Genomic DNA, 54,306 nt, shown 5'->3' with positions numbered 1-54,306 from the left:
GCCGCGTAGGCGGTGCCCAGGTCGCGGGCCAGCGGCGCCATCGACCAGCCGTCACCCGCGATGTGGTGCAGCACCAGCACCAGCACATGATCCGCGTCGTCCAGCGTGAACAGGTTTGCCCGCAGCGGAAGTTCAGCCGCCAGGTCGAACCCGGCCGTCACCGCCCCCCGCACCGCCGAGGCCAACTCGCCCTCGCCGTCGACCCGTCGACCGCTCCACGGCACCTCGACGTCCCCGGCACCCAGCACCACCTGACGCGCCCGACCGTCCACCGGCACGAACACCGTACGCAAAGACTCATGACGGCCCGCCACATCACCCAGCGCCGCCCGCAGCGCAGCCTCGTCGACCGCACCCGAAAGCCGCAGCACCACCGGCATGTTGTACAGCGCGCCGGCACTCTCCAACTGACTCACGAACCAAAGACGCTGCTGCGCGAACGACAACGGCACCAGCTCCGGGCGCTCCACCGCACGCAACGGCACCCGCACCGGCTCACCCGCCGCACCCACCAGACCCGCCACCGTCGGCGTCTCGAACAACGCCCGCAACGGCAACTCCACACCCAGCACCGCACGCACCCGGCTCACCAGACGCGTCGCCAACAGCGAATGCCCGCCCAGCTCGAAGAAGTCGTCATCGATACCGACCCGCTCCAGGCCCAGCACCTCCGCGAAGACCCCGCACAGCACCTCCTCCCGCGCGGTCCGAGGCCCACGACCCGACACCACCGCACCGAAATCCGGCACCGGCAGCGCCTTCCGGTCCACCTTCCCGTTCGGCGTCAACGGCAGCACGTCCAGCACCACCACAGCCGCCGGCACCATGTACTCCGGCAGTCGACGACGCAGGTCGGCCCGCAGGTCCGCGGCCAGGGTGTCGGCGGCCGGGGCGTCGGCGGCCACGGCGGGGTCGGACGGGACGACGTAGGCGACCAGCTGGCCGGCCCCCCGGTCCGTCCGGGCCACCACGGTGGCCGCGGCCACGCCGGGCCGCGCGGCCAGGGCGGACTCGATCTCGCCGAGCTCGACGCGGTGGCCGCGCACCTTCACCTGGTCGTCGGTGCGGCCCAGGTATTCGAGGGTGCCGTCGGCCCGGCGCCGGGCCAGGTCGCCGGTGCGGTACATCCGCTCGCCCGGCTCGCCGAACGGGCAGGCGACGAAGCGGGTGGCGGACAGGCTCGGCCGCCGCAGGTAGCCGCGGGCGAGGCCGTCGCCGGCCACGTACAGCTCGCCGGGCACCCCGACCGGGACCGGGCGCAGCCGCTCGTCCAGGACGTAGGCGCGCATGTTGCCGATCGGTCCGCCGATCGGCGGCCGCTCGTCGCCGTGCAGCGGCTGGCTCATGGTGGCGCACACGGTGGTCTCGGTGGGGCCGTAGGCGTTGACCAGCCGGCGTCCCGGCGACCAGCGCGCCACCAGGTTCCCGGAGGCGGCCTCGCCGGCCACCACCAGCGAGCGCACCGAGGGCAGGTCCTCGGGTGCGAGGACGTCCAGCGCGGTCGGCGGGAGCGTCAGGTGGCTGACCCGGTGGGCGGCCACCAGCTCGGCCAGCGGGGCGCCGGGCCGCAGCCGGTCCGGCTCGGCGACCACCAGGGTGGCGCCGGAGAGCAGCGCCATGACCAGCTCCCAGAACGCCGCGTCGAAGCTGAACGAGGCGAACTGGAGCACCCGGTCGCCGGGGCCGACGACCAGTCGGTCGCGCTGGGCGGCGAGCAGGCCGGCCACGCCGCGGTGGGTGGCGACGACGCCCTTGGGCCGGCCGGTGGAGCCGGAGGTGAAGATGACGTACGCGGGGTGGCCGAGCCGGAGCGGGGCCCGGCGGTCCTCGTCCCGGACGTCGTGGTCCGGGAGGCCGGCCGACTCGTCGGCGTCGAGCACGATGTGCGCCGTGCCGGCCGGCAGCGGGCCGGCGGCCAGCGCCGCGGTGGTGACGGTGAGCGCGGGGGCGCCGTCCTCGAACAGGTAGGCGATGCGCTCGGCGGGGTACTCGGGGTCGACCGGGAGGTAGCCGGCGCCGGCCTTGAGCACGGCCAGCATCGCGACCACGAGGTCGGCGGAGCGGGGCAGCATCAGCGCGACGACGGACTCCGGGCCGATGCCCCGGCCGATCAGCAGCCGGGCCAACCGGTTGGCGCGGCGGTCGAGTTCGGCGTACGACAGCGCGGTGTCGCCGAACAGGACGGCGGGCGCGTCCGGCGTCCGGCCGACCTGTGCCTCGAACAGGGCCGGCACCGTCAGGGCCGGGACCTCCCGGCGGGTGTCGTTCCAGCCGGTGGTGAGCAGGTCGTGCTCGCCCTCGGTCAGCAGGTCCACCGCGCCGATGGCGCGCGCGGGGTCGGCGACCACCGCGAGGAGCAGCCGCTCCAGGCGCCGCACCAGGGTGGCGACGGTCTCCCGGTCGAACAGGTCGGTGCTGTACTCGACGTAGCCTTCGAGGCCGCCCGGGGCGCCGTCGGCGTCGCGGGTCTCGGCCAGGCTGAGCGACAGGTCGAACTTCGCCCCGCCGGGGTGGATCTGCTCCTTGCGGACCTCCAGACCCGGCAGGCCGAGCTCGGAGGCGGCGGTGCTCTGCAGCACCAGCATCACCTGGAACAGCGGGTGCCGGTTGGCCGCCCGGCTCGGGTTGAGCACCTCGACCAGGCGGTCGAACGGGAGGTCCTGGTGCGCGAAGGCCGCGAGGTCGGCGGTCCGCACCCGGTCCACCAGCTCGGCGAAGCCCGGGTCGCCCGAGGTGTCGGTGCGCAGCACCAGGGTGTTCACGAAGAACCCGACCAGCTCGTCGAGGGCCTGGTCGGTGCGGCCCGCGAGCGCGGTGCCGAGCGGGATGTCGGTGCCCGCGCCGAGCCTGCTGAGCAGCGCGGACAGGCCCGCCTGCAGCACCATGAAGAGCGTCGCCCGGCGCTCCCGGCCGAGCTCGGCCAGGGCGCGGTGCAGTTCGGCGTCGAACCGTACCGGCAGCGCCTCGCCGCGCCGGCCGGGGACCGCCGGGCGCGGACCGGCGCCGGGCAGCGGGAGCTCCTCCGGCAGGTCGGCCAACGTCTCGCGCCAGAAGGCCAGTTGGCGGCCGGCCGGACTGTCGGGGCGCTCCTCGTCGCCGAGCAGCTCGCGCTGCCACAGCGTGTAGTCCGCGTACTGCACGGGCAGCGGCTGCCAGTCGGGGGCCGTGCCGGCCAGCCGGGCCGCGTAGGCGGTGCCCAGGTCGCGGGCCAGCGGTGCCATCGACCACTCGTCGCCGGCGATGTGGTGCATCACCAGCAGCAGCGCGTGCTCGGTCGGGGAGAGCGCGAACAGCGAGGCGCGCAGCGGGAGTTCGCGGTGCAGCTCGAAGGGGGTGGCGGCGGCCGCGGCCAGCAGGCCGGGCAGCTCCGCCGCGGTGGCGGCGGTCACCGGCAGGGGCAGCGCGCGGGGGTCGAGCACCTGCTGCCGGGCCGACCCGTCGGTCTCGGTGAACAGCGTGCGCAGCGACTCGTGGCGGCGGACCACGTCGTCCAGTGCGGCCCGCAGCGCCTCCCGGTCCAGCTCGCCGTCGAGCCGCAGGGCCAGCGGCATGTTGTAGGTCGGGTCCGCGCCCTCGATCTGCTGCAGGAACCACAGGCGCTGCTGCGCGAACGACAGCGGCACGGCGTCCGGTCGCGGCATCGGCCGCAGCGCCGGGCGGGCCGCCTCGGCCTCGGCGATCCGGTCGACCAGCTGGGCCACGGTCGGGGCCTCGAAGAGGGTGCCGAGCGGGAGTTCCAGGCCGAGTTCGGCGCGGATCAGGCCGGCCAGGCGGGTGGCCAGCAGGGAGTGCCCGCCGAGGTCGAAGAAGCTGTCGTCGATGCCGACCCGGTCGACGTCGAGGGCCCGGGCGAACAGCCCGCAGAGGGCCTCCTCCCGGGCGTCGCGCGGGCCGCGGCCGACGGCCTCGGCCTCGAACCGGGGCGCGGGCAGGGCCCGGCGGTCGAGCTTGCCGTTGGTGGTCAGCGGCAGGGCGTCCAGCAGGACCACGGCGGCGGGCACCATGTAGCCGGGCAGCGCCCGGGCGGCGTACGCGCGCAGTTCGGCGGCGTCCAAGGCGTTCAAGGCGTCCGAGGCTTCCGAAGCGTCCAGGGCGCCCCCGGCGCCCCGGGCGACCACGTAGGCGACCAGCCGCTTGTCGCCGGACCGGTCCTGGTGGGCGATGACGGTGGCCTGGGCGACCTGCGGGTGGCGGGACAGCACCGCCTCGATCTCGCCGAGTTCGATCCGGAAGCCGCGGATCTTCACCTGGTGGTCGGCGCGGCCCTCGTAGACCAGCGCGCCGTCCGGGGACCAGCGGGCCAGGTCGCCGGTGCGGTACATCCGCGCGCCGGCCGGGCCGAACGGGCAGGCGACGAACCGGTCCGCGGTGAGCGCGGGGCGGCCCAGGTAGCCGCGGGCCAGCCCGGCGCCGGCCACGTAGAGCTCGCCGGTGACGCCGGGCGGCACCGGCCGCAGGGAGGAGTCGAGGACGTAGGCCCGCAGGTCCGCGAGGGCGGGGCCGACGGTGCTGCCGGTGTCGGTCGCGGCGCCCGCCCGGTCCAGCGCGCGGTGGGTGACGTGCACGGTGGTCTCGGTGATCCCGTACATGTTGACCAGCGTCGGCCGGTCCTCCGGGTGCCGGGCGTACCAGGCGCCGAGCCGGCCGGGGGCCAGCGCCTCCCCGCCGAAGACGACGTAGCGCAGGCTGAGCGGGGTGTCGGGGTTCTGCTGGTCGGCCTCGATCAGCTGGTAGAAGGCGGACGGCGTCTGGTTGAGCACCGTGACGCGCTGCTCGGACAGCAGGGCCAGGAAGTCCTGCGGCGAGCGGGACACCGCGTGCGGCACCACGACGAGCCGGCCGCCGTACAGCAGGGCGCCCCACAGCTCCCAGACCGAGAAGTCGAAGGCGTAGGAGTGGAACAGCGTCCAGACGTCCTGGTCGCCGAAGTCGAAGTCGCGGTCGGCCGCCGAGAACAGCCGGGTGACGTTCCGGTGCGGGATCACCACGCCCTTGGGCTTGCCGGTGGAACCGGAGGTGAAGATCACGTAGGCCGGGTGGTCCTGCCGCAGCGGCGCGCGCCGGTCGGCGTCCACCGGGTCGGTGGCCGGGGCGCCGTCGGTGTCCCGCACCGCCTCCGGGCCGTCCAGGACGAGCACCGGACGGCCCTCGGCCAGCACGGCGTCGATCCGTGCCCGCGGGGCGTCCGGGTCGATCGGCAGGTAGCCGGCCCCCGCCTTCAGGACCGCCAGGATCGCCACCACCAGCTCCGGCGAGCGCGGCAGCACGAGGCCGACCAGGTCCTCGGGGCCGGCGCCGCGGGCGATCAGCCGGTGGGCGAGCCGGTTGGCCCACTCGTTCAGCTCCCGGTAGGTCAGCCCGGTGTCCTGCCAGGTGAGCGCGACGGCCTCGGGCGTGCGGGCGGCCTGGGCCTCGAACCGGGCCGTGAGGGTGCCGGCGGCCAGGCCCTCGGCGGTGGGGTTCCAGTCGGTCAGCACCCGGCGGCGTTCGTCCGCGCCCAGCACCTCCAACTGGCCGACCGGGCGGGCGGGTTCGGCGGCGAGCGCCCGCAGGAAGATCAGGAACCGGCGGCCGTGGTCGGTGATCTCGTCCGCGGCGAACGCGGACGCGTTGCCGGCGACCCGCAGCCGCAGCCCGGCGCCCTCGCCGCCGCCCTCGAAGGCGAAGGTCAGATCGTCGACCGGGCCGCTCGGCACGCTGTGGATCTCGGCCGGGCAGTCGCCGAAGCGCAGACCGGGCTGGAGCGGAAGGAAGTTGACGGCGGGTCCGAACATCCGCCGGGAGTGGGCGCCGAGCCCGAGGTCCTTGCGCAGGTCCTCGCCGCGGTAGCGCTGGTGGCGCAGCAGGGCCCGGAGTTCGCGCGCGACGGTGCGCTGGAGGTCGGCGAACGAGGCCCCGGCCCGGACGTCGAGGCGCAGCGGCAGCACGTTGGAGGCCATCCCAGGGGTGGCCTGCATGATGCCGCCGAGGCGGCCGGTGACCGGGAAGCCGAGCACCACGTCCTCGGTGCCGGTGAACCGGCGCAGGTACGCCGCGGCCGCGGCGGTGAGCGTGACCTGCCAGGTGGTCCGGGCCTCGGCGGCCAGCCGCTTGAGCTCGGCGACCAGCTCCGGTTCCACCTGCTCGGTGGAGCGCCGGGCCTCGGACCAGAGGCCGAGCTCGCGGTCGGGCAGGCTCAGCAGCTCGGGGTCGTCGGCGAAGCGGTCGAGCCAGTGGGCGCGGTCCTTGCGGCTCTGCTCGGAGGCGGCGTACCGCTCGCTCTCGCCGAGGAAGGCGTCCAGCGGGGCGAACTCCGCGGGCGGGACCTCGGCGCCCTCGGCCAGCGCGGTGTAGCAGGCGGCGACCCGCTGCACCACGAGGTTGAACCCGTAGGCGTCGGTCGCGATGTGGTGGACCCGGGTGTACCAGAGGTGGTGGTCCGGGGCGAGCGCGAACAGGACCTGGGTGAACAGCGGGCCGGCGGCAAGGTCGGTGGTCTCGGCGAGGTCCGCGGCCATCAGGTCGAGCGCGGCCCGGAGCGGATTCCGGTCCGCCGTCAGGTCGTGGACGATGAGCCGCCAGTCGCGCTCGGACCGGACGAACTGCCGGGGGGTGCCGTCCTCTTCGACGAAACGCACGTGCAGTGCCTCGGCCGCGTCGACGGAATGCCGAAGTGCGTGCTCGAACAGCTCGGGATCGAGTGCGCCGCGCAACTCGACGTATCCGCTGATGTTGTAGAGGGAACTCGCCGGGTTCAGCTTCTGGGCGTACCAGACGCGCTGTTGGGCCGCGGACAGCGGGAGGGCAGCAGAATGCGATTCGGCGAACACCGTGAGAATCCCCCATTAATCCTCCGGGGAGTTCCGTTGCCCCCGGTCGCGCAGGACTGCGCAGCACTCGTGAAAATGTCCCAGGTCACCCGCCCGCCCCGGATGCTAAGCACCAGTCAGCGACCGAGTCAATCGTGTTCGGGTTTGAGCCCGCTTCAACATCAGCAGGTCACACCGTCTTTACTGCCGACGGGAAGGCGTACGGCTCGGCCGGGCCGCACGACGGCCCGGCTGGTCATCCCCCCGACCCCGAGACTACTGCAGGGCACCGCCGCGGCGGGCGGGCGGGGGGCGGGCCCGTACAAGGACTTCACAAGTCGGGCGGCACCGTCCGGCCCCCGGCGGCGGTTTCCGGCAACGTGGTGTCGATCACAGGATAACGCCCGTACCCCTGGGGGGATTTGTCCGGAAGGTCTTCGAGGGGGCGTGATAGGGTCCCTCTGGTTCCAAGTCAAATACTGTTCTTACGGGGTGAATTGAATGACTGACGACCTGTCACTCGCCATTCGCGGCATTCTGGTGGACGACCTGGAGGTCGACGCCGACCAGATCACCCCCGACGCGCTGCTCGATTCCCTCGAATTGGATTCGCTCGCCGCGGTCGAGCTCATCACCCTGCTCCAGGAGCAGTTCGGGGTCGACATCTCCGCCGAGGAGAGCCGACTGGGCAAGATGACCTTCGCCGAGCTGGTCGAGCTCGTGCAGTCCGGCGTGGGCGTGGCATGATCCACCCCTTTCCGGCCGCGGTCACCGGGGCCGGGCTGATCACCCCGGCCGGGATCGGCGTGCCGGAGACCTGGCGGACCGTCCTGGAGCCGCGCGACCTCGCGGTCGAGGACGAGGCGGCGAAGAGCGCGGGCGCCCCCTTCTGCCTGCGGGTGCCGACCTTCGGGCCCGAGGTCCTCAAGGGCAAGGGCACCGCGCACGTCGACCCGTTCATCCGCTACGCCCTGGTCGCCGTCGAGGAGGCGATCCAGGAGTCCGGGCTCGACCCGGCCGCCTGGGACGGGAACCGGGTCGGCGTGGTGGTCGGCACCGGGATCGGCGGCGTGGGGACCCTCAGCGCCGCCCAGGACCGGTACGCCGCGCGCGGGCCCGAGGGGGTCACCCCCTACCTGCACCCGCGGTCACTGGCCAACATGGCCGTCGGCACCATCGCGTCCCGCTACGGCGTCAACGGCCCGTGCCACACCGTGGTGTCCGCCTGCGCCTCCGGCGCCGCCGCCATCGGCATCGCCCGTGACCTGCTGCGCACCGGCGCCTGCGACACCGTCATCGCGGTCGGCACCGAGGCCGCGGTGGTCCCGGTCGTGGTGGCCGGCTTCGCCCGGATGGGCGCGCTGTCCAAGCGGGCCGACGCCCGCGCCTCCCGGCCGTTCGCCGCCGACCGCGACGGCTTCGTCATCTCCGAGGGCGCCGCCGCCCTCGTGCTGGAGACGCCCGAGGCCGCGGCCCGCCGCCGGGCCACGGAGCTCGGCCGGGTCCTCGGGTACGGCTGCACCACCGACGCCCACCACCCGACCGACCCCCGCCCGGACGGCGCCCAGGCCGAGGCCGCCGTGCGGCAGGCGCTCACGGACGCCGGCCTGCGGCCGGAGGACGTCGACCACGTCAACGCCCACGGCACCTCGACGCCGAAGAACGACCGGATCGAGGGCGAGCTGCTGGCCCGGCTGTTCCCGCACCGCCCGCCGGTCACCTCCAACAAGGGCGTGCTCGGCCACACCCTGGGGGCCGCCGGCGCGATCGAGGCCGTGCTGTCCCTGTGCGCCCTCCGGGACGGCGTGGTGCCGCCGGTGGCGCACACCGAGACGGTGGACCCGCAGCTGCCCGGGCTGGACCTCGTGCTCGGCGCGCCCCGCCGCGTCGCGCCCTCCGTGGTGGTCAGCAACTCCTTCGGCTTCGGTGGCACCAACTCCGCCCTGGTCCTGGGGAACTGAGCGCCGAACCCTCCCGGCGGCCGGGTGCCAGCGCCCCGGCCGCCGTCGATCGATGGGACCCGACATGACCGACACGCGCGTGACCGCGCTGACCCGCCTCCTCGCCGAGCCCGACTTCGCCGAGGTCCGGCCCGCCGAGCAGGGGCTGCACGCCTACAGCCTGCAGACGCTGCACCGGGCCCGGATGCTCAACTCCGCCGGTGTCACGGCCAATTCGCTGTGGCTGGGCCGCGGGGACACCGGCGAGTTCGCCGACTTCCTGCGCACCATGGGCTGGATCGGCGCCTACGACGCCTCGCTGGCGAACGTCCTCGTCTCGCACCAGATCGCCGGCGACGCCCTGCTCAGCCACGCCGATCCCGACCAACTCGCGCAGTACGGGCCCGAGATCGACCGGATGGCGAAGGTCTACTGCTTCGCGGCCTCGGAGCTGCACGCCGGCTCCGACCTCAAGCGGATCGGCACCACCGCGACCTACCGGCACGCCGACCGCAGCCTGGTGCTGCACACCCCGGAGCCCGCCGACAGCAAGATCTGGATCGGGAACAGCCTGTACACCGGGGACGTCGCCATGGTGCTGTCCCGCGTCGTCGTCGACGGCCGGGACGAGGGGCACCACTGGCTGCGCGTGCCGCTGCGGGCGGACGGCCGGCTGATCGAGGGCGTCACCGTCCGCGGCGCCGAGCCCAAGGGCGGGGTCGAGGCCAACCAGACCGGCATCATCGGCTTCGACCGGTACGTCCTGCCGCTGTCGGGCCTGATGAGCCGCTGGGCGCGGATCGACGAGCAGGGGCGGTACCACTCCCCGCTCAAGCGCTACCGCCGGTTCGACGAGTGCCTGGCCACCTTCACCCACGAGCGACTCTTCCCGACCGCCGGGTCGGGCATGGCCCAGCGGCTCGCCTGCGCCGTGACCGTCCGCTTCGCCGACCGCAAGAAGGCGTTCGGCGGCCCGCTGCTCAGCCACCCCCACTACCGGATGCGGCTGCGCACCGCCGCGGGCCGGGCCACCGCGGCCAAGCACGCGCTGGAGGCGCTGACCGCCGTCGCGGTCGACCGCCACGACGACGGCCGGGCCCCGTCCGAGGACCGGCTGCTGCACGCCCTGGTGGCCTGCGGCAAGACCGGCAGCACCGGCGACGCCCGGCACACCCTCGCCGACGCCCGGGAGCTGTGCGGCGGCCTCGGCTACCACCGGCTGAACCAGATCTCGCCGTTGCAGCACGACTACGAGATCGCGGTGACCTTCGGCGGGGACAACACCGTGCTCGGCTACCAGGCCTCGCGCTTCGCCCTGCGCGAGCGCACGGCGCTGGCCGCCCTGCTCGACGCCGCGGTCCGCACCGACCGGGGCGCCCCGCGACTGCTGGAGATCATGCGCGCGGTCTGCGAGCAGCTGCTGGCGGACGTCGACCGCGAGGGCCCCGGCGCGGCCAGCACCGCCTGGTCCCGGGCCGTCTACCAGACCCTCGCCCTCGGCCACTGGGCCGAGCACGAGCCGACCGGCACCGGACAGGCGCTGCTGCGGCACTACGCGGCCGGCTGCGTCCTGGAGCACGGGGTGACCGCGCTGCGGGCCGGCGTGCTGACCCAGGAGGAGTTCCTGCGGATCGCCGACCTGCACGCGGAGGAGGGCGCGGCACCGCTGGAGGCCGCGGACCTGCTCAAGGTGCTCGACGTGCCCGAGGCCCTCGTCACCGCCCCGATCGCCCACGCCGACTTCGCCGAGCGCCACCTCGCGAAGGCCACGGTGCAGCCGGTCGACGGGCCGGAGCCCGCGGCCGTCCCGGTCGGCGACCCAGCGTGACCGCCCGTCCGGAGGGACCCCGAGAGATGCCCGCCGACCGTGCCGTCGTCACGGGCATCGGCAGCTGCCTGCCGCCCGACGTGGTGACCAACGACGACCTGTCCCGGGTCCTGGACACCTCGCACGACTGGGTCTTCAGTCGGACCGGGATCGCCCGACGACACGTGGTCGGGCCCGGGACGAGCACCGGCGACCTCGGCACGGCCGCCGGGGCCGCCGCCCTGGAGTCGGCCGGACGCCGGGGCTGCGACCTGGTGCTGCTGGTCACCACCACCCCCGACCAGCCGTGCCCGGCCACCGCCCCGCAGATCGCCGCGCGGCTGGGGATGACCGGCGTGCCGGCCTTCGACCTGTCGGCGGTGTGCTCCGGCTTCGTCTACGGGCTCGACGTCGCCTCGGCGATGATCGGCTCCGGCCGCTACGACAGCGTGCTGCTGATCGGCGCGGAGACCTACTCCACCATCATCGATCCGACCGACCGCAACACCGCCGTGCTGTTCGGCGACGGGGCGGCGGCCGTGGTGCTGGAACGCGGGACGGCCGGCGACCCCGGCGAGGTGCTCCACGCCGAACTGGGCAGCGACGGCGGCGGGTCCGAACTGATCACCGTCCCCGGCGGCGGGTCGCGGGCCCCGCACCCCGTCGTCGACGAGGCCTCGCGCTACTTCCAGATGGTCGGCAAGGAGGTCTACACCCGGGCGGTGGAGACCATGACGCGCTCCGCCCGCGGCGTCGCCGAGGCGGTGGGCTGGCCGCTGGAGCAGATCGACGCGTTCGTCGGCCACCAGGCCAACGCACGGATCCTGCGCGCGGTGGGCCGACGTCTGGGCGTCCCCACCGAGCGGATCGTCTGCCACCTGGCCGAGGTGGGCAACACCGCGGCGGCCTCCATCCCGCTGGCCCTCGCCTGGGCGGCCGGTCAGGACCGGCTGGCCGCCGGTGACCGCGTCCTGCTGACCGCCTTCGGCGGCGGCCTGACCTGGGGGTCGGTCGCCCTCCGCTGGCCCGAGGTCACCGCGGTCCGGGCCGAGGTCGGCCTCCCCGGCGCCCCGGTCGCCGTGGGCGAGGGCCGCCCCGCTCGGCCCGTCGCCGGCTGACCGCCGCGCGCGGCACACCGTCGGCCGACCTCCCCACCGCATCCGGCGGGGAGGTCAGAGCAGGTTGCGCTCGGTGACCCGCTGGCCGAGCTGGAACCGGCTCTGGGCGTCGAACTGCTCCATCAGGTCGGTGATCATCCGGCGCTCGGTGCGCAGCGAGACGCCGAGCCGGCGCGCGGCGGCCTCGTCGGTGAGGCCGGCGGACAGCAGCCGCAGCAGTTCGCGCTGCTGCGGGGTGATCTCGCCGGCCGGGGTGACGGGGGCGGCGCCGAGCACCTCGGACTGCTCCCAGACCTGGTCGAAGAGCGCGCACAGCCCGGCGACCGCGCCGCGTTCGCGGATCACGGCGACGCCCAGGGTCAGGCCCTCCGGATCGACCGGGACCATCGCGACCTCGCGGTCCACGATCTGCATCCGCATCGGCAGGACGCTGGTGGTGCGGGTCTCGCCGCCGTGCTCGGCGAGCCAGTTGGCGTGCTCGACGCTGCCCGGGTCGTTGCGGATGCTGCTCAGGTAGATGGTCTTGACCTTGACCCCGCGGTCCAGCAGGGTCCGGGTGATCGGACGGCTGGCCGCGCGGTTCTCCGGGGTCTGCTTGCCACCGGGGGCGAAGGACAGGGTCTCGCTGTGCGCCTGGGCGCCCAGTTCCTCCAGCCGGGCCCGGATCTCGTCCAGGCCGGTCAGGTGCTCGATGCCGCCGCTGCCCTCCTCCGGGCGCAGCATGGAGTACTCGGCGACCAGTCCGGCGATCGCGGCCCGGCTCGACTCCATCTCGTGCTGCTTGCGCGCGATCTCGGCCTGCCGGCGGGCGATCAGCGCCTCGAAGGCCACCTTCGGGCTGACCGTGCGCATCGCGCCGCCGCCCTCCCAGGAGGGACGGATCAGCTCCTGGTCGGCCAGCTCGTCCATCGCGGCCCGCACCTCGGCCTCGACCCAGCCGAGCGACTCGGTGATACGGGCGACGCCCCAGGTCGGCTGACTCAACATCAAGCGGTAGAGGGTTTCGGCCTGTTGTGAGAGTCCCAGCGTGGTCAGCATGCGATCGGCCCCCCGGCCATGAGACGGGCTGCGTCGCGAACCCTGCCCGTGGTTCGCGCACGCACTGTGTCGGACCCGTCGCCCCGAGCGAGCTTCTGGTCAGGTCCAGACCAGAAAATACCACCGCCCCGGAACACCCAGACACCCCCCGACCAGCGGTAACCCGCCACACTCCGGGAATCGGCCGGGGTCGGGAACGGCCCGCGAACGGGCCGCCGACAAGAGGCGAACGGCCCTCCCCGAACGGGACGCACGGTGGGATTCCGGACGTTCCGACTGGCACAGGCGCGCCATGGCAAGAACGTGCCGACGGATAGCCGCCCCATCGGCTCCCCGCTTCCCCCATCGTTGCAGCGTGCTCGTCATCCCCTTCACGTTGAACCGCCCACGCGCCGCGCCCGTTCCGGCCGACGGCACGGTCACCGCCGCCCTGCGCGCCGCCGCCCTGCTCCACGAGGGCCCGGAGCACCTCCGGGTGCACGAGTCGCGCGCCGGTGCGCGCGGCGTGCTGTTCGCGATCGCCCCGAGCATGGACGCGGCCCGCGCCCTGTGCCTGGCGGTCTGCGCCCGGGCGATCGCCGAAACCCCTGAAATGACAGGGTGGTTAGTGGACGTCCTGTAGTCGGCGCACCGCCGGCACCGTCCGGCCGGAGCCACTGGCACAGTCCGGCCGGAGCCCCCTGACACAGATATGCCAACGGCAGATCGTGTCACCCGAGAGCCGGGACAACCGGCTTGCGAGCCCGGCAGAATCGATCTCGTCGAAGCGCGGCGAGCAGCAGCACCAACCGCCGCCTCGCCACCACCCCTCCCTCAGCCACCGGGCATCCCCATGCCCGAAAGGAGTCACCATGGCCGCCAAGAAGCTCCGTCTCGTCTCCGCCCTCGCCGCCGCCGCCGTCGTCCTGGGCCTCGGCGCCGGGCTCGCCGAGGGCGCCGCCGGCGCGGCGTCCGACCGCGGCACGGTCACGGCCGCGGCCCAGGCCGCAGGCGCGGCCGCCCCGCAGGTCGGCAACCCCAAGGGCAACCCGCAGACCGACGACATGGGCTGGCAGTTCTGAACCGGCGCCGGCCCGCCCGGGCCCGCCACACCCCCGGTCCGCTCCGACCGGCCCAGGCCGCCTGATCCGTCCCGCTCCCCGTCCCACTCCCCGTCCCGGTTCCCACGACTGCGTCCGAGCCCACCACACCACGCCCGGCTCGGCGGAGGCTGCCATGACCACTCCCCTCCTTCCGACCACCACCACGGACGGCCTCAGCTTCGAACTGCTGGGTGAGGTCCGGGGCTGGCGGGACGGCACCGAGATCCCGCTCGGGGCCCCGCGCCAACGCGCCCTGCTCGCCGTCCTCCTGCTGCGCGCCGGCTCGCCCGTCGGCCGCGACCAGCTGATCGACGGGATCTGGGGCGACACCACCGTCGCGGACGGCGCCAACCTGGTGCAGGCGTACGTCTCCAAGCTGCGCCGGCTCTTCGAGCCCGCCCGGGCACCGCGCGCCGCCGGCGGCATCCTCACCCGGGTCGGTGCCTCCTACCGGCTCTCCATCGGTCCCACCCAGTACGACCTCGGCCGCTTCGAGCAGTCGGTGGCCGACGCCCGCACGCTGCGCTCGGCCGGACGGTCCGAGGCCGCCGAGCGGACCCTGGCCGCCGCCCTCGACTCCTGGGCCGGACCGGCGCTCACCGGGGTCAGCGGCCCGCTGCTCGACGTCGAGCGGGCCCGGCTCGCGGAGCTGCGGCTCGCGGCGGTCGAGGAGCACGCCGAGCTCGCGCTCCAACTCGGCGGCCACGCCCGGCTGGTGCCGCACCTGCTCGTCCTCACCACCGAGCACCCGTACCGCGAGCGGCTCTGGGCCCTGCTGATGATCGCGCTCTACCGGGGCAGCCGGCAGGCCGACGCGCTCGCCGCCTACCAGCGGGCCCGGCACACCCTGACCGAGAACCTCGGCCTGCTGCCGGGGCCGGAGCTGCGCGGGATCGAGGAGGCGATCCTCGCCGGTCGCCCCGACCCGCTCGCCCTCGCCCCGGTCCACCCGGTCCACCCGGCGCCGGACGCGGCGCCGGCCCACGACACCCCGCCGTACCGGACCGAGCTGGCGACCCGTCGCCCGCACCTGGCCCTGGTCGGCACCGGCTCGGCCGGGCCCGCACCGCGCGCGTTCGCCCACGGTCCCTGGACCGACGCGGGCGCCCGACTGGCCCGCTGAGCCACCCGGACCTCCCCGTCGCCCGTCCCCCCTCGTTCGCTCTCCGCTCCCCGCCGCCGTGCGCTCGTTGCCCGCCCACCTGCGCACGGCGGCGCTCGCCATGCCCGGATCCCCGTCGAGACAAGGAAGCACCGCCCCGTGACAGTCCAGACCGACACCGCCGCGCCGGACGATCCGCGCCCGGCCGCCGAACCCGTTCCGGAGGCCGGGCCCGAACCCTCCGGCACCCTGGCCCCGGCCGCCGACCCGGCAACCGACCCTGTTCCCGTTCCCGCACCCGCACCGCCGACCCGGCGCCGGCGCGTGCTGCGGATCCTCAAGCGCACCGCGATCGTCCTCACCGCCCTGGTCCTGCTGGCGGCCGGCAGCCTGGCCGGGTACGCGTACTGGACGGTCGGGCGCTCGCTGCCGCAGCTGTCCGGCGGCACCACCGTGCCGGGCCTGCACGGCGGGGCCCGGATCGTCCGGGACGCCTCCGGCATCCCGCAGATCTACGCCGACAACGCCCACGACCTCTTCCTCGCCGAGGGCTACGCCCAGGCGCAGGACCGGTTCTGGCAGATGGACGTCCAGCGGCACGTCACCGCCGGCCGGCTGGCCGAGATGTTCGGCCCCAGCGAGGTGCAGACCGACAAGGTGGCCCGCACCTTCGGCTGGCGCCGGGTGGCCGAGCAGGAGGTGACGATGCTGTCGCCGCAGACCCAGGAGTACCTGCGGGCCTTCTCCGACGGCGTCAACGCCTACCTCGCCAAGCACCAGGGCGCCGAGCTGTCGGTGGAGTACCCGGTGCTCGGCTTCGTCTCCGGGGACTACCGCCCGGAGCAGTGGACCCCGGCCGACTCGGTCTCCTGGCTGAAGACCATGGCCTGGAACCTCAACACCGGCATGATCGACCAGTTCCAGCACGCGATGCTGCCCGCCGACCTGCCGGACGGGGCGTCCGACGACCTGTTCCCCGGCTACGACTACCAGCGCTGGGCGCCCATCGTCGCCGACCCGGCCCCGGCTGCCCCCGCCGCCCCGGCCACCCCGGCCACCCCGGCTGCGCCCGCCGACCCCGCGCCCGCCGACCCCGCGCCCGGCGTCCCCGCCGCGGCCTCGGCCGCGCTGGCCGACAGCGCGCGCGTGCGCACCGTGCTGGCCGCCGTGCTCGGCCCCCAGGGCACCGGCATCGGGTCCAACTCCTGGGTGGTGAGCGGCAGCCGCACCACCACCGGCAAGCCGCTGCTGGAGAACGACCCGCACCTGACCCCGTCGCTGCCGGGCGTCTGGTACCAGGTCGGTCTGCACTGCACCACGATCGGCCCGGACTGCGCCTACGACGTCAGCGGCTTCACCTTCGCCGGCATGCCGGGCGTGGTGATCGGCCACAACGCCACCATCTCCTGGGGCTTCACCGACCTCGGCGCCGCCGACTCCGACCTGTTCGTGGAGCGGGTCAGCGGCTCCGAGTACGAGCACGAGGGCAAGCAACTGCCGCTGACCGTCCGGCAGGAGACGATCAAGGTGGCGGGCGGGCGGCCGGTCGACCTGACCGTCCGCTCCACCCTGCACGGCCCGCTGATCTCGGACGTGCTCAAGTCCGCGGGCGAGGTGGCCGACCACGGCCGGGTGCCGGACGTCCCGGCGCACGGCGACCAGGACGGCTACGCGGTGGCCATGCAGTGGACCGCGCTCGACCCCGCCCCCACCGTGGACGCCCTGTTCGCCCTGGACCGGGCCAAGGACTGGAACGAGTTCCGCGCCGCCGCCGCGGTCTTCGCCTCCCCGGTGCAGAACATGATCTACGCGGACACCGCCGGCAACATCGGCTACCAGACACCCGGCCGCATCCCCGTCCGCAAGGCCGGCGACAGCCGCCGCCCCGTCCCGGGCTGGACCGGGGCCTACGACTGGACCGGCTACCTGCCCTTCGACCAGCTGCCCACCAGCTTCAACCCGCCCGAGGGCTACATCGTCACCGCCAACAACGCGGTCGTCGGCCCGAACTACCCGCACCTGATCGGCAGCGACTGGGGCACCGGCTACCGCAGCAAGCGGATCGCCGACCTGATCGAGCAGGGCGGCAAGCTGGACGTCGCCGCGATGGAGCGGATCACCCAGGACACCTGGAACGGCAACGCCGCCACCCTGGTGCCCCACCTGCTCCAGGTCCAGGTCGCCGACGGCACCCGCCCGGCCCAGGAGCTGCTGCGCGGCTGGGACTTCACCCAGGGCGCCGACTCGGCACCGGCCGCCTACTTCAACGCGGTCTGGCGCGAACTGCTCAAGGAGGCGTTCACCGACCGGCTGAGCCGGGCCGGGGTCAAGAGCTACGCCTACCCGGACGGCGGCGGCCGCTGGTTCGACGTGGTGCGCGGCCTGCTCGACAAGCCGGACAGCCTCTGGTGGACCAGCACCGCCGACCCCTCCGTCCAGGGCCGCGACGCGATGCTGCGCCGGGCCATGGACCAGGCCGCCACCGACCTGCTCAAGCGGCTGGGCGACCAGCCCGCCAAGTGGCGCTGGGGCGCCCTGCACACCCTGACGCTGGAGAACCCGACCCTGGGCACCGCCGGCCCGGCCCCCCTGCAGTGGCTGCTGAACGCCGACCCGGTCGGCGTCGGCGGCGGCACCGACACCGTGCTGGCCAACGGCTGGGACCCGCAGAAGGGGTACGACGTGATCTGGGTCCCCTCGATGCGGATGGTGGTCGACCTGGCGGACTTCGACCGCTCCCGCTGGATCAACCTGACCGGGGCCTCCGGCCACGCGACCTCCGACAACTACACGGACCAGACCGGCCCGTGGGCCAGGGGCGAGAGCCTCGCCTGGCCGTACGGGACCGCGGCGGTGGACGCCGCCGCCCGCCACCGGCTGAACCTCACCCCCTGAGTCCCACCCACTGAGTCCCCGCCCCTCCCGGTGCCCGGTCCCGCCCACGCGGGGCCGGGCACCGGCGTGCCCACGCTCGTCAGCGGACGTTCAGTGGACCGTCAGTGGGCCGTCAGCGGGCCGTCAGTGGGCTGCCAGTGGCCGCCCGGTGGGCCGTCAGCGGCACCGCCCCGGGCGGTCAGCCGGCCGCCCGCGCGCCGTCAGCCGGACACCAGCCGACCGCCAACCGGGCGCCAGTGGAGGGCAACCGCGCGGCAGGCGACGGACGGAAGCATCGTCACCGACAGTCGCCCCGGCAGAGCGCTGCCATGGGGCCGGAGATCGGAGGGACATGCGCTGGGAGCAGGTGTACCTGGCCGGCACAGGTGTCTGGCTGGCCGACCGCGCGAACGCCGCGGACGCGGTCGCGGCCGGTGCGTACGACGCCGGGGAACACGCCGTCAACCGGATCGACTCGGTCAGTGCGGCCACCACCGGCGGGCCGGACGACCTCGCCGCGCCGGAGATGGCGGTCCGCGCCGCCCGCACCGCGCTGCGCCGGTCGGGCCGCTCGGCGGAGCACGTCGGCACCGTCTTCCACAGCTACCTGTGGTTCCAGGGCGCCGAGTTGTGGCCGGCCGCCGCCTACGTGGCGCAGCACACGGTCGGCCCGGCGGTGCCCGCCTTCGACCTGCTGCAGCAGTGCAACGCCGGCCTGTCGGGGATGGAGCTGGCGGCCCGGCAGCTCCGGTCCGCCGAACCCGGCCGGGACGAGGCGGTACTGCTGACCACCGCCGACCGCTTCGCCCCGCCCGCCTTCGACCGCTGGCGGGCCGAACGCGGCATGGTCTACGGAGACGGCGGCACCGCGCTGGTGCTGAGCACCTCGCCCGAGCACGCGGTCGGCCGGCTGCTCGCCACCGCCACCAGGGTGGACAACTCCCTGGAGGGCCTGGCCCGGGGCACCGGGTTCCGGCCCGGCCCGGACGCGGCCGACCGGCCGGTGGACCTGGGCGCGCGGACCGAGGAGCACTTCCGGGAGCACCGCAACCTGCGGGCCGCGACGCTGCGCACCGCCGAGGTGGCGGCGGAGTCGATCCGGGCCGCGCTGGCCGAGGCCGACACCCCGATCGAGCGGATCGCCCGGGTGGTGCTCAACGCCACCGGGCACCAGCGGATGCAGTGGCAGCTGGAACAGCAGCTGGGCGTCGACGAGCGGCGCTCCACCTGGGAGTTCTGCCGCGAGGTGGGCCACCTGGGCGCCGGGGACCACGTCGCCGGGCTGAACGAGCTGCTGGAGACCGGCGAACTGGACGGCGGGGACCGGGTGTTGCTGGTCGGCGGGGGCACCGGCTACAGCTGCACCAGCGCGGTCGTCGAGATCACCGACCCCGCGGGCTGGTGCTCGTGAACACCTCCGTGACCGCAGGGGCGTTCCCCGCCGACGCACCCGCCGATGCTGCGGCCGACGACGGCACCCTGGTCGTCGACCTGCTGGACGCGACCGCCGCCGTCCGCCCCGACGCCCCGGCCGTCCGGGACGACGGCGGCGCCTGGAGCTACGCCCAACTGGCCGACGCCAGCCGGACGGTGGCCGCCCGGCTGCGCGGCCGCGGCGTCCGGCCCGGGGACCGGGTGGTCCTGCGACTGGGCAACCGACGGGAGTTCGTCGCGCTGTACTACGGCGTGCTGCGGGCCGGCGCCGTCGCGGTGCCGCTCAACCCGGAGCTGAAGCCCTTCGTGCTGCGCGGTGTGCTGGCGGACGCCGCACCCACCGTGGTGGTGCTCGACCCCGCCGAGGCCGAACCGGTCCGCGCGGCGGTCGCCGCCTGCGGTGCCCGGGCGGCCACGCCCGCCGAACTGCTGGCGGACGACGGGGTGATGGAGCACGGAACCGATGCCGTACGCCCGTCCGCCGACGCCGTCGCCCAGCTGATCTACACCTCGGGCAGCACCTCCGCGCCCAAGGGCGTGGTCTGCACCCACCGCCAGGTGGTCTTCGCCGCCCGCGCGATCGCCCGTCGGCTCGGCTACCGGCCGGACGACGTGGTGCTCACCGCGCTGCCGCTCTCCTTCGACTACGGCCTCTACCAGCTGCTGCTGGCCGCGATCGGCGGCTCCGCGCTGGTGCTGACCGACGCGAGCGCGCCGGTGCGGACCCTGACCGCGCTGCGCGAACACCGGGCCACCGTGGTGCCGGTGGTGCCCTCGCTGGCCGAGCTGCTGTGCCGGCTCGCGGCCCGCGGCACCCCGCCGGAGCACGTCCGGCTGTTCACCAACACCGGTGCGGCGCTCGCCGGTTCGACCATCGAGGCGCTGCGCTCCGGCTTCCCGGGCTCGGCCGTGGTGGCGATGTACGGGATCACCGAGTGCAAGCGGGTGACCGTGGCGGAGCCGGACGTCGACCGCGAACGCCCCGGCTCGGTGGGCCGGGCCCTGGACGGGACCACGGTCGAGGTGCTCGACGACCGGGGCCACCCGCTGCCACCGGGCGAGGTCGGCGAGATCGTCGTCGGCGGCCCGCACGTGATGTCCGGCTACTGGAACGCGCCCGACCTCACCGCCCGCCGCTACCGCCCCGACCCGCGCACCGGGCGGATCAGGCTGCACACCGGCGACCACGGCCGGCTGGACGAGGACGGCCACCTCTACTTCGCCGGGCGCCTCGACGACCAGTTCAAGCGGCGCGGCGTGCGGATGGGGACGCCGGAGATCGAGGCCGCCGCCCTGGACGTACCGGGCGTCCGGGCCGCCGCCGCGCTGCCGCCCCGGGACGGGCTCGACCTGCGCCTGGTCGTCGCCGGCGAGGACGGCCTGACCGAGCGCGCGGTGATCGAGGGCCTGGAGCAGCGGCTGGAACCGGCGAAGGTGCCCGCCGGCTGCCGGATCCTCGCCCGGCTGCCGCTCACCCCCAACGGCAAGATCGACCGGAAGGCGCTGGAGCACGATGCGCACTGACCACTCCCCCGCGCCCGCGCGGACGGCCGACCAGGACGAGCTGGCGGCCGACCTGGTCCGCCGCTACGGCAGCCCGCTGTACGTCTACGACCTGGACCGGGTCGCCCGGGCCGCCGCCGACCTGCGGGCGGCCCTGCCCGAACACTCCCGCCTCTACTACTCGTTGAAGGCCAACCCGCACCCCGAGCTGGTCCGCGCCCTGCGGCTGGCCGGCTGCAGCCCGGAGATCTGCTCGACCGGCGAGCTCACCGCCGCGCTCGCGGCCGGCTTCGACGGGGCCGACTGCCTCTACGGCGGCCCGGGCAAGACCGCCGGGGAGCTGCGCACGGCCCTGGCCGCCGGGGTGCGCACCTTCTCCGTCGAGTCGCCGGCCGACCTGCGCCGGGTCGGCGCCGAGGCCCGGGCCCTGGGCGTGACCGCGCGCTGCCTGCTGCGGATCAACGGCGCCGGGGCGGGCGCGGGCGTCGGCCTGCGAATGACCGGCGGGGCCTCCCAGTTCGGCCACGACATCACCGACGGCCTGCCGGACCTCGCCGAACTGACGGTGGAGGGAACGGAGTTGTGCGGGCTGCACTTCTTCCCGCTGACCAACGCCGGCGACCCGCAGGGGCTGCTCGCCGAGGCGGTCGCCTCGATCCGCACCGCCGCCGCACTGGAGGCCCACTGGGGCGTGCCGCTGCGGCTGCTCGACCTCGGCGGCGGCTTCGCCTGCCCGTACGCGGCACCGGGCGAACGACCGCGCTACGACGAGCTGCGCGAGCCGCTGACGGCCGCGCTGGACGAGCACCTGCCGGGCTGGCGGGACCGGTTGGAGCCGGCCTTCGAGTCCGGCCGGTACCTGGTCGGCGACAGCGGGCGGCTGATCTGCACCGTCACCGAGGTGAAGGAGAGCCGGGGCACCACGTACGGCGTGCTGGACAGCGGGATCAATCACCTGGGCGGGCTCTCCGGGGTCGGCCGACTGCCGTCGCTGCGCGCCGAACCGCTGCGCCTGACCGGCACCGGGCCGGACACCGGAGCGGAGGCCGGACCGGACGCCGGGCCGGACGCCGGGACCGGTGGTGCCGAACCGGCCCGGCGGGTCGCCCTGGTGGGGCCGCTCTGCACCCCCGCCGATGTGATCAGCCGGGCCGCCGAGACCGTCCCGCCGCGGGCCGGTGAGCTGCTGGCCGTGCCCAACGTCGGCGCGTACGGCGCCACCGCGAGCCTGCTCGGCTTCCTCAGCCGTCCGGCCCCGGCCGAGATCACCGTCCGGGACGGGCGGGTGGTCAGCGCCGACCGCCTCGTCCTCGAACGCCAGCCGCTGGCCTGACCCCGGCCCCCTCTTTCCACCGGCCACTCGGGCCGGCCGGACCACGACCGCACCCATCGCACCGACCACCACCGCGACCACCACCGCGACCCCCTCCGGGTCGCCCCGCAAGGAGCTGAACACCATGACCACCACCGCCCCCTGGGACGAGCGGTACGAGGCCGTCCTGACCGACCTGCTGCCGCGCCTCGCCGAGGAGCGCCCGCTGCCCGCCGAGCGCGAGCTGCGGACCGCCGGACTGGACTCGATGGCCACCGTCGAGCTGCTGGTACGGCTCGAAGAGGCCTACCGGATCGCCATCCCCGACGAGGAGTTGGACCGGGAGGCGTTCGAGACCGTCGGCAGCCTGTGGGCCGTGGTGGCCGCACAGCTCGACGCCGCACAGCTCGACACCGCCCGCCCCTGACGCCCGTCCCGCGACGACCACGAGAAAGGCCGATACCCGTGCCGGTTGCACCGGACATCGACATCTCGGCACCGGACCTGGTGCTGACCGGAGCCGAGCGCACCGCGACCGAGCAGGTCGCCGCGCTGCTCTGCGCCCCACCGCAAGGCCTCGTCGACGACCCGGCCTGGGTGGCCGCGGTCCGCGACCGCTGGGAGGAGCTGCCCGCCCGGCTCCGCCGCACCCTGCGCGCCTTCCGCCGCGACCCCGGCGCGGGCGGCGCCCTGCTGGTGCGCGGCCTGCCGGTCGCCGCGTCCGCGCTCGGCCGCACCCCGCTGACCGGCGGCTCGGTGCAGCGCACCGCCACCGTCCCGGCCGCGGTGCTGATGCTCGCCGCGTGCGGGCTCGGCGACCCGGCCGCCTTCCGCCCCGAGAAGACCGGGGCGCTGGTGCAGGACGTCGTCCCGGTGCCCGGGCAGGAGGAGTTCCAGGGCAACGCCGGCTCGGTGCTGCTCACCTTCCACAACGAGAACGCCTTCCACCCGCACCGCCCGGACTTCGTCATGCTGCTCTGCCTGCGCGCCGACCCGGACGGGCTCGCCGGACTGCGCACCGCCTGCGTGCGCGAGGTGTTGCCGCTGCTGGACGAGCGGACCCGGGCGGACCTGCGGCGGCCGGAGTTCCGCACCGCCGCACCGCCCTCCTTCGGCTCCACCGACGGCACCCCCGCACCGCACCCGGTGCTCGGCGGCGCGCCCGAGGACCCGGACCTGCGGGTGGACATGGCCGCCACCGAGCCGCTGACCGAGCGGGCCGCGGCCGCCCTGGCCGAGCTCCAGGACGCCTTCGAGCGCACCGCCCGGACCGTCCGGCTGGAACCCGGCGACCTGGCCGTGGTCGACAACCGGATCACCGTGCACGGACGCACCGCGTTCAGCCCGCGCTTCGACGGCACCGACCGGTGGCTCCAGCGCACCTTCGTCCTCGCCGACCTGCGCCGCTCGCGCGCCCACCGCGCCGAGGACGGCTACGTCCTGGCCGATCCGGCCCGGCCGGGCGACCCGGTGGACCCGGACGAGCCGCACGGCTGAGTCCCGCTCCACCACACCCCGCCCACCCCGCCTGCCCCGCCGCACACCAGCCACGCCACCCCCACAGCCTGGCCGGCCGCGGACCACCCGGTCCCCGGTCGGCCGGGCTGTGCCGTCCTGCCCGCGCGCAGCCGCGCGCGGCGCCACACCCCGGGCCGTTCCCGGCCCGGCCGTCCACCGAACGGAGCCCCGATGACCACCGCCCTCTCCCCGGCCCCGCCCACCGGGCCGGTCCCCGACGCCACCCCCGCCCCCGGGGTCGACGGCCCCAGCCTGGCCGCCGCCCGGCCGGACCGGGCCGACCTCGACCCGGGCCACGCCCTGGGCGAGCTGGCCCGCTGGCGGCGCGAGGACGCGGCCGCCGACCGCTTCCCGTACCGGGCCGTGCTCGGCCACTACCGGGCGGTCGGCAAGAACGCGGTCGGCGAGGAGCTGCTGACCGCCCTGCGTGCCGTCGAACCCCACGGCCCCGCCGGGGCGGTGGACCCCGCGGCGCAGCTGCTCGCGGACTGGCTGCCCCAGGTGATGGACGGTCAGCAGGGGGACTACGACAGCTACCTGGGTACGCCGGTCTACACCTCGCTGACCGCCGCCGGGGCGGGCCCGGACCAGGTGATCACCGCCCTGCTCGCCGAGGTGGTGGCGACCGAGGCCGCCGTCCTCGCCGGGAACCCGGCCGGCCTGCCCCGCACCCGGGCCGCACTGCGCGCCCTCGCGGCGGCGGCCGGGATCCCGGCGCTGATCCCCGGCGAGTCGGAGGACCTCGTCGCGGCCTGCGCCGAGGCGGTCGCCGTCGCGCGGCAGGCCGTGCCGGCCGGGGTGCTGCGGGCGGTGGAGCTGACGCTGACGCCGACCACCCGCGCCCACGACGAGCAGATGTTCATCCGGGTGATCCAGATCTTCGAGGCGGTCTTCGCCGCCGTCGGCCGGGCCGTGGCCGGGGCGACCGAGGCGGTGGCCGCCGGCCGGGCCGACCTGGCCCGGGACCTGCTGGCCGAGGCGGTCCGGCAGCTGGCCGGGACGTCCGGGGTGTTCCGGGTGCTGACCACCATGCCCAAGGACGCCTTCGCGGTGATCCGGGCCAACACCGACGGGCGCAGCGCCGTCCAGTCCAGGTCCTACCGGGGCGTCGAGCGGTCCTGCCCCACGCTGCACCTCGCGCTGCTGGAGAGCGGCCTGCCGCAGGACGGACTCCAGCCGGTCATGGCCGAGTTGGACGAGGCCTGGGGCGCGATGAAGCGCACCCACTGGGGCATCACGATGAAGATCATCGGCTCGGTGCCCGGCACCGGCGGCACGGCCGGCGCCGCCTATCTGCGCGAGGCCGCCGAGGCCCGGCTGTTCCCCGCCCTCCGCCGGGCGCAGCCGGCCGGCTGAGGGCTTCGGTCGACGTTCAGTGGGCCTTCAGTCGGCCTTCAGTCGACCGTCAGTGCGCCGCCGGTCGGCCCCCGGCCGGCCGTCGGTACGGCGTCGGTGCGCGGCCGGTGCCCCACCGGTCGGACGCCGGAGCCGCGTCCGGATCCCCCCAGCTCGGGCCCAGACCCGGCCAGGTCCGCGGTCAGGCCGGGCCAAGGCCGCGGTCAGGGCGGAACGACAGCCTTGAGCACAGGTCGCCCGGCCCGCGCGGACCCCGCGCCGGGCGGCGACCGGACCCCGCCACCCGCACACCCCGGCACATCCCGGAACACCTCCACCGATCGGAGCGCAGTCATGAGCAACGAGGACACCACCGTCTACCAGGTCGTCGTCAACCACGAGGAGCAGTACTCGATCTGGCCCGCCGACCGGGAGCTGCCGGCCGGCTGGCGGGCCGAGGGCCCGCAGGGCGAGAAGGCCCAGTGCCTGGCCCACATCGACGAGGTGTGGACCGACATGCGGCCGCTGAGCCTGCGCCAGGCGATGGAGCAGCAGGCCGGGGCGGTCCCGGCCGCCGGCTGACCCCCGGGGCGGCCGCCACCGCCGACCCGGCACCACGGCGGCCGACCCCACACCGTCCGCCACCAGGACGGCAGGCACAGCACGACGGCCGCCACCACGACGGCGGACACAGGGCATCGGACACCGAACGGTGAGGGAAGAACGCGTGGACCCGCGACTTGAGCACCAGGACTGGATCTCGGCGATCGCCGCCACCGCGGCGGCGGATCCGGACCGCACGGCCTTCGAGTTCTCCGGGAAGGAGGACGCCCCGGCCGAGCGGCTGAGCTACGGACAGCTCGACCGCCGGGCCCGGGCCGTCGCCGCCCGGCTGCAGCGGCTCGGCCTGACCGACCGTCCGGTGCTGCTGCTCCAGCCGCCGGGCCTGGACTACGTGGTCTCCTTCGTCGGCTGCCTGTACGCGCGGGCCGTCGCCGTCCCGGTGTACCCGCCCAACCGCCGGCCGCGCTCGCTGGAGCGGCTGGTCGACATCGTCGCGGACTGCGGGGCGACGGTGGCGCTGACCACCGCCGCCGTCCGGGACCGGCTGCTGCCCGGCGACCCGGACGGCGCGGTGATGGACGTACTGCGGCTGGTGGCGACCGACCAGGTGCCCGAGGCCGAGGCGACGGACTGGGCGCACCCGCGGGTCGACGCCGACACCGTGGCGTTCCTCCAGTACACCTCCGGCTCCACCTCGGCCCCGCGCGGCGTGGTGCTGACCCACGGCAACCTGCTGCACAACTCGGCGCTGATCCAGCGGGCGTTCCGCACCACCGAAGCCACCCGCGGCATGTCCTGGCTGCCGCTCTTCCACGACATGGGCCTGATCGGCGGCATGCTCCAGCCGCTGTACTACGCCGGCTCCTGCTCCCTGATGGCGCCCACCGCCTTCGCCCAGGACCCGCTGCGCTGGCTGCGCGAGATCAGCCGCACCCGGGCGACGGTCAGCGGCGGCCCCAACTTCGCCTACGACCTGTGCGCGGACCTGGCCACCCCCGAGGTGCTGGCCGGACTCGACCTGAGCAGCTGGGAGGTGGCCTTCAACGGCGCCGAGCCGGTGCGCGCCGAGACCTTCCGGCGCTTCGCCGAGGCCTACGCCCCGGCCGGCTTCCGGGCCGAGGCCTTCACCCCGTGCTACGGGCTGGCCGAGGCCACGCTGATCGTCTCCTGCAAGCCGCACGGCACCGCCCCGGCCCGTTACGACGCCCCCCACTCGCTGCTCGAAGGCGTCGCCGGAGCCGACGGCACCGCCACCGGGAGCACCGAACTGGTCAGCAGCGGTCGGCCGGACGACTCCCAGCGGCTGGAGATCGTCGACCCGGTCACCCGGCGTCCGGTGCCCGTCGGCGCGATCGGCGAGATCTGGCTCTCCGGGCCGAGCGTCGCCCAGGGCTACTGGAACCGGCCCGAGCACAGCGCGGCCACCTTCGGCGCCCGGCTGGCCGACGAGGAGACCGCCGACGACGAGGGCCCGACCTTCCTGCGCACCGGCGACCTCGGCCTGCTGCGCGACGGCGAACTGTACGTCACCGGCCGGCTCAAGGACCTGGTCATCGTGCGCGGCCGCAACCACTACCCGCAGGACATCGAGCAGACCGTCGCCGCCGTCCACCCCGCGCTGCGCGCCAACTGCGGCGCCGCCGTCCAGGTCGAACTGGCCGGTGCGGCCGAGCTGGTGATCGTCCACGAGGTCTCCCGCGACCACCAGGACGGCGACCTGCCGGCGCTGGCCCGCGCGGTGCGCGAGGCGGTCGCCGAGGCGCACGGGGTGCGACCGGCCGCGGTGGTGCTGATCCGCGCCGCGACGCTGCCGCGCACCTCCAGCGGCAAGGTCCAGCGCCATGTGTGCGCCGCCTCCTACCGGGAGGGCGCCCTCACCGCGCTCGCCCACAGCGGCCGTCCGCAGGGCGCCGCGGCCGAGCGGTCGGTGGCGCTGGACGCCGCCGCGCTGCGGGCCGCCGACCCGGCCGACCGCCCGGCGCTGCTGCTCGCCGCGCTGGGCGAACTGCTCGCCGCCCGGCTCGGGTTGACCGCCGAGGAGCTCGCGCCGGAGCGCCGGCTCGCCGAACTCGGCCTGGACTCGCTGGGCGCGGTCCGGCTGCGGCACGAGCTGCGTGCCGCGCTGGGCGTCGACCTGGCGCTGACCGAGGCGCTCGCCCTGGACCTGGCCGGGCTGGCCGACCTGCTCGCCGAGCGGCTCGACGAGCCGGCCGACGCCACCGCGGGGACCACCGCCGTCGGGGACGCCGCCACCGAGCCCGGCGACCACCCGCTCTCCCCCAACCAGGCCGCCCTTCTGCTGCTGCACCGGGTCGCCCCGGACAGCCCGGCCCACCTGGTCTCCGCCGCCTTCCGGGTGCACGACGGACTCGACCCCGCCGCGCTGCGCGGCGCGCTGGACGGGCTGGTCCGCCGGCACGCCGTGCTGCGCAGCACCTTCCCCCGGACCGACTCCGGCCCGGTGCAGCGGGTGCACGCCGAACTCCCACCCGTCTTCGAGCAGTTCGACGCCGCCGGTTGGAGCGCACCGGAGCTGACCGCGCGCCTCACCGAGGCCGCCGAGCAGCCCTTCGACCCGGAGACCGGCCCGCTGCTGCGGGCCCGGCTGTTCACCGGTGCCGAGGGCGGCCACCAACTGGTCCTGACCGCCCACCACCTGGTCGCCGACCTGTGGTCGCTGTCCCTGCTGCTGGACGACCTGGCCACCGGCTACCCGGCGGTGCTCCGCGGCGGGGCGCCCACCGCGGTCGACGCCGCCGCCCCCTTCGCGGCCTTCGCCCGCCGCCAGGCCGACCTGCCCACCACCGCCGCCGGACGGCGCGCCCTGGACCGCTGGCGCACCGCCCTCGCCGGGGTCCGCAGCGGCACCTCGCTGCCCGCCGACCTGCCGCTGCCCGAACGCCCGCGGATGCGCGGCGCGGCCGTACCGCTGACCGTGGACGCCCGCACCGCCGAGGCGCTGACGGCGCTGGCCCGGCGCGAGGGCGGCACCCTGTACACCGTCCTGCTGGCCGCCTTCCAGCTGCTGCTGGCCCGCTGCACCGGGGAGTCCGACGTGGTGGTCGGTAGCCCGACCCACGGCCGCGCCGACGCCGGGTTCGCCGACACCGTCGGCTGCCTGGTCAACACCGTGCCGCTGCGCGCCCGGATCGACCCCGCCGAGCCGTTCACCGCGCTGCTGGCCCGGGTGCGGGAGGACGCGGGCCGGGCGCTGGACGACGCCGAGCTGCCCTTCCCCTCGCTGGTCGAGCTGGTCCGCCCGGACCGCGACCAGGGCGGACGGCCGCTGGTGCGCAGCCTGTTCAGCCTCCAGCAGGCGCCGGGCGGGCACGCCGAGGCGCTGGTGGCGATGGCCACCGGGCGCGACGGCGTCCCGTTCACCCTGGGCCCGCTGGCCTGCTCGACCCTGGCGCTGCCGGTCGGCGGCAGCCAGTTCGACCTCCAGCTGACCCTGGGCTCGGCCCCCGACGGCCTGGCCGGCTCGGTCCGCTACGACACCGACCGCTACCTGCCGGTGACGGCCGAGCGCTTCGCCGCCCGGTTCACCACCCTGCTGGCGGAGCTCGCGGCCGACGCCGACCGGCCGGTCGGCGCCCTGCCGCTGCTCACCCCCGCCGAGCGGGCGGCGCTGCTGGCCGGCGGCAACGACACCGCGCTCGACTACGACCCCGCCGACGGCGTGGTGCGCCGCTTCGAGGCCCAGGCCGCCCGCACCCCACAGGCCGTCGCGGTCCGCGCCGCCGGCCCCGACGGCGGCGAGCAGCTGGACTACGCCACCCTGGACGGGCTGGCCGACGGCGTCGCCGAGCGGCTGCGCGCCCTGGGCGTCGGTCCGGGCCGGACGGTCGCCGTGCTGCTGCCGCGCACCCCGCGGCTGCTCGCCGCACTGCTCGGCGTGCTCAAGTCCGGCGCCGCCTACCTGCCGCTGGACCCCGGCCACCCGGCCGAGCGGCTGGCCCTGGTGCTGGCCGACGGCGAGGCCGCCGCCGTGCTCACCGACCTGCCCGCCGAGCGGGTGCCGGCCGGCGACTGGACGGTGCTGGCGGTCGACGGCATCGGCGGAGCCCGCCGCACCGGCGACACCCCGATCGACCCGCGGACGGCCGCCTACGTGCTGCACACCTCCGGCTCGACCGGCCGCCCCAAGGGCGTGGTGGTCCCGCACCGGGCGCTGGCGAACCTGCTGGCCTCCTTCGAACGCGATCTGCGCACCGCCCCCGGGAGCGGCTGGCTCTCCGTCACCACCCCGGCCTTCGACATCGCCGCGCTGGAGTACTTCCTGCCGCTGGCCACCGGCGCGACCGTGCACCTGGCGGACGCGGCGACGGCCGGCGACGGCTCCCGGCTGCGGGCCTGCCTGGAGGCCGGCGGGATCAGCCACCTCCAGGCCACCCCGGTGACCTGGCAGCTGCTGCTGGACGCGGGCTGGTCGGGCACCCCCGGGCTGACCGCGCTGTGCGGCGGGGAGCGGCTGCCGGCCGAACTGGCCGCCGCCCTGCTGGCCCGCGGCGTCCGGCTGTGGCAGGTCTACGGCCCGACCGAGACCACCGTCTGGTCGGCGCGCGGCGAGCTGACCCGCGCCGACCGGGAGCTGCCGCTCGGCACGCCGGTCGCCAACACCCGCCTCCACCTGGTCGATCCGTCGCTCCAGCCGGTCCCGGACGGGATCGCCGGCGAGCTGCTGATCGGCGGCGACGGCCTGGCCGACGGCTACCTCGGCCGGCCCGGGCTGACCGCCGAGCGCTTCGTCCCCGACGCCTTCGGCAGCGGGCCCGGCGCCCGGCTCTACCGCACCGGCGACCTGGTGCGGCGCGGCCCGGACGGCGCGCTGCTCTTCGTCGGCCGCGCCGACACCCAGGTCAAGGTGCACGGGCACCGGATCGAACTGGGCGAGATCGAGGTCGCGTTGGAGCGGCTGCCCGCGGTGCGCCGGGCGGCGGTCGTGGTGGACGGCACGGGTGCCGGGGCACGGCTGGTCGCCTTCCTGGAGCAGCACCGCGCGCAGGAGCACGGCCGGTCGGCGACGCCCGCCGAACTGCGCGAGCAGCTGCGCCGCACCCTGCCCGGCTACGCCGTCCCCGCACTGCTGGTGACCCTGGACGAGCTGCCGCTGACCACGAACGGCAAGGTCGACCGACGGGCGCTGCCCGCGCCGGAGGCCGCCCCCGCGCAGGACGGGACCGGGGGCGCGGCCGAGCCGCCGGCCGGGCCGACCGAGGAGCGGATCGCCGCGCTGCTGGCCGACCTGCTCGGCACCGGCCCGATCGGCCGGCACGAGGACCTGTTCGACCGGGGCGCGCACTCGCTGCTGCTGGCCCGGTTCGCCGAGCGCGCCCGGACCGAGTTCGGCGCCGAGCTGCCGCTGCACCGGCTGTTCGAGCGGCCGACGGTCGCGGCCGTGGCCGCCCTGGTGGACACGGCGGCCCGGGAGCGGCGGACCGCCGGCCCGGCCCGACCGGGGCTGACCCGGGTGGACCGCTCCCGGTACGCCGTCAGCCGCGGCACCGACGGCACGCTGCGCCCGCGGCCCGCCGCCGCCTCCGCTTCCGTCTCCGCGACGACCGTCGCGTCCACCGCCGGGGAGGGCCGATGACCTCCGCCCCCCAGGCCCCGGCCACCGGGCCGGCCACCGCGCCCACCGGCCGCGCGGACCGCCCCTACCTGCTGCGATGTCCGGTCTGCCGGGCGGACTACCAGGACGACGGGCTGCGGCTGGACTGCGACGCCGCGCACCGGCCGGGCCTGCTGAGCACGGAGTACGCCACCGCGTTCACCCCCGGCCCCGGCAGCGGCCCGTTCCGCTACCGCGACTGGCTGCCGACCGCCGGCCGGGCCCTGCCCGAGGGCAGCGGCGGCGCCACCTACCGGGCCGAGCGGCTGGGCCGCGCACTGGGCCTGGCCGAGCTGTGGGTCGCCTTCAGCGGCTACTGGCCCGAGCGCGGCGCGGCCCTCAGCACCGGCAGCTTCAAGGAGCTGGAGGCGCAGGCGGTGCTGGCCCGGCTGCCCGAGCGGCCGCCGGTGCTGGTGGTGGCGTCCGCCGGGAACACCGCCGCGGCCTTCCTGCGGGCCTGCTCCCGACAGGGCGTGGCCTGCGTGCTGGTGGTGCCGGAGACGGCGCTGCCGCTGCTCGCCGCCGCCGGTGAACGGGCCGACTGCGTCCGGCTGGTGACGGTGGCCGGCGACTACACCGACGCGATCGAGCTGGCCGACGCGATCGCCGCCCGGCCCGGCCACCGGGCCGAGGGCGGCACCCGCAACGTGGCCCGGCGCGACGGCCTGGGCACCGCGCTGCTGGCCGCCGCCGAGAGCATCGGCCGGCTGCCCGACCACTACGTCCAGGCGGTGGGCAGCGGGGCCGGCGCGATCGCCGCGCACCAGGCGGCCGGACGGCTGCGGGCGGCCGGCTTCCCGACCGCGGCCGACCCGGCGGGCCGCTCCGGCGGACTGCCCCGGCTGACGCTCTGCCAGAACACCCCGTTCGCACCGATGGTCCGGGCCTGGCAGGAGGGCCTGGCCGAGCCGGTGGTCGGCTCCGGCCCGGCCGTGCGCAAGGCGATCGCCGCCGCCCACGCCCAGGAGCTCACCACCCGCAAGCCGCCCTACGCGGTGGCCGGCGGGGTGCGCGAGATCCTCACCGAGAGCGGCGGGGAGCTGCTGGCCGCGGACACCGCCGAGGCGGTCGCCGCCGGACGGCTGTTCGCCGAGGTCGAGGGCATCGACCTCGCGCCGGCCGCGGCGGTGGCCCTGGCCGGCCTGCGGCGGGCCGTCGCGGCCGGCCGGATCCCGGCCCGGGACACCGTACTGCTGCACGTCACCGGTGGCGGCCGGGCCCGCCGCGCGGCCGAGCGCCCGCCGTCCGCCGCCGTCCGGCCGGACCTGCGGATCCCGGCCGGGCTGGGCGCCGAGGCCGCCGCCTACCTGGTCACCGGCGCATGACCGCCCCCGCCGCCACCTTCGTCCCCCACCCCACCCCCGACCGCGAACCCGAGCCGGCCGACCGGCAGAGAGCAGAGCAGACCATGCAGCAGTTCGCCTTCCCCGCCTCCTCGGCGCAGCGCCGGATCTGGCTGGTGGAGCGACTGACCCCCGGCACCAGCGCCTACCACCTGCCGTTCGCCCTGGAGCTGGCCGGCCCGCTCGACACCGCCGCGCTGACCGCCGCGCTGACCGAACTGGTCCACCGGCACGAGACGCTGCGCACCTGCTTCGACCAGGTCGACGGCGAGCTGGTTCAACTGGTCGGCGAGCCCCAGGAGTTCACGCTGGAGACCCGGCCGACCGAGCCCGCCGAACTGGACGCCGTGCTGGCCGCCGACGCCGCCCGCCCCTTCGACCTCGCCCGCGGCCCGCTGCTGCGCGCGACGCTGCACCGGCTGGCGCCGGAGCGGCACGTGCTGGCCGTCACCGTCCACCACCTGGTGGCCGACATGTGGTCGGTCGGCGTGCTGCTCGCCGAGCTGGCCCGGTGCTACGCCGGCCAGGGCGACGAGCTGCCCGAACTCACCGTCCAGTACGGCGACTTCGCGGTCTGGGAGGCCGAGACCCAGGCGGCCGACGACGACCGGGAGCGCGCCCACTGGCACCGGGCCCTGGCCGGCGCGCCCGAGCTGCTGGAGCTGCCCTGCGACCGCCCGCGCCCCGCGGCGCAGTCGCTGCGCGGCGCCACCCTGCCGGTCGAACTGTCGGCCGAACTGTCCGACGCCGTCAAGGCCTTGTGCCGTCGCTCCGGGGTGACCCCGTTCATGGCCCTGCTGGCCGCCTTCCAGGCGGTGCTGGCCCGGCACAGCGGCAGCGAGGACATCGTGGTCGGCACCGGCACCGGGGTGCGCCCGGCCGAGGCCGAGGGGCTGATCGGCTGCTTCGTCAACATCCTGCCGATCCGCACCGCGCTGACCGGCGACCCCACCTTCGCCGACCTGCTGACCCGGGTCCGCCGGTCCGCGCTGGACGCCTTCGAGCACCAGCGGCTGCCGTTCGAGCGGATGCTCCCGGAGCGGTCGACCGGCCCGGCGCTCAGCCACAACCCGGTGGTGCAGTCGCTGCTGCTGGTGCAGAACGCCCCGCTGGCCGCCCCCGAGCTGCCCGGCCTGACGGTGACCGTCCGGGAGGTGCCGCGGGGCGGCGCGCAGCTCGACCTCAACCTCCAACTGCGCGAACTGGACGGCGCGTTCACCGGCACCGTCGAGTACGCGAGCGACCTCTTCGACCCGGCCACGGTGGAGCGGCTGCTCGGCCACTGGCGGACCCTGCTGGCCGCCGCCGTCGCCGCCCCCGACACCCGGCTGTCGGCGCTGCCGATGCTGACCACGGCCGAGCGCCACCGCGCCCTGGTCGAATGGAACGACACCGCCCACGACTACCCGCAGGCCGGAGCCTGCCTGCACCAGCTGTTCGAGGCCCGGCGGGCCGAGCGCCCGCAGGCACCGGCCGTGCTGCACGCCGAGGGCGAGCTGAGCTACGCGGCCCTGGACGAGCTGGCCGAGCGGATCGCCGGGCGGCTGGCCGAACTGGGCGTCGGCCCGGACACCACGGTCGGCGTCTGCCTCGCCAAGGGCCCGGCCCTGGTCGCCGCCGTGCTCGGCGTGCTCAAGGCCGGCGGCGCCTACCTGCCGCTCGACCCGTCCTACCCCGAACAGCGGCTGGCCTTCATGCTCCGGGACGCGGCGCCGCCGGTGGTGCTCACCGAGCGCGCCCTGGCCGGACTGCTACCGGCCGAGGGCACCATGCTGCTGGAGGTGGAGGACGCCGACCGGTGGCCCGCCGAGCGGCAGCCCGCCGACCGCCCGGGCCCGGTCCCGGACAACCTGGCCTACGTCATCTACACCTCCGGCTCCACCGGCGCCCCCAAGGGCATCGCCGTCCCGCACCGCGGCGCCGTCAACAACCTGCTGGACCTCAACGACACCTACGGCGTCGGGCCGGACGACCGGGTGCTCGGCCTCTCCTCCCCCAGCTTCGACATGTTCGTCTACGAGACGCTCGGCATCCTGGCGGCCGGCGGCGCGGTGGTCATGCCGCACCCGGACCGGGCCCGCGACCCGCACCACTGGGTGGACCTGGTGCGCCGCCACCGGGTGACGGTGTGGAACTCGGCCCCCGCGCTGGCCGACGCCTTCGTCCGGGCCGGGGAGGAGCGCAACGTCCGGCTGCCCAAGCTGAAGGTCGCCTTCTTCGGCGGCGACTGGATCCCGGTCCCGCTGCCCGGACGGTTCCGCCGGCTGGCGCCGGGGCTGGCCTTCATCGCCCTCGGCGGCGCCACCGAGGCCTCCGTCCACTCCATCACCTACCCGGTGGGCGAGGTCGACCCGGCCTGGACCAGCATCCCGTACGGCCGCCCGATGGTGAACCAGCAGGCCGTGGTGCTGACCCCGGCGCTGGAGCCGGCCCCGGTCGGGGTCCCGGGCGAACTCTGCCTGGCCGGAACCGGGTTGACCCGCGGCTACCTGGGCCGCCCGGGCCTGACCGCGGACCGCTACCGCCCGCACCCGGGCGCCGGCGACGGGCCGGTGCCGGCCGGCGCCCGGCTGTACCGCACCGGCGACCTGGCCCGCACCCGGGCCGACGGGGTGATCGAGCTGATCGGCCGGCTGGACCACCAGGTCAAGCTGCGCGGCCTGCGGATCGAGCTGGGCGAGATCGAGTCGGTGCTGCGCCGCCACCCCGGCGTCGAACGGGCCGTGGTCGCCGCCCGCGGCAGCGGGGACGAGCGCCGGCTGATCGGCTACCTGGTCGCCGCCCGGGCCGACGCTCCGGCCGACGCGCCGACCCCGACCGCCGCCGAGCTGCGCGCCCTGCTCCGGGCCGAACTGCCCGAGTACATGGTCCCGTCGGTGTTCGTGACGCTGGACGCGCTGCCGCTGTCGCCCAACGGCAAGGTGGACCGCGCCGCACTCCCGGAGCCCGACGCCACGGCCGAGCGGGCCACCGCCGCGTACGTCGCCCCCCGGGACGACACCGAGCGGGTGCTGGCCGCGCTCTGGGCCGAACTGCTGGAGGTCGAGCAGGTCGGCGCCGAGGACGACTTCTTCGCCCTCGGCGGGCACTCGCTGCTCGCCACCCGGCTCGCCTCGGCGGTGCTGGAGACCTTCGGCGTCGAACTGCCGCTGCGCGAGCTGTTCGAGGCGCCCACCCTCGCCGAACAGGCGCAGCGGCTGACCGCCCGGGGCCGGGAGACCGGCACCGACGTCGCGGCGGTGGCCCGGATCGCCGCCGCCCTGCTGGAGATGACCGACGAGGAGGCCCACGGACTGCTCGCCCGAGCGGACCGGCCCGTGGAGCACGAGGAGAGCCACGCATGAGCATCACCACCACCACGAGCACCGACACCCTGGCCCGTCACGCCGCACTCGGCGCGCACCGCCTGGCCGCCGCCGACCCGCTGCTGGCCGACCTGCTGGAGCGCGAGCACACCCGGCAGAACGAGACGCTGGCCATGGTGGCCGCCTCCAGCAGCGCCGACCCCTCGGTGCTGGCCTGCGCCGGCGCGAGCATCTCCAACGTCACCACCGAGGGCTACCCGGGCGCCCGCTACCACGCGGGCTGCGAACTGGTCGACGAGGTCGAGCGGTTGGCGGTGGCGCGGGCCCGCGCGCTGTTCGGCGCCCGGTACGCCAACGTGCAGCCGCACTCCGGCAGCACCGCCAACCAGATCGTGCTGTGCACCCTGATGAAGCCGGGCGACACCCTGCTCGGCATGGAGCTGAGCGCGGGCGGCCACCTCACCCACGGCTCGCCGGCCTCGGTGTCCGGGCGGTTCTTCCACGCGGTCGGCTACGGCACCGACGCCGACGGCCTGCTGGACTACGAGCAGGTCGCCGAACTGGCCCGCACCCACCGGCCCAAGGTGATCGTGTGCGGTGCCAGCGCCTACCCGCGCACGGTGGACTTCGCCCGCTTCCGCCGGATCGCCGACGAGGTCGGCGCCTTCCTGCTCGCCGACATCTCGCACATCGCCGGACTGGTCGCGGCCGGACTGCACCCCAGCCCGGTGGACCACGCGCACGCCACCACCACCAGCACCTACAAGCAGCTCTACGGCCCCCGGGGCGGCCTGATCCTGCTCGGCCGGGACGCCGACCTGCCGCTGCCCGGCACCAGGCGCACCCTGGCCCAGGCGATCTCCCACGGCACCTTCCCGTTCCTCCAGGGCACCCCCGACCTGGGGGCGGTGGCCGCCAAGGCGCGCGCCTTCGACATCGCCGCCCAGCCGGAGTTCCGCGCCCTGGCGCAGCGGGTGGTCACCGGCGCCCGGGAACTGGCGGAGGCCTTCGCCGGCCTCGGCCACACCCTGGTCACCGGCGGCACCGACAACCACATGGTGCTGCTGGACGTCGGCCGGCGCGGGCTGACCGGCGCGATCGCCGAATCCGCCCTGGCCGGCTGCGGGATCGTGGTCAACCGCAACCGGATCCCGGGCGACCCGCACGGCCCCCGGATCACCAGCGGCGTCCGGTTCGGCACCAACACCCTCGCGCTGCGCGGCATGGGCCCGGCCGAACTGCGCCGCTGCGCCGCCCTGGTCGACCGGGTGCTCACCGCCGTGGTGCCGCACGGCACGGACGGCTTCGCCCTCGACCCGGCCGTCCGCGCCGAGGTGCGCGACCAAGTCGCCCGGCTCTGCCGAGAGTTCCCGCTGCCGCACCACACCTCCTGACCGCGCTCGCCGACCCTCCCGGGACTCCCCAATGACCCAGTCACCCCAGCGCCCCGCGCTCTCCGCCGAGAAGCGCCGGCTGCTCGCCCAACTGCTCCAGCAGCAGGGCCTCGCCCGTACCGACGCCGCCGGCCCGATCACGCCCCGCGCCGAGGGCGTCCGGCTGCCGCTCTCCTTCGCCCAGCAACGGCTGTGGTTCGTCGAGCAGTTCGCCGGCCCGAGCCCGCTCTACAGCATCGCCTGCACCGTCCGGTTCGCCGGCCGGCTGGACGCCCCCGCCCTGGAGCGGGCGCTGAACCTGGTGGTGGCACGGCACGAGGCGCTGCGCACCACCTTCCGCGCCGAGGACGGCCGGCCCGAGCAGGTCGTGCACGCCCGGGCCGAGGTCGCGCTGCCGCTCACCGACCTGTCCGCGCTGGCCGGGGACGAGCGGGCGGCCGCGCTCGCCGAGCTGACCGAGCGGGAGAGCCGCCGTCCGTTCGACCTGACCACCGGACCGCTGCTGCGCGGCCGGCTGGCCCGGCTGGGCGAGGAGGAGCACGTCCTGGTGCTCGCGCTGCACCACATCGTGGCGGACGGCTGGTCGCTGGACATCCTGGTCCGCGAGCTGGCCCACCACTACCGGCCGGCCGCCGACGGGCGCCCCGCGCCGGCCGAGCTCCCGGAACTCCCCGTCCAGTACGCCGACTTCGCGCTCTGGCAGCACGAGAAGGTGTCCGGCGAGGCACTGGACGCCCAGCTGGCGCACTGGCGGGAGCGGCTGACCGGCGCGCCCAGCGCGGTGGACCTGCCCACCGACCGCCCGCGCACCGCCCGGCAGGGCTTCGCCGGCGCCTCCTTCCCGTGGCGGCTGGACGGCGACCTCGCCACCCGGCTCACCGCGCTCGCCCGGGAGCACGACGCCACGCTGTACATGGTGCTGCTGGCCGGCTTCACCGCCGTGGCGCAGCGCTGGAGCGGGCAGAGCGACCTGGTGGTCGGCTCGCCGGTGGCCAACCGCAACCAGGCCCGGACCGAGGGCCTGATCGGCTTCTTCGTCAACATGCTGCCGCTGCGCACCGACCTGTCCGGCAACCCGACCTTCCGCGAACTGCTCGGCCGGGTGCGGGAGTCGGCGCTCTCCGCGTACGCCCACCAGGACGTGCCGTTCGAGCGGATCGTCGAGGAGGTCCGCCCGGACCGCGACGCCGGCGGGCGCACCCCGTTCGCCAACCTGCTGCTGGTGCTGCAGAACACCCCGGAGACCAGGATCGAGCTGCCCGGGCTGCGGATGGACGTGGCCGCGGTGGACACCGGCACCGCCAAGTTCGACCTGCACCTCCAGGTCACCGAGACGCCGCAGGGCCTGACCGGCCTGGCCGACTACCGCACCGAGCTGTACGACGAGCGCACGGTGCGCCGGTTCATCGACCAGTGGCTGCACCTGCTGGCCGCCGCGGTCGCCGCCCCGGACACCCGGCTGGACGCCCTGCCGCTGCTGGACGCGCCCGGCCGCGCGGCCGAGCTGGCGGCCGGCGCCGCCCGGACGGCTTCGACCCCCGGGCCCGTCAGCCTGCCGGCCGCCTTCGCCGAGCAGGTCCGGCTGCGCCCCGACGCGATCGCGGTCGGCTGCGGCCCGGAGCGGCTGAGCTACGCCGAGCTGGACCGCCGCTCGGACGCCCTCGCCCGACGGCTGCGTGCCCTGGGGGTGGGCCCGGAGAGCCGGGTGGCGATCTGCGTCGAACCCTCGACCGCGCTGGTCACCGGCATCCTGGGCATCCTGAAGAGCGGCGGCGGGTACGTCCCGCTCGACCCCCGCCACCCGGCCGACCGACGCGCCTACACCCTCGCCGACTCCGGCGCGGTGGCCCTGGTCGCCGACCCGGAGCACACCGCGCTCGCCGACGGCATCCCGGCGCTGACCGTCGACCAGCCCGCGGACGGGCAGCCGCTGGAGCCCGCCCCGCTGCGCCCGGACCACCTCGCGTACGTCATCTACACCTCCGGCACCACCGGCCGCCCCAAGGGCGCGCTGCTCACCCACGCCAATGTGCTGCGGCTCTTCGAGGCCGCCGCCGCGGACGTGCCGTTCGGCCCGGAGGACGTCTGGTCGCTGTACCACTCCGCCGCCTTCGACTTCTCGGTCTGGGAGATCTGGGGCGCCCTGCTGCACGGCGGCCGGGTCGTGGTGGTGCCGCAGGAGGCCCGGCAGAACCCGGCCGCCTGCCACGCGCTGGTGCGCGCGGAGGGCGTCACGGTGCTCAGCCAGACCCCCACCGCCTTCCGCCGGTTCGCCGACGCGGACGCGGAGGCGGGCAGCCCGCCGCTCGCGCTGCGGCACGTGGTGTTCGGCGGCGAGGCCCTGGAGCCGGGCGCGCTGCGCGCCTGGGCCGCCCGGCACCCCGACGGCCCGCGGCTGGTCAACATGTACGGGATCACCGAGACCACGGTGCACGTCACCGCGCACCCGCTCGGCGCCGCCGACCTGGCCGCCCCCGGCAGCGTGATCGGCCACCCGCTGGCCGACCTGGCGGTGCACCTGCTGGACCGCCGCGGCGAGCCGGTGCCGCCCGGCACGCCCGGCGAGCTGTGCGTCGGCGGCCCCGGCCTGGCCCGCGGCTACCTGGGCCGCCCGGGCCTGACCGCCGACCGCTTCGTCCCCTCCCCCGTCGGCGACGGCGAGCGGCTCTACCGCAGCGGCGACCTGGCCCGCCGGCTGCCGGACGGCACGCTGGAGTACCTGGGCCGGATCGACCAGCAGGTCAAGGTCCGCGGGCACCGGGTGGAGCTCGGCGAGATCGAGGCGGAGCTCGGCAACCACCCGGGCGTGCGGCACGCGGCCGTGCTGCCGCGCGAGGCGCCGGGCGGCGACCTCGGGCTGGTCGCCTACGTCGTCCCCGAGGAGACGCCGAACGACGCGACGGCAGCGGACGGCACCGAGGGCACGGACACCGAGGCGACCGGCGACGCCGCGCAGGTCGCCCAGTGGCGGACCGTCTTCGACACCGCCTACGAGCAGTACGAGCAGGTGGGCGGCGCCGACCCCACCTTCAACATCCGCGGCTGGAGCAGCAGTTACACCGGCGAGCCGATCCCGGCCGAGGAGATGCGGCGCTGGGTGGACGACACCGTCGCGCTGATCCGCGGCACCGGCCCGCGCCGGGTGCTGGAGATCGGCTGCGGCACCGGCCTGCTGCTCTTCCGGCTGGCCGGCCACTGCGAGCAGTACACCGCCCTCGACCTGTCGGACAGCGCGGTCGCGCACGTCCGCCGCCACCTGCCGGCCGACTGGGAGCACGTGCGGCTGCTGCGCCGGGCCGGCCACGAGCTGGACGGCCTGCCGGTCGGCGGGTTCGACACCGTCGTCGTCAACTCGGTCGCCCAGTACCTGCCGAGCGCCGGCTACCTGGTCGAGGTCCTCACCGGGGCCGCCGCGCTGCTGGCGCCCGGCGGGCGGATCGTGGTCGGCGACGTCCGGCACCTGGCCCTGCTGGACGCCTTCCAGGTGTCCGTCCTGCAGCCCGGCCTGCCCGCCGGGACGGCCGACGCCGAACTGGCCCGGCAGGTCCGCCAGGCCGTCCGGCAGGAGGACGAACTGCTGCTCGACCCGCGCTTCTTCGCCGCGCTGCGCCGGGAGGTCCCGCGGATCGGCCGGGTCGAGGTGCGGCCCAAGCCCGGGCGCGACCGCAACGAGATGACCCGCTACCGCTACGACGTGGTCCTGCACCTGGACGCCGAACCGGCCCCGGTCGAGGTGCGCACGGTGCCGTGGACCGGCGGCGAGCTGGGGGCGCTGCTGGACGGCTCCCCGCTGGTGGTCACCGGCATCCCCAACGCCCGGGTGGACGCCGACGCCCGCACCGCCGCCCGACTGGTCGGCGCGGCCGGGGCCGTCCAAGCCGAGCAGGCCGACCGGCCCGCCGCCCTCGACCCGCAGGAACTGCGCGAACTGGCCGAGGAGTTGGGCCACTGCGTCGAGCTGAGCTGGGCGACCGGCGACCCGACCGGCCGCTTCGACGCCGCCTTCCGCCCGGCCGGCACCGAGCCGCACACCGCGCCGGCACCCGCCGGGGACGACGCGGGCCTGCCCTGGCCGCACTGGGCCAACGACCCGCACCGCGGCCGGGCCGCCCGCCACCTGGTCCCCCGACTCCGTTCCCACCTGCGGGAGCGGCTGCCGGAGTACATGGTCCCGGAGGCCTTCGTCACCCTGGACGCGCTGCCGCTGACCGGCAACGGCAAGCTCGACCGGGCCGCCCTGCCCGCACCGGACTGGTCCACCGGCTCGACCGCGCTGCTCGCCCCGCGCGACGGGACCGAGCGGGCGCTCGCCGAGATCTGGAGCACCGTCCTCGGCGTGGCCCGGATCGGGCTGGCCGACGACTTCTTCGACCTCGGCGGCCACTCCCTGCTGGCCGTCCAGGTCACCGCCGCCGTCCGCGAGTCGCTGGGCCGCGAGCTGCCGGTCCGGGCGCTGTTCGAGGCGCCGCTGCTGGGCGAGTACGCCGAGGCGGTGCGCCGCGCCCCGGCCGCCGAGGCGCCGGTCACCGCCGCCGTCCCGGTGCGCGAGGCCGTGGCCGACGACACCGGCTTCGACGACCTGTCCGCCGAGGAGCTGGCGGAGCTGATGGGCGGCGACCGGTGACCCCCGACGGCCGCACCCCCGCCCCGCACGCACCCGTTCCCACCACCACGAAGGAGCACCCCGTGGCCCCCGCCCCCCGCAGCGCCGAGGTGCTGCCGGCCTCCGCCGCCCAGCGCCGGTTCTGGCTGATCGACCGGCTGGAGGGCCCGAGCGGCGTCTACAACACCGCCGCCGCCCTGCGGCTGCGCGGACCGCTCGACGTCGACCACCTCCGGCAGGCCTTCCAGCAGCTGGTCGACCGGCACGAGGCGCTGCGCACCGTCTTCCCGGCCCGCGACGGCGTCCCGGTCCAACTGGTGCTGCCCCGCCGCGCCTTCGAGCTGGGCCTGACCGAGGCCCCCGGCGCCGACCCGGCCGAGGTCGAGGAGCTCACCGGCCGGCTCGCCGAGCGGCCCTTCGACCTGGCCAAGGGTCCGCTGCTGCGGGCCGAGCTGATCGCCCTCGGGCCGCAGGAACACCTGCTGGTCGTGGTGCTGCACCACATCGTGGTGGACCGCTGGTCCTTCGGCCTGCTGATGTCCGAACTCTCCGAGTGCTACGGCGCCCTGGCCGAGGCCCGCCCGGTCCGGCTGCCCGAGCTGCCGCTGCGCTACGCCGACCACGTCGCCCACCGGCAGGCCGTGCTGGACGGCGGCCTCGGCGACCGGCTGCTCGCCCACTGGCGCGAGCGGCTGGCCGGCGCGCCGCAGGCCCTGGAGCTGCCCGGCGACCGGCCCCGCCCGGCGGTGCGCAGCTTCCGCGGCGCGACCGCCCCGGTGCGCCTCGGTCCGGCCGCCTCGCAGGCCGTCCGCGACCTCGCCCGGGCCGCCGGGGCCACCCCGTTCATGGTGCTGCTGGCCGCCTTCCAGGCGGTGCTGGCCCGGCACGCGGGCACCGCCGAGGTCGTCGTGGCGACCGGGCCCGCCACCCGGGCGCCGGGCACCGAACTGCTGGTCGGCGCGCTGGTGAACACCGTGCTGCTGCGCACCTCGCTGGCCGGCGACCCGAGCTTCACCGAACTGGTGGAGCGGGTGCGGGGCACCGCACTGGAGGCCTTCGAGCACCAGGAGCTGCCCTTCGACCGGCTGGTCGAGGAGCTGGCGCCCAGCCGGGACCTCTCCCGCAACCCGCTGGCCCAGGTCGGCTTCGTGCTGCAGAACGCGCCGGCCACCACGCCCGCGCTGGCCGGCCTGGCCGTCGAGCCGGTGGCCGTGGCCCGGGACAGCGCCCACCTGGACCTCGACCTCCAACTGACCGAGGAGGAGGGCTGCTTCACCGGCTTCGCCGAGTTCGCCCGGGACCTCTTCGACACCCCCACGGTGACCCGGCTGCTCGGCCACTGGACCACCCTGCTGACGGCCGCCGTCCGGACCCCGGCCACCCGGCTGTCCGAACTGCCGCTGCTCACCGCCGCCGAACTGGCCCGGGAGCTGCACGACTGGAACGACACCGACCGCGAACTCCCGGCCGGCCGGCGGGTGGACGAGCTGTTCGCCGCCCAGGCCGCCCGTACCCCGCAGGCGCTCGCGACGGTCGACGAGTCCGGCTCCCTCGACTACCGGGGGCTGGACGCCTGGGCGGGCCGGATCGCCCACCGGCTGCGCGCGCACGGCGTCGGGCCGGAGGTGCCGGTGGCGCTCTGCCTGGAGCGCGGCGCCGGGCTCAGCGCCGCCATGCTCGGCACCCTGCGGGCCGGCGGCGCCTTCCTCGGCCTGGACCCGTCCTACCCGGCCGACCGGCTGGCCTTCATGATCGACGACGCCCGGCCCGCCGTGGTGGTGGCCAACCGGTCCACCGCGGGCGCGCTCCCGGCCGGCGTCGAGGTGCTGCTGCTGGAGGAGATCGCCGAGGACGGACCGGAGTTCGACCGCGGCGAGGACGACGGCAGCGGCGACCCGGCCGGCACCGGCGAGGCCAACCTCGCCTACCTGGTGTACACCTCCGGCTCCACCGGGCGCCCCAAGGGCGTCGCCGTCACCCACCGCGCCATCGTCAACACCTTCGCCGGGCTGGCCCGTTCGCACGGCTTCGGGCCCGGCGACCGGATGATCGCGCTGCACTCGCCGAGCTTCGACCCGGCCGTGCACGACTGCCTGGCCCCGCTGCTGGTCGGCGCCGCCGCCGTCTTCCCCGCGCCGCACGCCGCCCGCGACCCGCGGCACTGGGCCGAGCTGGTCGCCCGCCACCGGGTGACCGTCTGGTCGATGGGACCGGCCGGCACGGAGGCGATGCTGACCGCCGCCGAGGAGCACGGCCTGGCCGTGGACAGCCTGCGCGCCGCGCTGATCGGCGGGGACGTGCTGCCGCCCGCGCTGCCGTCCCGGCTGCGGGCCGCCGCGCCCGGCTGCCGGGTGGTCAACTCGGCCGGCGTGGCCGAGGCCGCCTTCTGCAACAACGAGTACCCGGTGCCCGAGGACGCCGCCCCGGCCGCCCCGGTGCCGTACGGCCACCCGCTGGACAACCAGCAGTTGCTGGTGCTGGACGGGCTGCTGCGCCCGGTGCCGGTCGGGGTGCCCGGCGAGCTGTGCGTGGCGGGCGAGGGCCTGGCCCGCGGCTACCTGGGCCGCCCCGGCCTGACCGCCGAGCGCTTCGTGCCGCACCCGTACGGCCGGGTGCCGGGCGCGCGCCTCTACCGCACCGGCGACCTGGCCCGCCGCCGGGCCGACGGCGAGCTGGAGCTGCTCGGCCGGGCCGACCACCAGGTCAAGATCCGCGGCTTCCGGGTCGAGCCGGGCGAGGTGACCGGCGTCCTGCTGGGCCACCCCGCGGTGGCCGACGCGATCGTGGTGGCCCGCGAGGCGGCCCCCGGCGACAAGCGGCTCGCCGCCTACTGGACGGCGTCCACCGACACCCCGGCCACCGCCGCGTCGCCGGCCACCACCGCGTCACACGCCACCGCCGCCGAACTGGCCGCCTGGCTGCGCGAGCGGCTGCCCGGCCACCTGGTCCCCGCCCTGTGGACGGAGCTGGCCGCGCTGCCGCTCACCCCCAACGGCAAGGTGGACCGCGCCGCCCTGCCCGAGCCGGCCGCCCCCGCCGGGCCCGCCGACCGGCTCGCCCCGCGCACCGCCGCGGAGGCCGCGATCGCCGGGATCTGGCAGCGGCTGCTGGAGCTGCCCGAGGTCGGTGTGCTGGACGACTTCTTCGCCCTCGGCGGCCACTCCCTGCTGGCCAACCGCCTGGTCGGCGCGGTGCGCGCCGAGTTCGGCGTGGAGCTGCGGCTGCGCGAGGTGTTCGGCGCGGTCACCGTGGCCGCCCAGGCCGAGCTGGTCGAGCGGCTGCGCGCCGAGGCCGACGGCACCCCGGCGACCGGCGCCGCCGCACCGCTGCCACCGGTCCTCCCGGCCGACCGCACCCAGCCGCTGCCGCTCTCCTTCGCCCAGCAGCGGATGTGGCTGTTCGACCGCTTCGCCCCCGGCAACCCGGCCTACCACGTGCCCACCGCGGTACGGATCGGCGGCGAGCTGGACCCGGCCGCACTGGCCGCCGCGCTGCGCGGGCTGACCGCCCGGCACGAGGTGCTGCGCACCGTGCTGCCCGAGGTGGACGGCGTGCCGACCCAGCGGGTGCTGCCGGTCGGCGAGGCACCGCTGACCGTCCGCGACCTCGCCGACGGCGAGCAGGCCCGGGCCGTGGTCGACGCCTTCGTCACCCGCCCGTTCGACCTGACCGCCGAACTCCCGATCCGCGCCCTGCTGCTGCGGGTCGCGCCGGCCGAACACCTGCTGGTCCTGGTGATCCACCACATCGCGCTCGACGGCTGGTCGATGGGCGTGCTGGTCGAGGACCTGGGCGCGCTCTACGACGGCCGCGAGCTGCCCCCGCTGCCGGTGCAGTACGCCGACTACGCCCGCTGGCAGGCCGACCGGGCCGCCGAGGGCCGCTGGACCGACCAGCTGGCGCACTGGCGCGAGCGGCTGGCCGGCCCGCTGCCGGTGCTGGAGCTGCCCACCGACCGGCCCCGCCCGGCCGTACCGACCCTGGCCGGGGCGGTGCACGGGTTCGAGCTGCCCGCCGAGCTGACCGAGCGGCTGCGCGCCCTCGGCGCCCGGCACGGCGCCACCCTGTTCATGGTGCTGCTGGCCGGCTACCAGACGCTGCTGGGCCGGCTCTCCGGCGCCCAGGACGTCCTGGTCGGCACCCCGATCGCCGGCCGCGGCCAGCGCGAACTGGACGGCCTGGTCGGCTGCTTCGTCAACAGCCTGGCGCTGCGCGGCGACCTCTCCGGCGACCCGGCCTTCGCCGCCCTGCTGGAGCGCACCCGCGACCGGACCCTGGCGGACTTCGACGCCCAGGAGGTGCCGTTCGAGCAGGTGCTGGACGCCGTCGGCGCCGAGCGCGACCCGGCCCGGCACCCGGTGTTCCAGACCATGCTGACGCTGCAGAGCGCCCGCCCGCCCCGGGCCGGCTTCGCCGGGCTGCGGGTCGACCCGCTGGACGCGGACACCGGCTCCTGCCTGATGGACCTGATGTTCACCGCCGTCGAGCGGGACGGCGGGCTGGCCTTCACGGTCGAGTACGCGACCGACCTGTTCGACCCGGCCGGCATCGCCCGCCTGGCGCACCGCTTCGGCGTGCTGCTGTCGGCCGCCGCCGACGCGCCGGACACCCCGCTGTCCGGGCTGCCGCTGCTCGACGCCGCGGAGCGCCGCACCGTGCTCACCGAGTGGAACGACACCGCCCGCCCGGTCCCCGCCGGGGGCCTGCACCAGCTGGTCGCGGCGGCCGCCGCCCGCACCCCGGACGCCCCGGCGCTGGAGCACGAGGGCCGCACCACCGGCTACGCCGAGCTGGAGGCCGCCGCCGAGCGCTGCGCCGCCCGGCTGCGCGCGCTGGGCGTCGGCGCCGGCAGCGTGGTCGCGGTGCACGCGGCCCCGACCCCGCGGCTGGTCGCCGCCCTGCTCGGGGTGCTCAAGGCGGGCGCGGCGTTCACCACGCTGGACCCGGAGCTGCCCGAGGAGCGGCTGCGGCTGCTGCTGGAGCTGTCCGGCGCCGACCTGGTGCTCACCGACGGCCCCACCGCCCTCCCGCTGCCGGACGGGCTGCGGACCGCCCCGATCGACGGGCCGGACGAGCCCACCGCAGCGGTCGGCCCCGCCCCGGCGACCGAACCGGATGCGCTGGCCTGCGTGTTCTTCACCTCCGGCACCACCGGCACCCCCAAGGGCTCGATGTTCACCCACCGGGGCCTGGTGAACTTCGCCCTGGCGATGGCCGAGGAGTTCCGGCTCGCCCCCGGCGACCGCTTCCTGCAGCTGGCCTCCACCGGCTTCGACGTCCTGCTGGAGGAGCTGTTCCCGGCCCTCGCGGCCGGCGCCACCGTGGTGCTGCCCGGCGCCCGGCTGCTGGCCGGCGGCGTCGACCTGACCAGCTACCTGGCGGAGCACCGGATCACCGGCCTCGAACTGACCACCGCCTACTGGCACGACTGGACCGCCGAGCTGGAGCGCACCGGCGCCGCGCTGCCGCCGTCCCTGAAGTTCGTCGCGATGGGCGGCGAACGCGTCCGCCGCGACCTGCTGACCGCCTGGCAGCGCCTCGGCGTCCCGCTGGTGCACGTGTACGGGCTCACCGAGGTGACCTGCACCTCGGCCACCCGGCGGGTCACCGACGAGCCGGTGACCGGCGAGGGCCTGCCGATCGGCCGTCCGCTGCCCAACACCGCCGTCTACCTGCTGGACCCGGCCGGCCGCCCGGTCCCGGTCGGCTCCCCCGGCGAACTGTTCCTCGGCGGCGCCGGCCTGGCCCGCGGCTACCTCGGCCGCCCGGGCCTGACCGCCGAACGCTTCGTCCCGGACCCGTACGGCGAGCCCGGCGCCCGGCTCTACCGCACCGGCGACCTGGCCCGCCACCGGGCCGACGGCGAGGTCGAGTTCATCGGCCGCGCGGACCAGCAGGTGAAGATCCGCGGCCACCGGATCGAGCCCGGCGAGGTGGAGGCCCGGCTCGCCGAACTGCCCGGCGTCGGCACCGCGGCGGTCGTGGTCCGCGAGGACGAGCCCGGTGAGCAGCGGCTGGTCGGCTATGTGACGGCCGCCCCCGGCGGCACCCCGGACGTCCTCGAACTGCGCACCGCGCTGCGCGAGCGGCTGCCCGAGTACCTGGTGCCCTCGGCCGTCGTGCTGCTGCCCGCCCTGCCGCTGAACGGCAACGGCAAGCTCGACCGCGGCGCCCTGCCCCGGCCCGGCCGGGCCGAGCTGGCGGACGGCGCCTTCCAGGCTCCGCGCACCCCCGCCGAGACGGAACTCGCCGAACTGGCGGGCGAGTTGCTCGGCCTGTCGGCCGTCGGCGTGCACGACGACCTGTTCGACCTGGGCCTGCACTCGCTGCTGGCCGCCCGCTTCGCCGCCCGGGTCCGGGAGACCTGCCGGGTCGAGATGCCCCTGCGGGTCTTCTACGAGGCGCCCACCGTCGCCGAGTTGGCCCTGCGCGTGGTCCAGCTCCAGGCCGAGGAGACCGACCCGGACGACCTGGCCGCCCTGCTCGCCGAACTGGAGGCCGAGGACGGCCTCGCCACCGCCTGACCTTCCGACCCGGCCCCCTGGAGGAACCCGTGACCATCGCCCCGGCACTGCTCGAAGACTGGCTCCGCGAGCGGTACTTCACCACCACCTACGACATCAGCAGCAGCGGTGTCGAGAACTACACCGTCGACCAGGTCCTCGCCCTGGCCGGCACCGACGCCGCCTCGCTCGGCGACATCGTGTTCCGCGACAGCCACTCGCTGGGCGGCGAGCCGCTGCGCGCCGCGCTCGCCGAGCGGCACGGCACCGACCCCGGCTCGGTGATCGCCACCCAGGGCTCCAGCGAGGCGATCTACCTGGTCGTGCAGGCCCTGCTGAAGCCCGGCGACGAGGTCGTCGTCCAGGCGCCCGCCTACCACGCCCTGGTCGAGGTGGCCGCCTCGCTGGGCTGCCGGATCGTCCCCTGGGCGATGCGCACCGAGCACGGCGTCGTCACCAACGAGGACGAGCTGCTGGCGCTGATCGGCCCCGCCACCGCCATGGTGGTGGTCAACTTCCCGCACAACCCGACCGGCGCCACGGTGACCCCGGACCAGCAGACGGCGATCGTCGACGCCTGCGCCCGCTACGGCACCTGGCTCGCCTGGGACAACGCCTTCCAGCACCTGGTCTACGACCGCGCGCCGCTGCCCGACCCCGCCCCCGGCTACCCCCGGGCGATCTCCTTCGGCACCCTGTCCAAGGCCTACGGCCTGCCGGGCCTGCGGGTCGGCTGGGCGCTCGCCGCCCCCGAGGTGCTGGCCGGCTGCGTGCGCCGCCGCGACTACACCAGCCTGGCGCTGTCCCCGCTGGTCGAGGCGGTGGCCACGCACGCCGTCCGGCACGCCGACGAGCTGCTGCGCCCGCGCCTGGCCCAGGCCACCGCCAACCGCGCGGTGCTGGCCGAGTGGCTGGCCGAGCACCGCGACCGGGTGACCGCCGACCTGCCGGCCGGCGGGGTCACCGCCTTCCCCGAACTCACCACGGTGGCGGACGTCACCGCGTTCGCCGACCGGCTCGACCGCGAGCACGGCGTCCTGGTCGTGCCCGGCGCCTGCTTCGGCGCCCCCCGGCACATCCGGCTCGGCTTCGGCGGCGCCTCCGCCGAACTGGCGGCCGGCCTCGACCGGCTCGCCGCCCTGCTGCCCGAGGCCCGCTGAGACCGTCCGCCGTCCCACCTACCTTCCCGAGGTCGACCCCATGAACACGCTCACGCTCACCCCCGCCGACGCCGACGCCGTCGACGCCCTCCTGGACGAACTGACCGGACGCCACGGCGACGTGGAGGACCAGGCCCTCCAGGACGAGCTGACCGTCCAGTCCCACCGGCTGCCCGAGGCCCTGCGCCGCTTCCTCACCGACTTCCGGCTGCACGAGCCGACCGGCGTCTGCGTGGTCTCCGGCTACCGCGTCGACCAGGACCGGATCGGCGCCACCCCGGCGCACTGGCAGCACCGCACCGGGACCTCCCCGACGCTGCGCGACGAGATCTTCCTGCTGCTGTGCGCGTCGCTGCTCGGCGAGCCGATCGCCTGGGCCACCCAGCAGGACGGCTACCTGGTGCACGACGTCCTGCCGGTGGCGGGCCACGAGGACGAGCAGATCGGCACCGGCAGCAACCAGACCATCTTCTGGCACGTCGAGGACGCCTTCCACCCCTACCGGGGCGACTACGTGGGCCTGCTCTGCCTGCGCAACCCGGACCGGGTGCCGACCACCTTCCTCGGCGTGCAGGACCTGGTGATCTCCGCCGAGGACCGGCGGGTGCTCGCCGAGCCGCGGTTCTACATGCTGCCCGACAACTCCCACCTCCAGATGCTGGACAGCGGCCCCGGCCGGACCCTCCCCGGCCAGGCCGAACTGCTCCACCAGGCGCACGAGCGGCTGAAGCGGATGCGCGACGACGCCGCGCCCGTCCCGGTGCTGTTCGGCTCGCCGACCGACCCCTACCTGTGCCTGGACCCGTACTTCATGGACCTGGACCGGCTGGACCCGGAGGCCCGGGGCGCGCTCCAGCGGCTCTCCGACGAGATCGACCGCAAGCTCGGCGGCGCCGCGCTCGCCCCCGGCGAGATCGTCTTCGTCGACAACTACCGCGCGGTGCACGGCCGCAGCTCCTTCGCCGCGCGCTTCGACGGCACCGACCGCTGGCTCAAGCGGGTCAACGTCGCCCGCGACCTGCGCCCGTCCCGCGACGCCCGGGCCGCCGCCGGCTCCCGCGTCCTGTTCTGAGCGCGACACCGCCGGCCGCCCGGCGCCACCACCCGCCGCGCCCGCCGCCGCACCGACTCCGCCGTCCGTTCCGCGCCTCCGGGCGTGTCCGACACGCCCCAGCCGGCCAGACCTTCTCCGGGAGAGCACCGTGAGCACCACCCAGTCCGCCACCGCGCCGTCCACCGACCGCACCGCCGCCGCCGTCGCCGGGGCCACCGGCAGCGCCGCCGACACCGCCCGCCGGATCGCCGAGCTGTCGCCCGACCAGCGGGCCCGGCTGGAGGCCCGGCTGCGCGAGCGGCTGGCCGGACGCCCGGCCGCCCCGGCCGGGGTGCCGCGCCGCGCACCGGGGGCGCCGGTGCCGCTCTCCTTCACCCAGGAGCAGATCTGGCTGGCCCAGCAGCTCGCCCCGGAGTCGGCCGCGTACAACGTGCCGATGGCGGTGGCCTGCACCGGCCCGCTGGACCCGGAGCGGCTGGCCGGCGCGTTCCGCACGGTGATCGCCCGGCACGAGGTGCTGCGCACCACCTTCGCCGCCGGCGCCGACGGCTCGCCGGTCCAACTGGTGCGGGAAGGCGCCGGGTTCACCCTGCCGGTGACCGACCTGCGGTCGACTCCGGGCGGCGTCGAGGCCCGGGTGCGCGAGCTGCTGGCCGAGGAGGCGCACACCCCGTTCGACCTGGCCGCCGGACCGCTGCTGCGGGCCGCACTGCTGCGCACCGGCGAGCAGGAGCACGTACTGCTGCTGACGGTCCATCACATCGCCGTCGACGCCTGGTCGGTGAACGTGCTGCTGGGCGAGGTCGGGGCGGCCTACCGGCTGGCCGACGGACCGGCCGGCGTCGAACTCCCGCCGCTGCCGGTGCAGTACGGCGACTTCGCCGCCTGGCAGCGCGGGCGGCTGGACGGCACCGCCTACCAGGAGAGCCTGGACTACTGGCAGCAGCGACTCGACGGCCTGACCGACACCCCGCCGCCCGCCACCACCACCGGCCGCCCCGCCGGCCGCCCCGGCGCCGGCTCGCACGGCCTGGAGCTGCCCGCCGAGGTGGCGACCGGCCTGCGGGCCCTGGCCGCCCGGCACCGGACCACGCTCTTCACGGTGACGCTGGCCGCGCTCCAGGTCCTGCTGCACCGCTACGGCTGCGGACCGGACCCGGTCGTCGCCACCCCGGTCGGCGGCCGCGAGCGCACCGAACTCGAAGGCCTGATCGGCTGCTTCGTCAACACCCTGCTGCTGCGCGGCGACCTCTCCGGCCAGCCGACCTTCGCCGAACTGCTGGACCGCACCGCCGAGGCGACCCGCCAGGACCTCCGGCACCAGGAGGTGCCCTTCGAGCAGCTGGCCGCGGGCCTGCGGGCCGGCTCCCCGGACGGACTGGCCCGCACCATGCTGGTGCTCGACCAGGCCGCACCGGGCGCCGCCCCCGAGGACGCGCCCGGCGACCTGGTGCTGCGCCCGCTGGACGGGGCCGGCCCGGCCGACGCCAAGCGGGACCTGACCTTCACCGTCTCGGAGACCGGCGACACCCTCGCCCTCACCCTGACCTACCGCACCGACCGCTACCAGGAGCGCTCCGCCGAGCGCCTGCTCGCCCACTACGCCACCCTGCTGCGCGAGGCCTGCGCCGACCCGCACCGCCCGATCGGCCGGCTGCCGCTGCTCACCGCCGCCGAACGCGCGCTGGTGCTGGACACCTGGAACGCCACCGCCCTGGACGTGCCGGCCGGCACCTTCCACGGCCGCTTCGCCGAGCAGGCCGCCCGCACCCCGCAGGCCGTCGCGGTGGTCGGCGCCGACGGCACCCACCGCTACGCCGAGCTGGACCGGCTCGCCAACCGCCTGGCCCACCACCTGCGCGGGCTCGGCGTCGGCCCGGAGACCCCGGTCGGCATCTGCCTGGAACGCGGCGCCTGGACGGTGACGGCCCTGCTCGCCGTGCTCAAGGCCGGCGGCTGCTACGTGCCGATCGACCCGGCCCAGCCGCAGGAGCGGATGGCGATGATGCTCGCCGACACCGCCGCGCCCGTGGTGATCACCCGCGCCGCCTCGGCCGACCGGCTGCCGGCCGGCGTGCGGGCCGTGGTGGTCGAGGAGCTGGCCCTCGACGCGCTGCCCGACACCGCCCCGGAGGTCGCCGTCGACCCCGGCCAGGCCGCCTACGTGCTGTTCACCTCCGGCTCCACCGGGCGCCCCAAGGGCGTGGTGGTCGAGCACCGCCAGGTGCTCAACTACCGCACCGCCGTGGTCTCCGCACTCGACCTGGCGGCCGGGGCCGGGTACGCGATGGTGCAGCCGTTCACCTTCGACTCCTGCGTCACGGTGCTCTCCGCCGCCCTGCTCGGCGGCGGCACGCTGCACATGGTCGACGCCGACACCGCCTCGGACGGCCGGCTGCTGGCGGCCTACTTCGCCGAGCACGCGATCGACTACCTGAAGATCAGCCCCTCCCACCTGGCGGCCCTGGAGGGCCCGGCCGCCGAGCACCGGGTGCTCCCCCGCCGCGGCCTGATCCTCGGCGGCGAGGGCTCCACCAGCACCCTGGTGCGGGACCTGCTGGGCCGGGCCGACTGCGCGGTGCTCAACCACTACGGCCCCACCGAGACCACGGTCGGCGTGACCACCCACCGGCCGCGGGCCGAGGAGCTCGCCACCACCCCGACCGTCCCGATCGGCCGACCGCTCGGCAACGTGCGGGCGTACGTCCTCGACGAGCGGGGCGAGCCGGTGCCGGTCGGCGTGCCCGGCGAACTGCTCATCGGCGGCGCCCAGGTCACCCGCGGCTACCTCGGCCGCCCGGGCCTGACCGCCGAGCGCTTCGTCCCGGACCCGTACGGCGAGCCCGGCGCCCGGCTCTACCGCACCGGGGACCTCTCCCGCCGGCTGCCGGACGGCGCGATCGAGTTCCTCGGCCGGCTGGACGACCAGGTGAAGATCCGCGGCTTCCGGATCGAACTCGGCGAGGTGGAGTCGGCGCTGGCCGCGCTGGCGCCGGTGGCGGCGGCCGCGGCGGTGGTCCGCGAGGACCGGCCGGGTGACCGGCAGCTGGTCGGCTACCTGGTCCCGGCGCCCGGCGCCGAGCTCGAACCGGCCGCCCTGCGCGCCGAGTTGGCCACCGCGCTGCCCGGCTACATGGTGCCGTCCGCGCTGGTGGTGCTGGACGCCCTCCCGCTCACCGCGCACGGCAAGCTGAACCGCCGGGCGCTGCCCGCCCCGCCGCGCCAGGAGGCCGCCGCGGGCCGGACCGCGCGGAACGAACGCGAGGCCGCCCTGAGCCGGATCTTCGCCGAGGTGCTGGGCACCGACCGCGAGCCGGGCATCGACGAGAGCTTCTTCGACCTCGGCGGCCACTCGCTGCTGGCGATGCGGCTGGTCGCGGCGGTGCGCTCCGGACTGGCGGCGGAGCTGGGCGTGCGGGACGTCTTCGAGGCGCCCACCGTGGCCCTGCTGGCCGAGCGGCTGGAGCTGGCCCGGCCTGCGGCCGCCCTGCCGGAGCTCGTCCCGGCCGAGCGCCCCGCGCGGATCCCGCTCTCCCACGCCCAGTCCCGGCTCTGGTTCCTCAACCGGATGGAGCGCGGGGCCGGGGCCTACGCGATGCCGGTGGTGCTGCGCCTGCCCGGCGCGGTGGACCCGATCGCGCTCCAGGCCGCGCTGGACTCCGTGGTGGAGCGGCACGAGACCCTGCGCACCCTCTTCCCGGAGACCGACGGCGAACCCCAGCAGTCCATCCGCCCCGCCACCCCGGGCCTCGTCCCGCTGACCGTCCTGGCCGTCGACGGCGACGCCGCGGCCCACGCCCGGATCGCCGAGCTCTGCGCCCGACCGTTCGACCTGACCACCGAACTCCCGCTACGCGCCGCCCTGTTCACCACCGCACCCGACACCCACCTGCTCACCCTCGTCCTCCACCACATCGC

General features: G+C 76.1%; 26 protein-coding genes. 24 read left to right on the top strand and 2 right to left on the bottom strand.

The genetic code is table 11. From position 1 onward, the window contains the following. On the bottom strand, positions 1 to 6,809 hold a 6,809-nt coding region (locus ACIP4P_RS43680; protein WP_400929654.1), incomplete at its 3' end, for an amino acid adenylation domain-containing protein. A gap of 480 nt (positions 6,810 to 7,289) precedes the next feature. On the opposite strand from ACIP4P_RS43680, the gene ACIP4P_RS43675 reads away from it, so the two are divergent. The 4 genes from ACIP4P_RS43675 (at position 7,290) to ACIP4P_RS43660 (ending at position 11,653) form a co-directional block, all read left to right on the top strand. Then, the gene (locus tag ACIP4P_RS43675; RefSeq protein WP_350515247.1) at positions 7,290 to 7,535 is read left to right on the top strand and encodes a phosphopantetheine-binding protein; all 246 of its coding nucleotides are present in this window, start codon (positions 7,290 to 7,292) and stop codon (positions 7,533 to 7,535) included. Continuing rightward, positions 7,532 to 8,749 (top strand): beta-ketoacyl-[acyl-carrier-protein] synthase family protein, encoded by a 1,218-nt coding sequence (locus ACIP4P_RS43670; RefSeq protein WP_400929650.1) that lies wholly within the window; start codon positions 7,532 to 7,534, stop codon positions 8,747 to 8,749. Before ACIP4P_RS43675 ends, ACIP4P_RS43670 begins: the two co-directional genes overlap by 4 nt. A 64-nt stretch (positions 8,750 to 8,813) precedes the next feature. Then, on the top strand, positions 8,814 to 10,556 hold the full coding sequence (locus tag ACIP4P_RS43665; protein ID WP_400929647.1) for an acyl-CoA dehydrogenase family protein: 1,743 nt from the start codon (positions 8,814 to 8,816) through the stop codon (positions 10,554 to 10,556). A 26-nt stretch (positions 10,557 to 10,582) separates the two neighbouring features. Continuing rightward, on the top strand, positions 10,583 to 11,653 hold the full coding sequence (locus ACIP4P_RS43660; protein ID WP_400929644.1) for a beta-ketoacyl-ACP synthase III: 1,071 nt from the start codon (positions 10,583 to 10,585) through the stop codon (positions 11,651 to 11,653). Positions 11,654 to 11,707: 54 nt separating this feature from the next. Here the strand turns inward: ACIP4P_RS43660 and ACIP4P_RS43655 are convergent, their stop codons facing one another. Further along, entirely contained in the window at positions 11,708 to 12,643 is a 936-nt protein-coding gene (locus ACIP4P_RS43655; protein ID WP_350515243.1) for a helix-turn-helix transcriptional regulator, read from the bottom strand. A 403-nt stretch (positions 12,644 to 13,046) separates the two neighbouring features. On the opposite strand from ACIP4P_RS43655, the gene ACIP4P_RS43650 reads away from it, so the two are divergent. The 20 genes from ACIP4P_RS43650 to ACIP4P_RS43555 all read left to right on the top strand — a co-directional run. Then, positions 13,047 to 13,313, top strand: coding sequence for a hypothetical protein (locus tag ACIP4P_RS43650; protein ID WP_400929641.1), 267 nt, complete (start codon positions 13,047 to 13,049; stop codon positions 13,311 to 13,313). Positions 13,314 to 13,542: 229 nt separating this feature from the next. After that, a complete protein-coding gene (locus ACIP4P_RS43645; RefSeq protein ID WP_400929638.1) occupies positions 13,543 to 13,752 on the top strand; it encodes a hypothetical protein in 210 nt (69 codons plus the stop codon). Positions 13,753 to 13,906: 154 nt separating this feature from the next. Continuing rightward, entirely contained in the window at positions 13,907 to 14,896 is a 990-nt protein-coding gene (locus ACIP4P_RS43640; protein ID WP_400929635.1) for a BTAD domain-containing putative transcriptional regulator, read from the top strand. Positions 14,897 to 15,034: 138 nt separating this feature from the next. After that, on the top strand, positions 15,035 to 17,770 hold the full coding sequence (locus ACIP4P_RS43635; protein WP_400929632.1) for a penicillin acylase family protein: 2,736 nt from the start codon (positions 15,035 to 15,037) through the stop codon (positions 17,768 to 17,770). 331 nt (positions 17,771 to 18,101) lie between these two features. Continuing rightward, positions 18,102 to 19,160: a ketoacyl-ACP synthase III family protein gene (locus ACIP4P_RS43630; protein ID WP_400929629.1), complete on the top strand. Its 1,059-nt coding sequence runs from the start codon at positions 18,102 to 18,104 to the stop codon at positions 19,158 to 19,160. Further along, the gene (locus tag ACIP4P_RS43625) at positions 19,157 to 20,707 is read left to right on the top strand and encodes a class I adenylate-forming enzyme family protein (protein ID WP_400929626.1); all 1,551 of its coding nucleotides are present in this window, start codon (positions 19,157 to 19,159) and stop codon (positions 20,705 to 20,707) included. The genes ACIP4P_RS43630 and ACIP4P_RS43625 overlap by 4 nt, the downstream gene beginning before the upstream one ends. Continuing rightward, the gene (locus ACIP4P_RS43620; protein ID WP_400929623.1) at positions 20,697 to 22,019 is read left to right on the top strand and encodes a type III PLP-dependent enzyme; all 1,323 of its coding nucleotides are present in this window, start codon (positions 20,697 to 20,699) and stop codon (positions 22,017 to 22,019) included. Before ACIP4P_RS43625 ends, ACIP4P_RS43620 begins: the two co-directional genes overlap by 11 nt. 124 nt (positions 22,020 to 22,143) lie before the next feature. Continuing rightward, a complete protein-coding gene (locus ACIP4P_RS43615; RefSeq protein ID WP_400929620.1) occupies positions 22,144 to 22,425 on the top strand; it encodes a phosphopantetheine-binding protein in 282 nt (93 codons plus the stop codon). A 38-nt stretch (positions 22,426 to 22,463) separates the two neighbouring features. Beyond that, positions 22,464 to 23,495, top strand: coding sequence for a clavaminate synthase family protein (locus ACIP4P_RS43610; RefSeq protein WP_350515234.1), 1,032 nt, complete (start codon positions 22,464 to 22,466; stop codon positions 23,493 to 23,495). 192 nt (positions 23,496 to 23,687) lie between these two features. Beyond that, entirely contained in the window at positions 23,688 to 24,872 is a 1,185-nt protein-coding gene (locus ACIP4P_RS43605) for a hypothetical protein (protein ID WP_400929616.1), read from the top strand. A 333-nt stretch (positions 24,873 to 25,205) separates the two neighbouring features. Continuing rightward, positions 25,206 to 25,433 (top strand): MbtH family protein, encoded by a 228-nt coding sequence (locus ACIP4P_RS43600; RefSeq protein ID WP_400929613.1) that lies wholly within the window; start codon positions 25,206 to 25,208, stop codon positions 25,431 to 25,433. A gap of 145 nt (positions 25,434 to 25,578) precedes the next feature. Continuing rightward, the gene (locus tag ACIP4P_RS43595; protein WP_400929610.1) at positions 25,579 to 31,008 is read left to right on the top strand and encodes an amino acid adenylation domain-containing protein; all 5,430 of its coding nucleotides are present in this window, start codon (positions 25,579 to 25,581) and stop codon (positions 31,006 to 31,008) included. Further along, on the top strand, positions 31,005 to 32,351 hold the full coding sequence (locus ACIP4P_RS43590) for a cysteate synthase (protein WP_400929607.1): 1,347 nt from the start codon (positions 31,005 to 31,007) through the stop codon (positions 32,349 to 32,351). The genes ACIP4P_RS43595 and ACIP4P_RS43590 overlap by 4 nt, the downstream gene beginning before the upstream one ends. After that, positions 32,348 to 35,713 (top strand): amino acid adenylation domain-containing protein, encoded by a 3,366-nt coding sequence (locus ACIP4P_RS43585; protein WP_400929604.1) that lies wholly within the window; start codon positions 32,348 to 32,350, stop codon positions 35,711 to 35,713. Before ACIP4P_RS43590 ends, ACIP4P_RS43585 begins: the two co-directional genes overlap by 4 nt. Further along, entirely contained in the window at positions 35,710 to 37,068 is a 1,359-nt protein-coding gene (glyA, locus tag ACIP4P_RS43580) for a serine hydroxymethyltransferase (RefSeq protein WP_350515228.1), read from the top strand. Before ACIP4P_RS43585 ends, glyA begins: the two co-directional genes overlap by 4 nt. Positions 37,069 to 37,099: 31 nt before the next feature. Continuing rightward, positions 37,100 to 41,692, top strand: a complete 4,593-nt coding sequence (locus tag ACIP4P_RS43575) for an amino acid adenylation domain-containing protein (RefSeq protein ID WP_400929600.1) — start codon at positions 37,100 to 37,102, stop codon at positions 41,690 to 41,692. A gap of 62 nt (positions 41,693 to 41,754) precedes the next feature. After that, positions 41,755 to 48,195 carry an amino acid adenylation domain-containing protein gene (locus ACIP4P_RS43570; protein WP_400929597.1) on the top strand — a complete coding sequence of 2,147 codons (6,441 nt, stop codon included), beginning with the start codon at positions 41,755 to 41,757 and terminating at the stop codon, positions 48,193 to 48,195. Between the two features lie 29 nt (positions 48,196 to 48,224). After that, positions 48,225 to 49,334 (top strand): capreomycidine synthase, encoded by a 1,110-nt coding sequence (gene vioD, locus ACIP4P_RS43565; RefSeq protein WP_400929594.1) that lies wholly within the window; start codon positions 48,225 to 48,227, stop codon positions 49,332 to 49,334. Between the two features lie 40 nt (positions 49,335 to 49,374). Next, entirely contained in the window at positions 49,375 to 50,406 is a 1,032-nt protein-coding gene (gene gntD, locus ACIP4P_RS43560; protein WP_400929591.1) for a guanitoxin biosynthesis L-enduracididine beta-hydroxylase GntD, read from the top strand. 130 nt (positions 50,407 to 50,536) lie between these two features. Next, on the top strand, positions 50,537 to 54,306 hold a 3,770-nt coding region (locus tag ACIP4P_RS43555; protein WP_400929588.1), incomplete at its 3' end, for an amino acid adenylation domain-containing protein.

Source organism: Kitasatospora sp. NPDC089509, assembly GCF_044749365.1.
GTDB lineage: Bacteria > Actinomycetota > Actinomycetes > Streptomycetales > Streptomycetaceae > Kitasatospora.
Note: the sequence above shows the minus strand (reverse complement) of the source record. Positions and strands in the feature narration are given on the sequence as shown.

Bases quoted from the DNA above. Each gene is read 5' to 3' on its own strand.
- ACIP4P_RS43665 (WP_400929647.1), top strand. From the start codon at position 8,814: ATGACCGACACGCGCGTGACCGCGCTGACCCGCCTCCTCGCCGAGCCC.
- ACIP4P_RS43605 (WP_400929616.1), top strand. From the start codon at position 23,688: ATGACCACCGCCCTCTCCCCGGCCCCGCCCACCGGGCCGGTCCCCGAC.
- ACIP4P_RS43630 (WP_400929629.1), top strand. From the start codon at position 18,102: ATGCGCTGGGAGCAGGTGTACCTGGCCGGCACAGGTGTCTGGCTGGCC.
- ACIP4P_RS43600 (WP_400929613.1), top strand. From the start codon at position 25,206: ATGAGCAACGAGGACACCACCGTCTACCAGGTCGTCGTCAACCACGAG.
- ACIP4P_RS43660 (WP_400929644.1), top strand. From the start codon at position 10,583: ATGCCCGCCGACCGTGCCGTCGTCACGGGCATCGGCAGCTGCCTGCCG.
- ACIP4P_RS43590 (WP_400929607.1), top strand. From the start codon at position 31,005: ATGACCTCCGCCCCCCAGGCCCCGGCCACCGGGCCGGCCACCGCGCCC.
- ACIP4P_RS43620 (WP_400929623.1), top strand. From the start codon at position 20,697: ATGCGCACTGACCACTCCCCCGCGCCCGCGCGGACGGCCGACCAGGAC.
- gntD (WP_400929591.1), top strand. From the start codon at position 49,375: ATGAACACGCTCACGCTCACCCCCGCCGACGCCGACGCCGTCGACGCC.
- ACIP4P_RS43615 (WP_400929620.1), top strand. From the start codon at position 22,144: ATGACCACCACCGCCCCCTGGGACGAGCGGTACGAGGCCGTCCTGACC.
- ACIP4P_RS43640 (WP_400929635.1), top strand. From the start codon at position 13,907: ATGACCACTCCCCTCCTTCCGACCACCACCACGGACGGCCTCAGCTTC.
- ACIP4P_RS43645 (WP_400929638.1), top strand. From the start codon at position 13,543: ATGGCCGCCAAGAAGCTCCGTCTCGTCTCCGCCCTCGCCGCCGCCGCC.
- ACIP4P_RS43575 (WP_400929600.1), top strand. From the start codon at position 37,100: ATGACCCAGTCACCCCAGCGCCCCGCGCTCTCCGCCGAGAAGCGCCGG.
- glyA (WP_350515228.1), top strand. From the start codon at position 35,710: ATGAGCATCACCACCACCACGAGCACCGACACCCTGGCCCGTCACGCC.
- ACIP4P_RS43585 (WP_400929604.1), top strand. From the start codon at position 32,348: ATGACCGCCCCCGCCGCCACCTTCGTCCCCCACCCCACCCCCGACCGC.
- ACIP4P_RS43670 (WP_400929650.1), top strand. From the start codon at position 7,532: ATGATCCACCCCTTTCCGGCCGCGGTCACCGGGGCCGGGCTGATCACC.
- ACIP4P_RS43675 (WP_350515247.1), top strand. From the start codon at position 7,290: ATGACTGACGACCTGTCACTCGCCATTCGCGGCATTCTGGTGGACGAC.